Origin of the sequence: Lentzea aerocolonigenes, assembly GCF_000955955.1 — a bacterium.
Lineage (GTDB): Bacteria > Actinomycetota > Actinomycetes > Mycobacteriales > Pseudonocardiaceae > Lentzea > Lentzea aerocolonigenes_A.
Genome location: NZ_JYJG01000042.1, coordinates 57,040 through 104,861, shown reverse-complemented (window position 1 = coordinate 104,861; position 47,822 = coordinate 57,040). Strand labels below are relative to the sequence as shown.

Sequence of the window (47,822 nt, the reverse complement as noted above, 5' to 3'; positions counted from 1 at the left end):
GCCTACTGCCAACGAATTAATGACTCAGGACACTAGTTCTTCGGGTGCAGGAGGTCGCGAGCCTGCTCGGCGGCCCGCACGATGCCCTCGGAGACGAAGTCGAGGAACCGCGCGATGTTCTCGAGGCGCGTGGCGGCCGGAGTGCCTGAACCCAGGACGCCGACGCCCTGCCGCGCGGTCTCGGCGAGCTTCGTGGTGCCCGCGGCGCTGGCGATCATCGACTGGTACCAGATGTCGCCGTCGTCGACGACGTAGCGCTCGCGCCGGCGGTCGTCGCGCCTCCTGGCGATCAGGCCCTGGCTTTCGAGGTACGCCATGGCTTTGGAGATCGACGCCGGACTCACCTGCAGGCGCGCGACGAGCTCGGACGCGGTGAGGCCGCCGGAGTCGGTGGCGTAGAGGCAGGCCAGTGCCATGGCGGTCATCTTCGGCAGGCCCTGCCCCACGAAGATCCCGGCGAACGTCTCCTCGAACTCGCGCACCGCCTCCGGATCGCGGCCGTCGTCGCGGGCGGGCACCTGCCGAGCTCGCGGCGCCGCCTGCTTGCGCCGGTGCGCGCGGCGTTCGGTGGCCAGGTGGGCGATGTCGGCCTTGTAGCCCGCGGGGCCGCCGTTGCGCATCACCTCACGGGTGATCGTCGAGGTGGGGCGGTTCAGGCCTCTGGCGATCTCCGCGTAGGAGAGGTCGTCGGCGAGGCCCACGGCGATCTGGCGACGTTCCTGCTGGGTGAGTCGGCCTCCTGGCATGCGCGCAGCATAGCCTTCAGTTTCAACTCATTGCAACGAAACGAACATGATCGTTGCGTTAGATTCCAATCCGATTGCAACAATAAACACCTTCTGAGCTGCATTGATGCTGACTCTTTGCAACGAAGCTTGTTGCTGTAATCCGTGAACGCAACGTAGCTTTTCGCTCATCAGAAACGACCAGCCACAGGAGCCAGAGATGCAGAAGTTCGCCACCCCCGCCCCGATCGCCGCCGTCCTCGACATCCCCGCGGGCCTCGTCCAGCTCATCGCCTCCGACCGGGACGACACCGCCGTCGAGGTCCGTCCCGCCGACGCGTCGAAGAGCCGCGACGTGAAGGCCGCCGAGCGGACCCTCGTCGAGTTCACCGACGGCGTTCTGCGCATCAAGGGCGACAGCGGGAACCAGATCCTCGGCTCGTCCGGCACCGTCGAGGTCACGGTGCAGCTGCCCTCCGGTTCCCGCGTCGAGGCGAAGGCCGCCAGCGCCGAGTTCCGCGGCGTCGGACGGCTCGGCGACATCGCCTACGAGGCCGCGCAGAGCGACATCAAGATCGACGAAGCCGCGAGCGTCCGGCTGACCACCCAGGCCGGCGACGTCACGGTCGGCAGCCTCAGCGGTTCCGCGGAGATCAGCACGCAGAAGGGCGACATCACCGTCGGAGTCGCCGCCGGACTCTCCGCCTCCATGGACGCCGGCACCTCCTACGGCCGGATCAGCAACTCCCTCAAGAACGACGGCACCGCCGACCTGACCATCCGCGCCACCACCGCGTACGGCGACATCACCGCCCGCAGCCTCTGACCGGCACACTTCGCAGCACTGGGGAGAGACAAGTGAGCACCACCGAGAACTACCAGGCCGCAGAACAACTTCTCCGCCGTCCCGCCAGCCCTGGCGAGCTCGTCGTCGGCGACAAGGTCCGTCCACAGTGGATCGACGGTGGCGCCCGCTTCTGGTACTCCGTCCGCGACGGAGCCGACCAGCGGTTCGTACTGGTAGATCCCACCGCCGGCACTCGCGAGACCGGCTTCGACCCCACCCCGTTCCTCCCTGCGCCGGGCAACCCGCTGGAAGTGACCTCACCTGATGGCAAGGTCGCGGTGTCCCGCAGAGGACAGGACCTGTGGGCGCGGTCCGGCGAGAACGAGTGGGCGCTGACCACCGACGGCCAGCCCGACCACGGCTACGGCTACGGCCCGGACTGCATGAGCTTCCGCACGCTGATGAACAAGTTCGGCCTGCCGCACATGCCACCCGTGCTGGCCTGGTCGCCCGACTCGACCAAGGTGCTCGCCCACCGCACGGACGAGCGCAACGTCCGGCAGACGCAGCTGACCGAGGCCGCGCCCGCCACGGGTGGCGCGCCGGCGATGCGAACCCAGCGGTACGGCTACGCCGGCGACGAGCACATCCCGCTGGTGGAACTGGTCGTGCTCGACGTCGCCTCCGGCACGGTCGTGCGCGCCAGGACCGAACCGCTGATCACGCCCCAGGTCTCGCCGATCGCGACCGGCTGGGCGTGGTGGGCCCCGGACAGCTCGGCGGTGTTCTTCCTCAGCCAGACCCGCGACCAGCACACCCTCACGCTGAACCGGATGGACCCCGCCACCGGCGAGGTGACCGTCGTGCTCAGCGAAACCGGCGACACCCGCGTCGAGCCCAACCAGTGGATCTACGAGCAGGCCATCATCCGCGTGCTGGCCGACGAGGTGCTGTGGTTCTCGCAGCGCGACGGCTGGGGCCACCTCTACCGCTACGACCTGCACACCGGCGCGCTGCTCGGCCAGGTCACCTCGGGTTCGTGGCTGGTGCGGCAGATCCTGCACGTCGACGAAGCCGCACGCGTCGTCTACTTCACCGCGTCCGGCCTGGTGCCTGAAGATCCCTACCGCCGCACGGTCTGCTCGGTCGGGCTGGACGGCACCGGCTTCACCCGCGTCACGGACGACTCTCTGGACCACGTCGTCACCGTGTCGGAGAACAAGCAGTACTTCGTCGACTCGGCATCCACTGTGGACACCGCTCCGGTGACCGTGGTGCGCGACTGGTCCGGCCGCGTGCTGGTCTCGCTGGAGCACGCCGACATCACCAGGCTCGTCGCCACGGGCTGGACGGCCCCGGAACGCTTCTGCGTCAAAGCAGCAGACGGCGTCACGGACATCTACGGCGTGCTGTACCGGCCGCGCAACTTCGACTCGTCCCAGAGCTACCCGGTGGTGGACACCATCTACCCCGGACCGCAGACCAACCGGGTCGACCCGTGCTTCGACCCCGGCGGTATGGGCATGGACGCGGAACCGTTGGCAGCACTCGGTTTCGTGGTAATCGCGGTCGACGGCCGCGGCACCCTCGGGCGCAGCAAGGCCTTCCACGACGCCAGCTACGGCCACCTGGCCGACGCCGGCAGCCTGGACGACCACGTCGCCGCACTCCGGCAACTGGCTGAGTCCCGGCCGTGGATGGATCTCTCACGAGTGGGCGCGCTGGGCCACTCGGGAGGCGGTTTCGCCACCATGCGGGCACTTCTGACGCACCCCGAGACGTACCAGGCCGGAGCGTCGCTGTCCGGCTGGCACGACGCCCGCTTCTTCAACATGGGCTTCATCGAGACCTACGACGGCGCCTCGAACCCCGAGGCCTACGCCCGCTCGTCGAACGTCGACATCGCCGATCGGTTGCAGGGCAAGCTGTTGCTCGTCCACGGCGAGATGGACGACCAGGTGCACGTGGACCACACGCTGCGGCTGGCGGCTCGGCTCATCGCCGCCAACAAGGACTTCGAGATGCTCATCGTGCCGGGAGCCGAGCACATGTTCCTCGACAGCCTGTCCTACGTGCGGACGCGCTGCTGGGACTTCCTGGTCCGCTCACTGATGGGCGTGGAGCCGCCTGCTCACCGGCCCGCGCCGATCCCGATCGGGCCGGAGTTGCTCAGCGAGATTTTTTGATCTGAGTGAGGAACGCCGACCACGCATTGTCCGAGAGGGCCAGGTGCGTGGTCGGCGCCTTGCTGTCCCGGATGCCCACTCCACGACCGACCTCGACGCAGTCACTCGCAGTGCCGCTGTAGCTGCTCTTGCGCCAGGTCGTCATGGGCAGGCCCCCTCACGTCAACAAGCTGGTGATCAGCTCCTTCGATTGTTCCTCATCGAGAGCTTGGGCATCCAGCGCCTTCAGCACTTCGTCGTACACGGCGATCGAGCCCTTGTCCTCCAAGAAGAGGTTCAGGTTGTGGGTCTCCACGAAGACCACCGGCTCGAACTTCTCGAAGCCGAGCTTGGTGAACGAACCCGCAAGGCCAGCGTGCACGCCTATCGAGAGCGGTATGACTCGCACGCTGATGTACGGACGTATCGACATGCGAAGCAGGTCCTGCAGTTGGGCGATCATCAGCTCACGGCTGCCGACTTGAAAGCGCAGCGCCTGCTCATGGACGTAGAAGGTGAACTCCCGGCTCCGGTGGAAGATCGATCGCCGCGACTCTCGAGCGGCGACGATCTCCACAACCTGTTCCGGGTCAATAGTCGGAACAGCCTGCACCACTTCAAAGGAGTACGGCGGGATCTGCAAGAGGCCGGGGACGAGGTTCATGGCCCACACGAAGATCTTGGTGGCGACCTGCTCCTGGGCGATCAGGGTGCGCAGCTGGTTCGGCACGCCGTCTTCGTCGTTGAACTGGAGGAAGCCCTTCTCGCGCGTCTCCCGGTAGAGCGTGAGCAGCCGGCGGGTCTCGTCCGGCGTAACGCCGCACAGCCCGAGCAACAGCGCCACCTCGACCTCGGTGACGCCGCCCTTGCCCCTGACCACGTCGGAGAGCTTGGCCTCTTCCCAGTCGAGCCGCTCGGCAAGTCGGCGCTGGGTCATTCCGGCGGCCTGGATGGCGTCGCGTACGCCATCACCGAACGAGCGTCCCACCACGCTCGAAAATCGTTTCGGCATGCCGGAACGCTAGAAGGCAGAAGCCCTTGTCTTCCATCGTCTGGATGCGACTCGCCACGAAGGAAGTACTTCTTGGAAGGGTTCTAAATGCGCTTCGAGATCAGCGGGTAGTCGAGGACGAGACCGTTCTGGTCGACCTTGATCTTCTGCTCGAACCCGCCGCTCTTGAACCGCACCACCGAGACGTCGTCGCCGACCGACATCGTCTTGTAGGACTGCGTCACGACCTTCACCGACAGCTCGGGTAGCGAGACCCACACGACCGGGAGGTCGAACTCACCCTCCTCGCGGTGCAGGTTGAGACGCCTGATCGGGATGGTGTTGAACAGAACCGCGAACTGGACGTCAACGTCCAACGCGCCGTTGAACGTCTCCCGCTTGGCACCCTGGCCGTGGTCGACCAGCCAGGCGCCGTCCTCGGTCCTCGAGAGGGAGCACTGGCGCTCCTCCGAGACCGTGGCAGTGCGCAGCAGCAGGCGGTTGACCTGGCCGCTCTCGCCCACGGAGACCTCGAAGGAGGCGTTGAACTGCTCGTCGGGGCCGGCGGCGACCAGGCGGCCGGACGCGCGGAGGCGTTGGTCGCTGGAGAGGAGCAGGCGGACCTGCTCGAGCCTCGGCTCGTGGATGCCCTGCCAGGTGATCATTTCCGGCCTGCGGGCAGAAGGAGAGCGGGTCTCCCCGTTCGAGGTGACCCGCCCTGCGTCAGTGGCGTTAGAGGAGTTCACTCATCCACCTGGAAGGATGTCCTTGATCTTCTCGGCAACCGAGTCGACCTGCTCGTCGTGACCGAACTTGCCGCTGACGAAGTCCGCCGCGGCATCCACGCCCTTGTCGACCTGCTCGTGGTGCTCCTCAGCGAGGTCCATGGCCTTGTTCTTGATCTCGTCGAAGTTCATGTGGTGCTCCTCCGCTCCTGACGCAGGGTACCCGAGTAGGGCCCGCGTGTTGATAGCCGCGATCACGCTAACTCCGCCTGGACAAGTCGGCTCGGCGACGCGGATGATGTCCCCGCCGCCGCCTGGTCGGCCGCCGTCGCGGCCAGAACCAGGAGGACACGCCACATGACACGGCTCCTGCGTGGAGTTATGTCCGCTGTACTGCTGTTGCCGCTCGTCGTTGTCTCGTCGGCCCACGCCACAGCCGACACGCAGAGCTCCGACCTGGGCAAAGCCAAGTTCACGGTGACGAACACGGCCACGAACGTCGCTGCCCGCAGTGACCGCAGGCCCGTCGCGGGTGGGGTCTACGACCGCAGGGTCGGCAAGACCTTCATCTCGTGGGCCGGCCAGTACGAGGACAGCTACGTCCAGACGTACGACCACCGCAAGGCCACCTGGTCCGCGCCCAACCGGGTCGCGGACGGGGACAAGGACTCGCACAACTACCCGACCATGGTTCAGGCCAAGGACGGGCATCTGCTGATCTTCCGCGGCATGCACAACGTCGAGCTGCGCATGTCCCGCTCGCCCCAGGCCAACTCGGCCGACGGCGTCTGGGAAGAGACGCTGATTTCGAAGAACGCGGCCACGTACCCGATGCCGTTCGTCACGAAGGACGGCACGATCTACGTCTTCTACCGCGAGACGACCCGCGACCTCGACCACGTGACGCCCACGGACACGCGTCCGATGCTCTACGTGGTGTCCAAGGACAACGGCAAGACGTGGAAGACCTCCACGGAACTGACCGGTGACCGGTTCGCGATCGGGTCGACGTCCCGCGCGGACAACATGAACGAGATCTACATCGGTCAGCTGCGGCAGGAGGACAACGGCCGCGTGCGGATCGCGTACACGCTCGCCGGTGGTGGCACGGAAGGACATCTGCACGACCGCTACCACCGCAACATGTACTACGCGACGTTCGACCCGCGGAACCTGCACTTCTACTCGGCGGCCGGCAGGGATCTGGGCACCCAGATCGACGACGCCGACCAGGAGACGTACCTGAAGATCGCGGACACCCCGCTGACCCTGCCGAACGCGGTCAAGTCCCCGGACTACATCCAGCAGGTGGGGACGACGCTGGGCCGGCCGTTCGTGCTGTGGTTCATGGGCGACCAGGACAAGGGACCTCTGCACAACTTCATGTCCACCTGGAACGGTCGCAGCTGGGAGACCAAGGAAGTGGCACGGGGACTGCGCACCCGTGACATGGAGCAGATCGACCCGTTCACGTGGCGCGTGTACGCCACCGAGGACGGCAAGCCGAACGTGAACACCTACCTGGTGCGGTTCGGCTGCACGTGGACGCCGGAAGCCGTGATCCCGACGGCCAAGCCGGTGCAGCGCGTCGAGATCGTGGAGAACTTCCGCGACCCGGCCCGCGCGATCTTCTCCGGTGCGTCTTCCGACCGGGACGTCGCGATCGCCGACGGAGACATCAGCGTGGCGGGCATCAGCCGCAGGTAGGAAGCTCGGAACGGCAAACGCCCCCAGGACCGGCGCGGACCCTGGGGGCGTTCGTCTTAGGGGTGCTGATTACTCAGCAGCACCAGCCTTCTTGCGGCGCACGACGAACAGGGCGCCGATACCGGCACCGACGAGCGCCAGACCGCCGACGAGCGGCCACAGGATCGACGCACCGGTCGACGCGAGGTCGTCCGTGCTGCCACCCGGAGCCGGGTTGTTCGTGGTCGTGGTGGTGGTAGTGGTCGGAGTGGTGGTCGTCGTCTCCGTGGTCGTGGTGGTCGTCGGCGTGGTCGGCTTCTCGCCGACGATCCAGTCCGCCTTGGCGTCCTTGGCGACCTTGACCTTCGAGTCCTGCGCGATGACCAGCGACTGCGTCTTGTGGTTCTTGTCCTCAGCGATGAACAGGCGACCGGCCTGCAGCGTGGCCTCAGCCGAGACGTTCATCTTCGCTTCGCCCTTGGCGGCATCCGCCGGCACGTTGACGAAGAACTCCGAGACCTTGTTGCCCTCGGCCTTGGCGGTCAGCTCGGACTTGCCGGCCTTCTTCTCGACGTTGAGCGGCTTGCCCTCGGCGTCGGTGATGGTCACGCCATCAGGAAGCTCCGCCGTCAGCTTCAGCTCGTTGGCGGTCGTGGTGACCTTGAACGGGCCGATCTTCTCGCCGGCCTTGCCCGACTTCGAGGCCGGGTCGATCTCCAGCGTCGGCTTCGGCTGTTCCTTGATGTCCTGCGCCTGCTCGATCAGCTTCTTGTAGAGCTTGGTGACGTCATCCGCGTGCTGCGTCACGCCCTTGAGCTCAACACCGTCGCTGAAGTGCCAGATCGCGGCCTGCGTGGCCGTGATCGCCTCCAGCTCGTTGTAGTCACCGTCGTACAGCTTGTCGAGCTCGTTCGTGCTCTTCGTCGGGAACGAGTTGAGCAGGATCCAGAGGACCTTGCCGGCGTTGTCCCGGAACTTGGAGTCAGGGTTGGGGTGGTCGCCCCACTTGGCTTCCTTGAGTCCCTTGTTCTTGTCCAGGTTGGTCGGCAGCTCGACGCAGTAGGCGTAAGCCTTGCTGGTCTTGCCGTTCTCCTGAACCTCGAGAGGGATGAGCACGGTGCCGTACTCGCCCTTCGGCGGCGTGTGCTCCGGCAGGTTGCCGACGCCGTCCACGAAGGTGACCTCGTAGCCGTACTTCTTCTGGTTCTCGTCCTGGATGGGCTTGACGATCACGTCGGCGGACGCGGCCAGCGTCGACATGGACAAGAGGGCGGTGGCACCGAACAGCGCCGCGCCGATCCTCAACCGGGAAGCCATGGGTCTCCTTGCTCGCTGAAGTTAGCCCGATCGCGTGGGAAGTCATTCGCCCGCCGGGACGGTCGGCACGTCGAGATCGACACTGAACCGACAGGAAGCGACGGCGACACTAGCCGATCGAGTTACACCCGATGGAGTGAGGTATGAGGGACACTACAAACCGCCCGTGACCAGCGAAAAGCTACTCAGGGTGTCCACAGTGGATAGGCCTGCGATGCATTAATTTTGTCAGGTGACGTTAGATTCGTTGCCTAACAGTTATCAATTGAGACGGTTGCTACGGCTGACCTGCACCGACGGTTCAAGCGTCAGGCAACCAATTCGGTAACTTCGACCGGCCGAATGTCTCCGGGACGTAGTGAAGTGCCGCGCAGACACATCTCGCGTGGCTCCGGGCGACGCCCGGTCAGAATCCAGCGGGTGAGGCCCGCCAACTGGTAGGCGATGAGCGGCGGAACGGCGTCGCCGACGTGCCGGTAGGCGTTCCCGAGAATCGACACGTCGAACCGGAACTGCCGGGGAAAGCCCTGCAAGAGGGCCATCTCGCGGACCGTGCAGAGCCGGTGCTGCTCGGGGTGGGCATAACGGCCGTTGCCGACATGGCCGCATTCCCGCTTGATCGTTCGGGCCGGTTCGTCCCACCACATCCGGCCGTAGACGTCCGGGTGCGAACCCCAGTTCTGCTCTTCGACGATCCGGCGTTGTGCAGGATTCAACAACTTCGCGGTCTCCGGAGACCTGAGCAGATCCGCCCACGAGCCACCATTCGCGGGAATTGCACGCATTCTTTCCAGACTGCGGTCCTGAGAAAACGTCGGCGACACGTGAATGGGGTCTTCCACATCGGCCACGCCGGCCTCGATCCGGGGCAGCTTGCCGATCGCCCGGCGGACCGTGATGGCGGACGGGCGGATCACCCGGCCCGCCCACAGGTCGTCCAGCGTCAGCAGCGGCAGGCCGGCGTCCACGGCCACCATCAACGTCCGCTCTCGCAGCTGCGGCAGGCCGAACTTGGACAGCATGTGCGTGCCGCCCGCGACCGAGTAGCCGATCTTGGTCAGCTCCTCCGCGAGGCTGTCGAAGTGGTGGCGCTGCTTGCCTTTGACGAGCTCGCGGGCGTTCTCGACGAGCACGACCTTCGGGCGCAGTTCCTCGGCGTAGACCGCGATGCGGCCCACCAGCGAGTTCCGCGGGTCGTCGCGCAGGTGGTTCTGGGCGGTGATCCGGGAGAAGCCAGAGCACGGCGGGCACGCCAGCAGCACGTCGAGCTGGCCGCGGCGCAGGCCCCAGACCTCGCGCAACGCCGACGGCGACACCTTCGAGAGGTCGACCTCCAACGGGTCGACGCCGATGTTCGCGCGGTACGTGTCGTTGCAGCGCAACGAACCCAAGCGGGAAGACGGCTTGCCGATCTGGGCGTCGGCGGCACCGACGACCCGGAAGTCGCGGTGGGCGTGGAAGCCGAAGCTCATGCCGCCCGCACCCGAGAAGATGTCGGCCACCGAGAAGGACACCACGAGATCGTACGGGCGAGGCTCCGAGGCGCCTTCCCTGACATCCCGTACCTTTCCCGCCTATGGAGCTGCCGCGTGCCTGGCAACGGCCGGACCCGTTGCGTGGACTCGACAGGATTTCCTGGCCCGAGGTGTACGACGGCCGGGGTGGCGCCGGTCGGGTGCCGCGCCTGCTCCGCTCACTCATGGACCCCAGCGCCGACGTGCGCCTCGACGCGCTCAGCTCGTTGGCAGAGCGCCTGTTGACCGACGACACGGTTTCCGAGGCGTCGTTCTGCGCCGTGCCGTACCTCGTCGAGGTGGGGGCCTCGTACAAGGTCGCCGGCGACGTGCGCGACCGGGCGATCTTCCTGCTGGCCGCCATGGCGTTGGCGGGCAAGGGCTTCACCGAGGACGGCCGCCGCACGCACCGCCGCTGGAACGCGCTCGGCCGCGAGCTCCCCCGCACGGCACCCGATTGGCTGACGCAGACCCGGCACGCGGTCGCCCAGGGCGCCCCGAAGATCTTCGAGGCGCTGGCGTCCGAACGGGTGGCGTGCCTCGTCGCGCTCGCCTGCGCGGTGCCGGAGAAGCTGCCCGCGTTCGTCGTGGGGCTGATGCAGGACATGGCCGAGCTGCCGAACGAGGAGATGCTCTCCGACGCGGCCGAGATCGCCGTGGCGCTGCTGAAGCGGTCGCCCGAGTTACTCGGGGTGGACCTGCCGCGGCCGAAGGTGCTCGGCGAAGGGCTGGTGCGGCCGGCGCACCAGCCTCGTGAGGTCGCCGCGGCGTTGATGGGCTACCGGTTCGCCCTCATCTCCGCGTACGGCGATGAGGGCGCCTGGTGAGTCCTAAGCGATGACCGCTTCCTCGATGAACTCCTGCTCAGCCTGAGCCTCGTCCTCGACGGCGATCGCGGGCTCCAGGGCACCGAGGCCCGTCCCCCACTCCTGGTCGGCCAGCGCGAACGCCGCCACGGTCAACGCCGCCACGGGCGCGCCGATGGGCATGTTCTCGCGGTGCAGGTCGAGATCGAGGCGGCCACCGATCGGCGACGGGCTGAGCCGCAGCGTCGCGTGCGCGGGCTCCTCCGGGTGCGCCAGCCGGCACGCCCAGCCGGTGAAGATCACCCGCCGCTCGTCGACCTCGGTCGGCTGCACGGCACGGACGTTGGCGCCCACCGCACCCGAGCGGATGTTGTCCGCGGCCTGCAGCACGAGCTCCTCGAACTGCATGGAGGAGATGCCGAGGTCCCAGCCCGCGACCAGGGCGACCTGAACGAGGGCGAGCGGCAGCGACGGAACGGCGTCCTCGAAGCAGACCATCGCGCCGCCGTAGCGGGTGTTGATCTCGGTCGGCAGGAAGCCGTCCTCGGTCGCGATGCCGTCCAGCGTGAACGTGCCGCGGTAGCCGACGGTCTCGCGCAGGTGCTCGCCGACGCGGCGGGCCAGGTTGCGCATCTCGTCGCGGATCCACACGGGCGGGTCGTAGTACGACGCGCAGCCCGCGTAGAGGAACTTGGCCTGGCCCTGGCGGCGCGGCACGACCATCTCGATCGGACGCAGCACCGCGGTGCCGTCGGGGAACACGATGCCGTGCACGCTCACCGGAATGCCTTCCAGGAACGGCATCACGCGCACCTGGTCGCACTTGGGGGCGAGCACCTCGAAGGCTTCCTTGGCCTCCTCGTACGTCCGCACGCGGCGCACGAAGTTGGCACCGCCGTTGATCGCGGGGCCGTCACCCGACCAGACGACGCCGGCGCCGCGGTCGAGGATCTCCGAGGCGCCCCAGAGGCGTTCGAAGTCGAGGTCGAACACCATCGCGGGCGCGCGACGGGCCGACAGCTCGTCCCACAGCGCGTCGATGGTGGTCTTGTTCTCCAGCTCGACCCACTTGTGCTGGCGCGCGTTGAGCACGGGACGGCCCTGGAAGGTGCCGATCTCGTTGTAGGGCGTGCTGATCACGACGGCTTCGGCGTCGGGGTCGAAGTCCCTGAGGATCGACCGGACCTCTGCCGAGGGCTTGGTCAGCAGCTTGCCGAGGCGGCGCTGTTCGACGGCGACGAAGCCGCCCTTGATGCCCAGCGAGACCCACCTGGCGATCACCGAATCATGCAGCGGGGCATGATCGTCGGTATCCAGCACGAGCGTATGGCGAGCACCGAGCGCATGAAGCTCATGCGCGCGTTTCGCCAAACGAGTGCCGCCGGCCAGCACGACCAGCCGGTCACCGAACAATCCGCCCAAGCGCTCGTTGAGCGCCGCGAAGACATGATCCATCGCCGAGAACCCGCTTTGAGAGAAGCAGAAGGATGCGACCGGCGATCGCCGGGTGACGCGTAGCGTAGAGCCACCCGGTATGTGTGTCGAAGCACGGTCCGGCAACGGCCGGATGAATCTTGCGGCGGGCCCGCGGGGGCGGGCCTCACGGCAAGTGGATCAGTCTCTGAACTGAGTGCGCCCTAGACGCGAGCCGCGTCCCGAAGGACCTGGTCAACGCGGTTGAGGAAGCTGCGCTTGGGGTTGATCGCCGGCAGCGGCTGGGTGAGTTCTGCGGTCACGGGCTGGACAGTGGGTGCGGCTCCCACGATCTCGGCCACGTTGCGCAGGAACTCCTGCCGCTTGAACTCGTGCACGGCTACGTCGTGCAGAAGTCCAGCGATGCTCGTGTGCACAGCGCGATGGGGGTAACTCACTCGTGTGTTATCGGCGCAGTGCGCGTCGACCTTTAGGGTCAACTTGTGCGAGTTCTGGTGACCGGCGCCACTGGGTACGTAGGCCGTGCCGTGGTGCGTGAGCTGCGGGTTCACGGGCATGAACCTGTCCTGTCCCGTCAACGCCTCTCGGAGCCGTTCGGGTCAATCGACGCCGACGCGGTCATCCACCTGGCCGGTGTCGCGCGCGTGCGGGAGTCGTTCGAAGATCCACTTTCGTACTACGCGACGAACGTGGGCGGAACGCTGAACCTGCTGAAAGCGTTGGAGGGGCAGCGATTCCTGCTCGCGTCGACTGCCGGGGTGTACCGGCCGTCGGACTCCCCGCTGACCGAGTCGTCGGTCCGGGAACCCTCTTCGCCGTACGCGGCTTCCAAGGCCGCCGCCGAGGACCTGGTGGCGTGGGCGGCGCGGTCCGGGCGGATCGGGGCGACCACGCTGCGTTTGTTCAACGTCGCTGGGGGTGGTGACACGGACACCAGTCGGGTGATCACCCGTGCGGTGGCTGCAGCCGCTGGAGCCGTTGACGGGATGGACGTCTACGGCGACGGGTCGGCCGTGCGCGATTTCGTGCATGTGCGGGACGTTGCCGCTGCGTTCGTCGTGGCGCTGGAGGCGTGCACTCCCGGTGAGTCCGCGGTCTACAACGTCGGGGCCACGCCTGCGTCCATCCGGGACGTTCTGGAGGCTGTCGCCGGTGTTTCGGGACGGCCGGTGAACGTGACCTGGAAGCCCGCGCATCCCGGCGAGGTGCGCTCGCAGCGGGCGGACGTGTCGCGGTTGCGGGCGTTGGGCTGGCAGCCCTCCCACTCCGCGCTGGCCGACATCGTCAAGGACCAGTGGAGCGCTTCGGCACCGGAACCCGGTCCAGGTCCTTCGCGATGACGATCTCGCCGTCGAACTCCGCCGCCGCTTCGGCGTGGAACTCGGCCGGGTCCTCGTAGCGCTGGGAGAAGTGGGTCAGGACGAGCTTGCGCACCCGGCAGTCGCGGGCGACACGGGCGGCCTGCTGGGCGGTGAGGTGGCCGTGGTCGCCCGCGAGCTTGGTGTCGCGGGCGAGGTAGGTCGACTCGATCACCAGCATGTCGGCCTGGTCGGCGAGCTCGTAGACGTTGTCGCACAGGCGCGTGTCCATGACGAACGCGAACTTCTGGCCCTTGCGGGGTTCGCTGACGTCTTCGAGCCTGATGCCGTTGAGCTCGCCCTTTTCCTGCAGCGTGCGGACCTGCGGGCCCTGGATGCCGTGCTCCTCGAGCTTGTCCGGGAGCATGCGGTGGCCGTCTGGTTCGGTCAGCCGGTAGCCGAAGCTGTCGATGCCGTGGTCGAGCTCGTAGGCCTCGAGCGTGCCGAACTTGCCCTGCGCCAGCCGGCCGTCTCCGGTGATGGGCTCTTCCTTGATGTCCGCGGCGTCGTAGAAGGCGCTGGCGTAGCGGAGGCGCTCGAAGAAGTGGGAGCCGCTGCTCGGGAAGTGGGCGTGCACGGTGTGCGGGACCCGGTCCAGTGAGATTCTCTGGACGATTCCGGGGACGCCCAGGCAGTGGTCGCCGTGGAAGTGCGTGATGCAGATCCTGGTGATGTCGCTCGCAGCGGCGCCTGATCGCAGCAGCTGCCGCTGGGAACCGTCGCCAGGGTCGAACAGGAAGCCCTCGCCGTCCCACCTCAGCAGATAGCCGTTGTGGTTGCGCTGGCGCGTGGGAACCTGGCTGGCTGTTCCCAGGACGATCAGTTCCCGGACTGTCACACCCTGACGTTAACGTCTGTCCCATGCAGAGCGTGGAAGTGGCGTCGACGTGGCCTGTCCCGAACGTCGCGGTGGCCGTGGTGTCCTCTGGTGCCGTGGTGGGCTCGCTGGGCGACCAGCAACGCGTGTTCCCGCTGGCGTCGGTCACGAAGCTGCTGACCGCCTACGCGGTGCTGGTGGCCGTGGAGGAGGGGGCGGTCGAGTGGGACCAGCCTGCGGGTCCTGAGGGCTCGACCGTTCGGCATCTGATCTCGCACACCGCCGGGTACGCGTTCGACAAGGCCGAGGTGCAGGCGGCGCCCGGTACTCGTCGGATCTACTCCAACGCCGGGTTCGACGTGCTGGCTTCCTTCGTTTCGGACGCCTGCGACATGCCGTTCGCCACTTATCTGCACGAGGCTGTTTTCGCGCCTTTGGGGATGAGTTCCACGGCTCTGGTGGGCTCTGCCGGGGCGGGCGCCGAGTCCTGCGCCGCGGATTTGGCTGCTTTTGCCGCTGAACTGTTGTCGCCGAAGCTCGTTTCCGTCGAGCTGGTCACCGAGGCGACTTCGGTCGTGTTTCCCGGGCTGAACGGCGTTCTGCCTGGTTACGGGATGCAGAAGCCGAACGACTGGGGGCTCGGGTTCGAAATCCGCGACGGCAAGTCGCCGCACTGGACCGGCCTCGGTTTCTCGCCGCGGACTTTCGGCCACTTCGGGCAGTCCGGCACTTTCCTGTGGGTGGATCCATCCATTTCCGCAGCCTGTGTCGCGTTGACGGATCTGCGTTTCGGGCCGTGGGCGGTCGAGGCGTGGACGCCGTTCTCCGACGGCGTCCGCGCGGAGCTAGTCGGCCAGCCGCAGGGCTAGCTGCCGGAGGATCTCCTTCACGTCGGCGTCCTCGCAGTCGTTCTCGTACGCCTGCGCAACGCCGCGGAAGGCGTACAGCAGCCCCGCGGTGAACCAGCCGAACTGCCCGAGCACCTGGTCCATGGCCTGCTTGAGGGCCTGCGCGCCGGCCTCGTTCAGGTCGCCGTCGACCTTGACCTCGTAGCTGAACACGCCTTCCTGCAACGACTTGAGGGCAGTGCGCAGGTAGTCGCCGGACTCGTCGGCGTCGTAGGTGAGCGTCAGGACGCCGAGCGCCCGCTGCATGATCTCCCGCTGGTCCACGCCGCCACTCTGCCCGCTGCTCAGGCGTGCGTCACCTTCCGACACCCCAACGCACCCACGCCGGGTCCTCGAGCTCGATCCGTTCCTCGAAGGCCTCGGCGATCGCGTCGACGTCCCACTCGTCGTTCTCGATGACCGGCTCCTTGGGGCTCGTCTGCCCCATCACGTGCAACCGCCCGTTGGCGAACCGGATCAGCTGCCCGGTGATCTTGGCGGCTCGGTCGCTGAGCAGGTACGTGACCAGCGGCGCGATCGTCTCGGGCGGCCCGCTCGGGACGGCTTTGGAGTCGGCCGCGGCCATGCGGGTCCAGGCGATCGGGCAGACGGCGTTGACCCGGATGCCCTTGTCGTGGAGCTCGGCCGCCGCTCCGGCCGTGATGCTGGCGACGGCCCCTTTGGAGGCGCTGTACGTGAGGGCGGTCGGCTGACCCACCATCGCCACCGAACCGAGGTTGACGATCGACCCGCGGCGCATGCTCTGGACGGCCGCGTTGGTGCAGTACAGCGTGCCGAGGACGTTGATCTCGATCAGCTCGCGCATTCGCTTCGGGTCGTCCTGGCCGATGGCGGCCTGGTATCTGATGCCGGCGTTGTTGACGAGTCCGTCGATCCTGCCGAACGCCGCCGTGCACGTGTCGATCATGGCCTGCGCCTGGTCGGGATCCGTGACGCTGCCGGCGCTGACGACCGCCTTGCCACCCATGAGGGTGATGAGCTCGGCGACCTGCCCGGCGAGCGGCTCGTCGACGTCGTTGATCACCACGGCGGCTCCGGAGGCGGCGGCGTGGGTGGCGAACGCCCGACCCAAACCCTGCCCGGCACCGGTGATGACCACGGCCTTGCCCGCCAGAATTGCCATACCCCGAGTGTGGCCAAGTGCCATCACCGAGTGGTCATTCACGTCGACGAATGGCCTTTGCCCGCGCCGAACGGTGTACGTCGAACGACGACCGGTTCAAACCTCTTTTCGCAGATCAACCACTGTGGAATCGATTGCGTCCGGTCTTTGTCGGCAGTAGAAAAATGAGAGGCGTTCGACAGTTCCCGGATGGCATCGTGCTGATCGTGCTGCAAGTGACCAAGGGCGACGCGACGAGCCCCCAGGCCAAGGGGCCGAAGATCATCGCGCACGTCTGCAACGACCTCGGCGGGTGGGGCAAGGGGTTCGTGCTGGCCGTGTCGAAGCGGTGGCCGGAGCCGGAGCGCGCCTACCGCGCCTGGCACCGGGAGCGGGCGCGCAACGACTTCGGGCTCGGGGCCGTGCAGCTGGTGCAGGTCCGGCCGGACATCTGGGTCGCGAACATGGTGGGGCAACGCGGTACGCGCACGGGCAGCAAAGGGCCGCCCGTGCGGTACGAGGCGATCTCTCAGTGCCTGGACACTTTGACCGCGCACGCGGTACGGCTTGGCGCGAGCGTGCACATGCCGCGCATCGGCTGCGGTCTGGCCGGTGGGCGGTGGGAGCTGATCGAGCCGCTCATAGCGGAAACCCTGCTGGCGCAAGGCGTTCCGACCACGGTGTACGACTTCGACTAGGGCCGCGGCCTGGTCGTGAACTGGTCGCACGTGTTCTTGGTGTGGCAGATGGCGATCTCGACCTTGGTCACGCCGCCGGGCCTGTTCGTGTCGCCCATGCCGAGCTCGAAGCGCCTCGGCGACCTGAGCACGGGGTTGGTGCTGGCGTCATCGGTGTAACGCGACTCCTGGGCGCCGATCTGCGTGCTGCCGGCGAACACCCGGAACCGGACCTCGGTCCAGCCGGCGCCCTCGTCGATCACATAGCCGCTGATCGTGACGGTGCGGTTGTGCCAGGTGATGGTCCCCTTGGTGTAGTCGTACCCGTCACCGGTCTCGAACTCGGTCGAGGGGTCGGCCTGAGCCGAAGCGGGGGCCAGGACGGCGAGGGCTGCGGCGGCAAGGGTTCCGGCAGCGATCTTCTTGAAGGTCACGAGAGATGCACGCTACTGCCCGCTTCCAGGTTGCCAGAAGGCTCCGGCGCCAAGATCACAGGAAGCTCCCGGAACCCGGACACCATGTAGGAGCGGCGGCGCCTGGGGTCCTCGGCGGGAACCACGCCGGCGTACCGGGGAAAGCGGCTCAGCAGCTCACGCAGCGCGATCTCCCCCTCCATGCGGGCAAGCGGCGCGCCGATGCAGTAGTGGATCCCGTGACCGAACGCCAGGTGGCCGGCACCGCGCCCCAGGTCCACGTCGTCGGGCTGCTCGAACCGCTCCGGATCCCGGTTCGCGCCGGCCAGCGACACGAGGAGGATCTCTCCTGCCGGAACCTCGACATCGCCGAACGTGATCGGCGCCGCCGTGTACCGCGTGGTGCCGATCGACAGCGGGCTGGTCAGCCGCAGCAGCTCCTCCACCGCCTTCGGCACCAGGTCCGGATCAGCCACCAGGCGTTCGCGCGTTTCGTGGTCGCGCGACAACAACTCGGCGCTGGACCCGATCAGGTTCACCGTGGTCTCGTGGCCTGCCACCACCAGCAGGATCGCCGTGCTGAGCACCTCGGCCTCGGTGAGCTGATCTCCGTCGTCACTGGCCCTGGTCAACGCCGAAAGCAGATCGTCACCCGGCTCGGCGCGCTTGCGCTGGATCAGCTCGCTGAAGCACGCCGTCATCCGGCGCGAAGCCACGATGCCCTCTTCCGGCGCCACCTCGCCCATCATCGCCTGCGACCAGTCCCGCATCGGCTCGCGGAACTCCTCCGGCACACCCAGCAGGTCGCAGATGACGATCATCGGCAGCCGGAAGGCGAACGTGGCGATCTGCTCGATCCGCGGCCGCAAAGCCTCCATCCGCTTCGCCGTGAAGTCGCGCGCGAGCAGCTTCCGCAACCGGGTGTGGTCCGGTGGGTCCATCACCAGCATGTTCCCGGAGAAGAACGCCGAGAGCTCAGCCTGACCACCGGCCTGCTCGAGCTTGCTCAGCATGATCGCCGACAGTTCCGCAGACGACTTGCGCACCCGGTCGTCGGTCAACGCGACCTTCACGTCGTCATGCGAAGTCACGACCCACACCGGCAGTTTGTTCGGCAGCACGGCCTGATGGACTCGTCCGAGCTCGCGAACCGCGTGCAGCGTCGCCGCCGGATCCCTGAAGTACTGCTTGCTGAACAGCATGCCTGCGGACACCGCGACCCCCAGCTCTCCCGGCAGCGTCAATCCCTCACGCAAAAGGGCCCCGTCTGCGTTTCCGCGGACGGGGCCCTTTTGGTCTGGTGCGCTCGGCAGGATTCGAACCTGCAACCTTCTGATCCGTAGTCAGATGCTCTATCCGTTGAGCTACGAGCGCAGATCTTTAATTGTAACCGATCCTCTAGAGGCTCGGCCTTGCGGAGGCTCCGGGATTTGAACCCGGGATGGGGGGTTACCCCAAACCGCATTAGCAGTGCGGCGCCATAGACCAGACTAGGCGAAGCCTCCCGGGACCATCCTTGGCCACGACGCATAGGTTACACAGGTCCTCAACCGAGTTGCAAAACGCCCCCCTCCAAGCCCTGAACGCGCTGGTCAGAGCACACGCAGAAGCCTTGAGAGGGGCGTTAAACGCCTGTTCACCGCAGCGAGAGTGACCTAGATCATCCCGAGGCTAGGTCCAGGAACGGTTGGAGGGACTCGGGATTGCGGAGTGCGCCTCGGCTCACGGCCTTGTCCGGGTCGGCGCCGGCGAGGATCTTCTTGACCGGGACCTCGCACTTCTTGCCGTTCAGGGTCCTCGGGATCTCGGCGACGGCCACGAAGCGGTTCGGGACGTGGCGTGGCGAGAGGGATGAGCGCAATTCCTGGCGCAGCAACGGTTCCACGTCCGCCAAAGTCACGCCGTCGAGCACCACGAAGCAGAGCAGCTCGCCCTCGGAGACGCCGGAGGTGTCGATCACCAGCGAGTCGACGACGCCCGGGATGGACTCGACCACCCGGTAGAACTCCGAGGTGCCCATGCGGACGCCGCCCCGGTTCAGGGTCGAGTCGGAGCGGCCGTAGATCACGGCCGAACCCCGTGGGGTGATGCGGATCCAGTCGCCGTGGCGCCAGATTCCGGGATACGTGTCGAAGTAGGCGTCGCGGAGGCGCTCACCCGAGTCATCGCCCCAGAAGAAGACCGGCATGGACGGCATCGGCTTGGTGATCACGAGCTCGCCCACGGCGTCGTCCAGCGCGACACCGGCCTCGTCGAACGCGTAGACCGCGGCGCCCAGAGCTCGGCAGGAGAGTTCGCCCAGCCAGACCGGGCGGTCCGGGGAGGCGGCGACGAAGGCGGTGCAGAGGTCGGTGCCGCCGGAGACCGAGGCGATCTGGACGTCCTTGCCCACGGCCGCGGCGATCCAGCGGAAGCCTTCTGGCGTAAGGGGTGCGCCGGTCGAGCCGACCACGCGCAGGCCCGTCAGGTCGTAGCGGGAGGACGGGTCGAGGCCCTCCTTCAGGCACGACTGGACGTACGGGGCCGAGGTGCCGAAGTAGGTCACGCGGTGCTGTTCGGCCAAGTGCCACAACGTGTTCAGCGACGGGTAGGCAGGGCTGCCGTCGTACAGCACGATCGTCGTGCCGACCAACAGCCCGCCCACCAGGTAGTTCCACATCATCCAGCCGGTGGTGGTGAACCAGAAGAAGCGGTCACCGGGTCCGAGGTCGCTGTGCAGCGCGAGCATCTTCAGGTGCTCGACCACGATGCCGCCGTGGCCCTGGACGATGCCCTTGGGCAGGCCCGTGGTGCCGGACGAGTACAGCACCCACAGCGGGTGGTCGAACGGCACCGGCGTGAACTCCAGCGGAGCACCCTGATGAGCCGAGACCAAGTCGGCGAACGAATGCGTGTCCGGCAGAGTGGCGCCGTTGTCCAGGTAGTCGATCAGGACCGTGGCCCGCAGGGACGGGATCTGCGAGCGGATCTCCTCGACGACCGGGCGGCAGTCGAAGGACCGTCCGTTGTAGACGTAGCCGGAGACGGCGACGAAGACCGTCGGCGAGATCTGGGTGAAGCGATCGGCCACGGCTCGGGCGCCGAAGTCCGGGGAGCAGGACGACCACGTGGCACCCAGCGAGGCGGCCGCCAGGAAGGCGATCAGGGCCTCGGGGGCGTTCGGGACGAGTGCCACCACCCGGTCGCCCTCGGAAACGCCCAGAGACGCCAGTGCGGCCCGGAAAGCGGCCACCCGGGAACGCAGCGCGCCGAACGTCAGCGAGGAAGCGAAGCCGTCCTCGCGGTGGAAGATCACGGCGAGGTCGTCGTCGGCTCCACGGCGCAGGGCGTGCTCGGCGTAGTTCAGCGTCGAACCCGGGAACCACTGGGCGCCCGGCATGTCCGCGGAGCCCAGCACGCGCTCGGGAGCGGTGTGGAACTGGACGTCGAAGTACGAGGCGATGGCGCCCCAGAACCCCTCGAGGTCGGCGACGGACCACTCCCACAACGACTCGTAGTCGTCAAAGGAATGCCCACGGTCAGCGAGCCACGCGCGGAAAGCGGTCATCCCGTTGTCCCTCGTGGGGTCCGGGCGCCACAGCAGTTCGACGTCGGTGTCGGTCATGCCCCATGTCTAGTTGAGGCAGAACCGCACGTCCATGTGTGATTGGCGGACTGGACGTACACCAGAAGTGTGCAACTACCCCGCCAGCAGCTCGTCGACCGCCCTGGTCAACCCCGACGCGTCGGCGGGGGCCAGCACCAGCCAGCCGTCCTGCTTGCGGAGCAGGTAGCGGCCCTCGCGGGTGTCCAGCCAGGACACCGAGCGACCGGTCGGGCGCGGTACACCGTCGCGGTTGCGGGCGGTGAGGCCCAGCTCGCCGCCCCCGATGCGGGTCGTCACGATGCGCATCAGCGTGTGGGCTTCCGGCTCGCGGATGCCCGCGTCGCGCAGCACGTCCAGGAACGCCTGCTTGCCGTCCTGCTCCCCCGCCTTGCCCGCGCGCACGTAGTCGTCCCAGCGCACGTTCACCGAACGGCCGGTGCCGGGTGCGAGGCCTGGCAACGATGACACCGTGGCCGAAGCCAGCGCGTTGGGGCGGAACGGGTACAGGTGCACGTCGTTGTTCACGCGCGCGGCGAACGCACCGCTCCAACCCGCGCAGGCGATGCCGCGAGCCAGTTCGGTTCCCTTGAAGTACGCGATCTCCAGAGCTCGGTCGAACTCGCCGAGACCGGCCACCAGCGCACGCAGGTCCGGATCCGGACGCTGCACGGTGCCGAGGCCGCGGGCGTAGAGCGACTGCGAGCTCTCCTCGGCGAGACGCTGCCGCGCCGCTCGGGTGGCGCCCACGTGGGGCGTCCCGAGCGGCACGACGCGGTCCTCGCCGTGCACGGCTTGCCAGAGCAGGAAGAACTCCTGCGAGCTCACCGTGAACTGGCGTTCGCTCACTGACCGATCACCGGCGGGGCCGCCTTGCGGTCCAAGCCGAAGACGTTGTCGTCCTCTTCCAGGTAGCTCGCGCTCTTGTGCTCGCGCTCGTCGTCACGGCCCTGGCCCGCCGCGGGGGCACCGCCCATCGGCGCGCCGCCCATCGCGAGCGGGTTCTGGAACGCCTTGGTCTGGCCACCGGTCGCGGACGACGCGGCCGCCGAGGCAGCACCTGCCACACCGCGCTCGGCCACACCCGCCGCGCCACCGGCGCCCGCAGGACCGCCGGCACCGCCGCCGCCACCTGCCTGGTTGCCGGAGTTCTGGCCGAACCGGCCGGGCATCATGCCGCCCGTGAACCCACCGCCGGTGCCGCCGCCACCACTGCGAACGCCGGCACCACCGCCGTAAGCACGCGAGTTGGACGTGTTGGTGGTGCCCCGGTTGCCGGCGACGCCTGCCGCGGTCACCTGGCCCCCGACGCCGGTACCGTCCGGCGTCGGGGTGCGGCCGCTCAGGTCGCCACCGCCGCCGAGCGTCGGGGTGTTCGGGTTGACCGGGTTCACCGGAGGCGTGAACTGCTGCGGCACGGTCTGGTCGACCGCCGCCGAGTTGCGCTGGAACGCCGCCATCACGTCCGCGGCGCGGCGGTGCGAGGCGTCGTTGGCAGCGAGGGTCTCGACCGGGCTGGTGCCGACGGCCTCGAAGCCGTGGAAGCCGGTGACGGGCTGGCGCAGCGCGGCGGCGTGGTCGGTCTCGATGCCCACGAAGCTCGCGGCCGAGTCCATCATCGTCAGCCGGTCCCGCATGAGTGCGGGACGCGGAGGAACGACCACGGGCTCCGCCGCGGGCGACTCGGGCTTGGCAGGAGGCGGCGGCATCGCGGTACGGGCGGCCTCGACGTTGTTGGTCTCGGTCGTGATCGCCGCGGACACCTTGTGCGCGTAGCTCGACGTGTCGTCGACCCAGTTGGTGACCTCGGTCAGACCGTCGCGGGCCAGCCGCGCCGAGTCGCTGTTCCAGCCGACCGACGAGTCCTCGACGGCCTTGAGCAGGCTCGCCCGGACGGTCGCGATGTCCTCGCCGATCTTCTGCCAGTTCGTCGCGGCGGCCTGCGCACCGGCGAGGTTCACGCCCTTGGTCACCATGTCGTAGAGCTGCTCGTGCGTGTAGACCATCCAGTCGACCGGCTCGTGCAGGTCGTTGCGGTCGTACTTGTCGTCGTCGTGGTACTGGTTCGAGGACTTGTCGGCGTCCTTGCCACCGTTGCCCTTGTTGTCGTGCGACCCCTGGCTCACCACGACCCCCCGCTCTTCTTGAAGCCCTGCTCGGCCTCGTCCTCAGCCCCGCGGATGGTGTCGCGGTTCTTGCTGAGCGCGTTGCTGATGTCGTCGAGGACCTTGAAGAGGTCCAGCAACGCCTTCGCGGCGCCGCGGTCCTCACCGACGGCGAGCTCGGAGAACCTCGCGCTGATCGCCTTGGCGACCGGGTTCTCGCCTAGCTGCAACGGCGTGGCCAGCTGGTCGCTCGTGCGCTTCCACAGGTCCATGACCTGGTCACGCGCGGTGTCGACCGCCTTGATCAACGCGTCGGCCGCGTCGACGTCGAGCGTCAGCTTGCCGCTGTCCGCCGCCTGGTCGAGCTTGGCCGCGGCGTGGCTCGCTTCCGCCTTGTCCACCAGCATCTGTTGCTGGAGAACAGGTTTCACCGCCGCCAGCTGCTCCGCGGTGATCGGCGTCGTGGTCGCCGTCGAGACCGCGGGCGTCTCGGTTCCAGTACCTGTCCCAGTGCCTTCAGCCATCCTCAACCCCCTGCACTGCCTTACTCGTCACCGCAGCACTGAGTGTTACTCACAGCTACACCCAGTCAGCCGTCCGAAGCATCCCTTAGATGTACCTGGAGTACGGTTCGGTTCCAATCCGCCGTAAAGACCCTTACCTCATGTGCGCGTCGAACCAGTTCAACGCACGAGTCCACGCTTCGTCACTCGAAACGTCGAAACGGACCACATCCGACGCGGTTTCCGAGCTGATCACCGCATCCCGGAGCTTGCTCACTTCTTCCGAGTCGCCGTCGGGGTAGATGCCCAGCCAGGGGCACGTGAGGTCGCCCGCGACGTCCACCAGCGCTGGCAGCCCGTCCGACAGCGGTTCGAGAATCCCGGGCCCCGCCACCGTGACCGCTGCCCCGATCGTGCGACTGGCGGCGACCACCATCGCGACCGTGCCACCGATGTCGAACCCGACGACGCCCATCCGGTCCGCACCGACGCCCTGCTGCCCGAGCCAGACGAACGCGACGTCGGTGTCCTCCAGCAGGCGGTCCCCGGACAGCTTGCTGACCTGGTCCCTGATGTCGTCGCCGTGCACGCGGTCCGCGTCGTAGAGGTGCGGCGCGATGGCGAGCCAGCCCTCCGCGGCCAGGCTGCTGACGAGCGAACGGACCCCGGCGGTGATGCCGCGGGCCTCGTGCAGCACCACGAGCCCTCCTCGCACGGCGGAGTCGGGTTCGGCGATCGTCACCCGCAGCTCACGGCCGTCGGTGAGGGAAAGCGTCTCGATGCGGGTTGAGGTCATGTTTCCCACCCTTCCACGTAGGGGTGAACACCAGTCAACGTGTCCAATCGGACGGAGCAATGCGAGGATCGGCGGTATGACCGTGCGAACCCGTGCTGACCTGGCGTCCCTGCCGTCCTACGTGCCCGGACGGACCATCCCCGGCGCCATCAAGCTCGCGAGCAACGAGGTGTCCGCCGGACCGCTCCCGAGCGTCGTCAAAGCGATCGCCGAGGCGGCCACCAGCATCAACAGGTACCCCGATTCGGGCTGCACTGAACTCACCGCCCGCCTCGGCGACAAACTCGGGGTGCCCGCCGACCACCTGGCACTCGGCTGCGGCTCCGTGACGCTGTGCCAGCAGCTCGTCCAGGCGACCTGCACCGAGAACGACGAGGTGCTGTTCGCGTGGAGGTCGTTCGAGGCCTACCCGATCGTCGTCCACGTGGCGGGCGCCCGGCAGGTCCGCGTTCCGCTGAGTGCCGAGCACGTGCACGACCTCGACGCGATGGCCGCCGCGATCACGCCCGCCACGCGCATGGTGTTCGTCTGCAACCCGAACAACCCGACCGGCACCGCGCTGCGCACCGAGGAGATCGAGGCGTTCATCGACCGCGTGCCGTCGGACGTGCTCGTGGTGATCGACGAGGCCTACAAGGAGTTCGTCGACGACGCGCACATCCCGGACGGCGTCGAGCTCGCCAAGCAGCAGTGGGCCGCCGGTCGCGACAACGTGGCCGTGCTGCGCACGTTCTCCAAGGCGTACGGCCTCGCGGGCCTGCGCATCGGCTACGCCGTCGCACCCCCCGCGGTCGCCGAGGCGCTGCGGAAGGTCTACGTCCCGTTCTCGGTGAACGCCCTGGCCCAGGTCGCCGCCATGGCCTCGCTGGACGCCGAGGACGAGCTGATGGTCCGCTGCCGCGCGATCGTCGCCGAACGCATCCGCGTCCGCGGCGAACTGCTGGCGATGGGCTACGAGGTGCCGGAGACCCAGGCGAACTTCGTGTGGCTGCCGCTGGGCGAGCGCACCGCCGCGTTCAACGAGCACTGCCTGGCGCACAAGGTCGTGGTGCGCGCGTTCATGGGCGAGGGCACCCGCGTGACGATCGGTGAGCCGGAGGAGAACGACGCCTTCCTGGCCGCCGCCCGCGCGTTCACTTCGTGAGCAGCTGAACGATCGCCGCGACTCCCACCACCACGATGACGCCGCGCAGCACGGCGGGTGGGAGTTTGCGGCCGATCTTCGCCCCGATCTGACCGCCGACCACGGACCCGACGGCCAGCAGCACCACGGCCTGCCACGCCACGTCGGCGATGAAGATGAACATGACCCCGGCGACCAGGTTCACGAACGCGGTCAGCAGGTTCTTCAGCGCGTTCATCCGCTGCAGGTGCTCATTCACGAGCACCCCCATGATCCCCATCACCAGCACGCCCTGCGCGGCCCCGAAGTAGCCGCCGTAGATGCCGGCGAGGAACACCCCGATCCACAGCAGCACGCCACCGTCGTTGTTCGACCGCCGATGAGCGAGCCGCCGGTTGAGCCACGGCTGGATCACCACGAGGACCAGCGCGATCACGATCAGCACCGGCACGATCGCCTTGAACGCCTTGTCCGGCAACGTCACCAGCAGGATCGCGCCGACGACACCGCCGAGGACCGAGGCGGGCAGCAGCCTCGCGATGCGCGACTTCTGCCCTTTGAGCTCCTCGCGGTAACCCCACGCGCCGGACAACGAGCCAGGCACGAGGCCCAGGCTGTTGGAGACGTTCGCGACCACGGGCGGATAACCGACGGCGAGCAACACGGGGAACGTCACGAGCGTGCCGCTGCCGACGACGGTGTTGATGCCGCCTGCGAACACACCCGCGATGACCACCGCGATTGCTTCCCAGACCGTCATGTCACCCCCAGATACCCAATGGTCAGCGACGCTAACACTCCATTCCGGACGAAGAAGTGTGGCGCTGATGACAACAGGGCCCGCACTCAGGATGAGTGCGGGCCCTGTAGGTGGAAATTCAGTTATGCGACGCGGCGACGCCCGACAGCGGCGGCACCGAACCCGAAGGCCACCAGCAGCGCGCCGACCAGGCCGAGACCCAGCACGCTGGCACCCGTCTTGGCGAGCGCGTCACCACCAGCCGACGCGGGCGGCGTGCTGCCGCCACCACCTGCCGGGGGTTGAGGCTGGTCGGCAGGCACGACGACGAAGTCGTTCCGGTTCTGGCGATCCGCGGCGACCTGGGCGTAGCCGCCGTACTCGCCCTCGAACTTCCAGGGCCCGTCGACCCGCGCCATGTACTCACCGGCGGGAAGGCGGTCGAAACGCACGTGCCCCTGCGCGTCCGAGACCGTCTCGGCGGCGTCGGCACCCAGCACGCGGTCGTGGAGCACGATCCGGGTGTTGCCGATGGTCTCACCGGCGTCGGGCGTCCCGTTGCCGTTGCGGTCGTGGTACAGCTCGCCCTCCAGCGAACCGAACCCGCCTGGAACGCGCGCGACGTCCTGCGCGAACGGTCCGTCGGTGTTGTAACCGGCCTGCGGCTCGAAGTCGCACGCCGCGGTGACCGTGCCGGTTGTGTACGAGGCCTGCGGCACCTTCTCCGTGACGATGATGGTCTTCGTCTCGCCGGCGCCGACGGTCACGCCCTTGCCGAACAGGTCGCCCCAGCCCTCGGGAACACCGTTGCGCGGCGTGCCTCCCAGTTGGTCCTCGTCACCGATCCGGTTGCAGCCGGCCTGGATGCCGCTGATGGCCCGATCACTCGAGTTCTTCAGCGTGATCGTGACCGTGGCGACCTCGCCGACCTGGTAGGTGTCCTTGTCCAGCGTCAGCGTCGCGCTGAGCGACTCGCTGAACGGACGCTCCGCACGTGCGGTCAACTGGACGGGCGCGCCCGGCTGTACACGAACCTCGTCGCCGGCACCGTTCTCGTTGTGAACGATCCAGCCGTCGGCGAGCGTGTAGTTGACCCAGTAGTCGCCGGACGGGGTGCCCTTGAACGAGTAGCGGCCTTCCGCATCCGTCGTGGCCTTGTAGCCGTTGGACGGCACACCACCGTAGATCTCGACCAGAGCACCCGCGGCGGCTTCGCCCGAGTCCTGCTGCCCGTTGCGGTTCTTGTCGGTGTAGACGACGCCGGAGAGGTCGCCCTTGGTCTGCACGACCGGCACCTCACCGGAGATCCCGCTCTGGTGCGGGTTCGGCCGGCCCTGGTACTCGATGCCGCTGTGGATCGACAACTTCCCGTCGTGGATGTCGCGGATGTTGCCGAAGCCCTCGAACGTGCGGGACTCGCCCGGCGCGAGCTGGATGCCCGCACCGCCGTAGGAGAAGTCGCCCCACACGTCCTGCGGCAGGTCGACCGCGTGGATCCCCCAGTCGAGCCGCACCTTCTCGGCGGGCTTGCCACCGATGTTCGTGACGGTCAGCCAGAAACGCACCTTCTCGTGCGACTCGTAGCTCGCCTTCTCGAACCGGATCAGGCCACGCATCTCGGCGGCCGCCACACCCGGCACGAGGTAGAACGTGGACTCCCTGCCCGGTCCACCGATGATCACGTCCCACGCGCCGAAGCCGCCCTTGAACATCCAGGAACCGTCGACCCTGGCCCAGTACCTGCCCGCCGGCACGCCGACGAACTCGACCTTGCCGTCCGCACCGGTCGTGCGCTCGGCGACCAGGCCACCGGTCGTCTTGTCCCGCAGGGAGATCTTGAGACCGCTGATCTCCTCGCCCAGCTCGATCCGCCCGTCATCGTTCTTGTCGTGGCCGGTCGTGATCTTGTAGCTGGTGGAACCGGGGTCGGCAACGTCGGGGCCGGGCTCGACGAAGATCCACGACTCGTAGTCGGCGCCGCGGACGTTGCCGAACGGCTGGCCTTCTTCCCAGGTGTTGATCGTGCGCCACGGACCGAGCACGAGCGGCGTGTAGTCACCGACCGGCAGATCCGGGAAGACCCACTTGCCCTCGGCGTCGGTGGTGGTGCTCGCGACGGTCCGGCCGGTCTCCGGGTCGAGCAGCACGAGCTTGACGTTCGGGACCTTCGTCGGGTTCATGAAGTCCTTGACGACGGCGCCCTTGAACGTCTCCGTCGCGCCCGGCACCTTGGTCCTGGCCGAGACGAACGGGTTGCCCGCGCCGTTCTCCGGCCCGAACGTGCAGTAGGTCTCGACGTAGCCGAAGCTCGGCGACTGCTCGGGCATGGTGGCGTCGACGACGTGCTGGGTGAACGTCGCACCCGCGGCGATCTCCACACCGGCCGCGTCTCGCGCCAGCGGGCCCCATCCGGCTCCTTCGTTGCCGAGGTAGGGACCGAAGCCGCTGCTGGTGCCGCAGTCGGCCTTGACCTGGATCGGGCTGCCGGTCTCGTTCGTGATCGACGCGGTCAGGCCGACCTTCGCACCCGCCGGGTAGGACGGCTGGTCGTACTTGAGCGAGGTCTTCAGCTTGTCCGACAGCGGACGGACCATCCGAACGAGAGCGGAGCCCTCGTCACCGGGGTTGACAACACCGGTCTGCGGGCCGTCGGTGTTGCTGCCCCCGGCGACCCAGCCACCCTCGCGGTCCCAGTTGACCCAGGCGCGGTAGCCACCTGCCGGCACGCCGGTGAACCGGACCCGGCCACCCCCGTCCGACTTCGCGTTCATGTTGACCCACGGCTTGCCGCCGCCGACCTGCACGGTGAGGCCGCCGAGTGCCTCGCCGGCGTCCATCTTCCCGTTCAGGTTGCCGTCGCCGTACACGACGGCCGTGAAGTTGCCGGCACTCCAGACGACGTCGGCCCGCGCCTCGGCCTTGTTGTTGGTCTTGTCCGGGTCTTCGAACGGCCCGCCGACCTCGGTGACGTAGCGCATCTTGCGCAGTTTCTCCGGGTCCGAGCCGCCGTCCCGCGCCTTGCCGACCAACGTGATCTGCTTGCTCTCGCCCGGCCACAGCTCGATCCCGGACTGGGTGAACTTGTTCAGCTGCAACGAGTCGAAGTACGGCTGGTCCTCGGTGTACGTGCTGAGCCAGCTACCACGCGCCGGGCTCTTGCCCGTGCCGATGTTCTCGACCTTGAGCGTCATCAGCACCGGGTCGGAGATGTCGTAGGCCTGCTTGTCGAAGGTGACCGAAACCTTGAGGTCAGGCGAGTAGACCGTCGGGTCCTTCACCTCGTCACCGGGCACGACTTCCAGGTCGACCTTGGCGTCCTGGTCCCCGACGACGTCCACGAGCCGCGTGGTGCTGCCGTCGGCGAACTTCCACCGCCCGACGACCTTCAGCGCGATCTTGCCCTGCGCCACGTTCGGGATCGACCACTCGCCGTTCCAGTCGTTGGAGTCGTCGTCGCCCACGATCCGGTTGTTCGACGCGTTGTACGCGACGACCTTGACCGGCTCGGTGACCGGCTGGCCGTCGCGCAGCACGCGGCCGGACACCTGGCCGATCGTGCGGGCGACGTCGGCGCCGATGGTCAGGCCGGGGTCGTAGGAGTTGGGGTTGCCGATCCGGCCGTCGACGTTGCGGCCGTCGACGCTGAACACGCAGGCGAAGTAGACCTTGCCGGTCGGGTAGTCGACGTCGGGCACGGTGTCGGTGACGGTGAAGGTCTTCGTCTCACCCGCGCCGATCGTGACGCCACCGCGGGACGGGCGCAGCTCGCCCCAGCCCTCACCGGTGCCGTCGAGGGTGGCCGGGTCGTTCTCCGGGTCGCACACCGTCACCAGGCCGGTGATCGGTGCCGTGCCGGAGTTCTTCAGCGTGAAGCTCACCGAGATCGGGTCGCCCTTGGCGTACTTCGGCTTGTCGAACGAGGCCCCGACCTTCTCCAGCGAGCGGTAGAGCGCGGGCACCGCCTGCAGCGCCACCTCGGTGCTCTCGCCCTTGTTCACGACGAAGAACTGGCCCGGCTTGATCGCGCGCTGCCCATCGGGGAAGTACCCGCCGCTGAGGCGTGCCTGGTACTTGCCGGCGGGGATCGCCCAGGTCGAGAACTGTCCGTTGCTGAGCTGGAGCGTCGAGCCGGGGAAGTCGGACCCGCCGGTCAGCTTCAGCTGCTGGTAGCCGGGAAGGTTCTCACCGGGGTCCGCGACGCCGTTGCCGTTCTTGTCCTCGTAGACCACGCCGGACAGCCGGCCGCTGTTCTGCGTGAGCTTCGCCTCGGCCTGTGCAGCGTTGTCGTTGGGCGCTTTGTCGGTCGCGCCCTCGACGTAGGCGCGCAGGCTGAGCGCGAGCCGATCGCCGGACTGCGACTCCGCGGTGGCGCCGACCTTGAACGTCCTCGACTCGCCGGGAGCCAAGGTGGGACGGGAGATCAGCTCGTCGACACCGGTGGTCAGGTACATGCCGCCGGGCTCGGCGGCGAACCGGATCTGGTTCGCGGGCGCGTCACCAGCGTTGGTGATCTTCACGGTGAGGCTGATCGCCTCGCCCATCGCGAACTCCGGCTTGTCGAACGCCAGCGAGAGCTTGAGGTCGGGAGCGGCCTGCTCGGCCTGCTTCTCCTGCTTGGCCTCTGGCTTCTGCTCTTCCGGCTTCGGGGGCTCGACCGTCGTGGCAGGTGGGGCGACGGGCGGGACCGGGGTGGACGGGTCCGGCGACTGCGGCGGGTTCTCGTGCGTCGGCTCGGCAGGCGTGGCGGGGTCGGACGGCGACGGTGGCGTCGGCTGCTCGCTCGACGGCGGCGTGACCGTTTCCGTCGGCGGTGGCGTCACCGTTTCCGTCGGGGTCGGCGTCGGCGAGGTGCTCGTCGGGTCTTCCTGCGCGAGTGCGGTCGACGTGCCACCGAACGCCAGCACGGCGGCGGTGACGAGGGCCGTGCATCTGAGCAGCCCTCTTCTGGCAGGTCTCTCGGACATCTGGTTTCCCCAGTGGTAGAGCGGATGAAAAATCAGGAGGTCTTGCGGCGACCGGCGACGCGGGCACCGATGCCGAACGCGACCAGCAGCGCGGCGATCGCGGCGAGCCCGAGCACGCTGGCTCCCGTCTTGGCGAGCGCACCCCGGACACCACCGCCGGGCTGGTCGTCGCCGGACGGCGTGAGTGCGGGCACCACGAAGAACTGGGTGCTCGTCGAGGTGTCGACCCGGACCTCGACCCTGCCGGGGTTGTCGCCCTCGAACTTCCACGGTCCGTCGACCTGAGCCCAGAACTCGCCGGGCGGGAGTTGGCCGAAGCGCACGTTGCCCTGTGCGTCGGACACCGTGTCGGCGACTTGGAGGTCGCTGTCGCGGTCGAGGAGCAACAGGATCCGGGCGTTGGGGATGGCTTCGCCGGGGTCGACGGCGTGGTTGCCGTTGCGGTCGTGGGCGAGCGGACCGGTGAGCGCGCCGAACCCGCCGGGAACGCCGGCCGAGGTGATGACGAACGGCCCGTCGACGTTGTAGCCGGGGTTGGGCTCGAAGTCGCACGCCGCGACCACCTGCTGACGCGAGCGCGCGCCGACGGGAACCTTCTCCGTCACGACGATCGTCCTGGTCTCGCCGGCCGCGAGCGTGACACCGGGGCGGCTGTAGCGCAGGTCGCCCCAGCTCTCCGGCATGGGAGCGTCCATGCCGCCGCCGAGGTGGTGCGAGTCGCCGACCCTGTTGCAGCCGGCCTGGATGCCGACGATCCTGCGGTCGCTCGTGTTCGTCAGCGTCACCGTGAGCTTGACGTCCTCGCCGACCATGTAGACGGGCTTGTCGAGCGCCATCGACGCCTTGAGCAGTTCGCGGTACGGGCGGTCCGCGCGTCCGGTGAGCTGGACGGGAGGCCCCGGCCGCACCCGGAAGTAGGGCTCTTCACCACCCTCGAGGTGCACCATCCAGCCGTCGTTCAGGGCGTACTCGACCCAGTACCCGCCGGACGGGAGGTCCTTGAACGTGAAGCCGCCGCTGGCGTCCGTCGAGGCCTTCAGGGTGCCCTCCATGGCCCAGCCGTTGACCTTCACCTCGACGCCTTCTGCGGCCTCACCGGGATCCGGCAGGCCGTTGCTGTTCTTGTCGGTGTAGACGAAACCGGTGACGTCGCCGGTGGTCACGACGACGTCCGCGCTGCCGTGGAAGTAGCTCGGCTGGTGCTCATCCGGCCTGCCGAGGTACTCGACGCGTCCGTGGACGTCCAGCCTGCCGTTGCGGGCATCCTTGATCGGGCCGGAGATGCTGAACGTGCGCGACTCCCCGGCGGGGATCTGGACGCCGGGACCCCAGTACCGGAAGTCGCCCCACGCCTCCATCGGGACGTCCAGCGCCAACGGCGGCCAGTCGAGCCGGACGCGTTCAGCGGTCTGACCACCGACGTTCGTCACGATCAGGTCGAGGCGGACCGTCTCGTGCGACTCGTAGCTCGGTTTGTCCGTCTGGACGGTGACGCGCAGGTCCGCGGGAGCCGCACGCTTCAGGAACCCGTAGCCGGAGCCGCCCTGCCCGGTGATGCGCACCAGCTGCTGACCGGGATCGGCGAACATCCAGGAGCCGAGGACCACCGCCCGGTACTCGCCGATCTGCTGACCGCCGAACTCGACCTTGCCGTCCGCGTCACTGGTGACCTCGGCGACCTGTTCACCGGTGATCGGGTTCAGCAGGAGGACCTTGACGCCCCTCTCCACCTCGTCGGCGTCGATGCGCGAGTTGGCGTTGCGGTCCTCGCCGAGCTGCATCGTGTAGGCGCCGACACCACCGGACGCCTTCGCCTCGGCGTGCACGGACGGGCCGTCGAGGGTCCAGCCGACGTTCGGCGCGAACCGGCAGTCGAGCGTCACCAGGCCGTTCTTGCTGGCGGCCTCCGGGATCTCCTCGTCGATCGAGATCCTGATCTGCTTGCCGGCGTCGAGCGAGACACCGTTCGCCACCAGCGCGTCCCAGCCGCTGCCCTGGCCGAGCGCGTGCGGAGCGAGGTTCTCGTTGCAGAGCGCCTTGATGTTGTTGATCCTGCGGTCCGTGTTGTTGACGAGCTTGAGCGTGATCTTCGCGGCGGCCGGCAGCCGGTAGCTGTCGCGGTCGAGGGTCGCGGTCGCCGTGATCTGCTCGGAGTAGGCCCGTTCGGCGCGCACCACCGCCTTGGTCATCTCGTTCGCCTTGACGGTGAGGTCGGCGTCGGTGGGCTTGGCGAAGTGCACGACCCAGCCGTCGTCCAGGGAGTTCTTCTCGTAGAACCTCAGGCGGTAGACGCCGGGGGTGAGACCGGTGAAGGCGAAGTTCCCGTCCGCGTCGCTGGTCGTCTCGTGCCAGGAGTTGTCCACCGAACCGGCGAGCATGATCCTCTGGTCCGGGAACGCCTCACCAGGGTCCTGCGAGCCGTTGCGGTTCTTGTCGGCGTACACGACCCCGCTCACGCCGGTCTGCGGCACGGCCTGCACCTGTCCGGTGCTCGCCGGCGGCTCCGGAGCTGGAGGAGGCGGCGGCGTTTCAGCGCTCGACGTGGGTGGTGCCGACGTCTCGGTCGGTGTGACCGGTGCGCTCGTCGGGTCGTCCTGTGCGAACGCGGCAACGGACGCTGAGCCGAATGTCAGCGCCATCGCGGTGGTGAAAGCGCCGAACTTGAGCAGCGCGCGGCCGATCGACCCCTCGGACAACGGATCCCCCAATGCCCCCGTGACAAATGCTGTCTGCCGACGTCAGAGCCCCCACACGCATCCGCAAGACGCCCGAAAAGTACCGCACGCACAGTGCTCGCGGAAGCGTCAAGAGGTCACGAAAATGCGTTCAAGATTTTTTGGCGGCCAGGGCAACTGAAGGGCTTCGACAAGCGTTAGCACAGCGCGGACAGCTGTGCCTCGGGCATGCTGAGGGCGTGACACCGGAGGACCTCGCGCACCTGCGCCGGGCACGCGACCTGATGGACCGCGAGTACGCCGCGCCGCTCGACGTGCCCGCGATGGCCCGTGCCGCCCTGATGTCGCCCTCGCACTTCGCCCGCCAGTTCCGCGCGGCCTATGGCGAGACCCCGTACGGCTACCTGATGACCCGGCGGATCGAGCGGGCGAAGGCGTTGCTGCGGCTCGGGACCATGTCGGTCACCGAGGTCTGCGTGGAGGTCGGCTGCACGTCGCTCGGCTCGTTCTCCGCCCGCTTCACCGAACTGGTCGGCGAGACGCCTTCCGCGTACCGGGCGCGTTCGCACGACGAGCTGGCCGCCGTGCCGGGATGTCATCTCAAGGGCCTGACGCGACCGAGCAGGTTTCGAGAAGCGTCGCGCTCACGCCGTCCCTAGGGTCTCGTGGCATGAAGCTCTCGCACACTTTCCTCTTCGTCCACGACCAGGACGCGGCCATGAAGTTCTACCGCGACGTAGTCGGCCTCGAAGTCCGCACCGACGAGACCATCGAGGGTGACTACCGCTGGCTCACCGTGGGTCCGGCCGAGCAGCCGGACGTCGAGATCGGCCTGTCCGCCATCGGCCCGCCCGTGCCGCCGACCGACTACGAGACGCTGCACGCGTTGCTGGCCAAGGGATCCCTGCAGGGGATCATCTTCGAGATCGACGACGTGGACGCGAAGTTCGAGCAGGTCCGCGCGGCCGGTGCCGAGGTGATGCAGGAGCCGATCGACCAGTTCTACGGCGTCCGCGACTGCGCGTTCCGCGACCCGTCGGGCAACATGATCCGCTTCTCGTCGCCGCGGTCCGCTCAGCGGTGAAACCAGTTCCGGTCTCGCCGTTCGCGTGCTTGACTGGGTTTCTCCGAACGACTCTTGAGACAAGGTAGATGCCATGGGCAGCCCCGGACACACCGGGCGCCTCCGCAGTGCCCGGTGACACGCGCCCTTTTTCGCGTCTCACCAGGAAGTTCCTACCTTGACTTGGTACACCTCGTTCTTCACCGATCTCGCGAACTCCTTCTGGCGCGGTGCCGTTCAGCCCGCGCAGACCACCGCCGAGATCGACTTCGTGGCCGGCCTGGGCGCCGGTCCGCGTGTCCTCGACGCACCGTGCGGCAGTGGCAGGCACAGCATCGAACTGGCCCGCCGCGGCTACTCGGTCGTGGGGGTCGACATCTCGGAGGAGGCCATCGCCTTCGCCCGTGCCGCGGAACCGTCGCTGGACTGGCGGCTGGGAGACCTCTCCTCGCTGGCGTCCCAGGGCATCTCCGCCGATCTGGCGCTGTGCCTGGGAAACAGCTTCGGCTACCTCGACCACGCCGGTTCGGTCCGGCTGCTGGCCGACTTCGCCGCGGCCGCACCGGTCCTCGTGATCGACTACGGCTGCGCGGCGGAGTCACTGCTGCCGTCGCTGCCGGGCTCGATCGAGATGTCCGCGGGTGGCGTCGACATGGTCGCCCGCAACACCTACGACGTGCCGTCGGGACGGCTGCTGATCGACTTCACCTTCACCGACGGTGAGCGAACCCAGCGGTCGGCCTGCGTGCAGCACGTCTACACCGCCGGTGAGCTGACCCGGATGCTTCAGGCCGCCGGGTTCTCGTCCGTCGAGCTGTACGGCGATACCGACGGTGGTGCGTTCGAGGTCGGCAGCCACCGGTTGCTGGCGGTGGCGCGCCGCTGATCAAACGCCAAGGGGCGGCGCACCGGATCGGTGCGCCGCCCCTGTCGTCTCAGCAGGCCTCAGCCAAGGTTGTTCGTGTCGAACGTGTTGCAGCGCGCCGGATCGCCGGTCTGCAGCCCCGTCGTGAACCACTTCTGGCGCTGCGCCGAGCTGCCGTGGCTGAACTTGGTCGTGTCGACCCGCCCACCGCCGAGCTCGCGCTGGATGAAGTCGTCACCGATGCGCGACGCGGCGTCCAGGGCGGCGTTGACATCCTCCTGGGTGATGTTCGAGATGAGGGGTTGACCGTTTGACGACGGGACCGTCGTCGCGTGGTTGCCCCACGCACCCGCGTAGCAGTCGGCCTGCAGCTCGAGCCGCACCGAGTCCGAAGTCGGGCCGGTGCGCGAGCTGACGCGGTCGGAGGTGCCCAGCTGGTTCTGGATGTGGTGGCCGTACTCGTGGGCCAGCACGTAGGCCTCGACGAACGGGCCGCCCTGCGCGCCGAACTTGGTGCGCAGCTCGTTGAAGAAGTCCAGGTCGATGTACACCTGGGAGTCGGCAGGGCAGTAGAACGGGCCGACCGCGGAGGTGGCGTTGCCGCAGCGGGTGTTCACGCTGTTGCGGAAGAAGTTGGTCCTGGTGACCTGGTAGCTCTTGCCGGAGCGCGAGAACTGGTCGGTCCAGAAGCCCTGGATCGAGTTGATGATGGCGACGACCCGGCAGTCGCTGTCCTTGTTGGCGTCGGCGCCGGTCTTGCACTTCTCGGCCAGCTGACCCGACTCGACCTGCGAGTTCGGACTCAGGCCACCGCTTTCCAGCCCGCCGGCCGGCAGCTGGATGCCGGTGAACTGCTGGATCAGGAAGTAGACGATGAGGCCGACCACGCCGAGGCCACCGCCGACGCCGGCGACTCGGCCGCCCACGCCGCGCTGGTCCGAGACCTGAGAGAGATCGAGTTCCGCACCTTCGTTGAACTGCACCGCAATCCTCCTGCCAAGGACCCCATGGGTGCCGCAAACGATAAAGCACGAAACATGCCTTGGTGCGGAGCCCGACGTCGGGGCACCGCACCAAGGCTTTCCCATTTGGTAGTGACGACTACGGCCCACGAAGGTTGGCGTGGCGCTCAGCCGGTGACGCCATGAGACGTCAGCGAAGCCGAGCTCAACAGCGTCGAAGTGCACCGAGCGACGCCGATGGCGCCTGGGCACCCGAAACCTCGTGTCCGTTGCTACACAGTCGCGACCGGACCGTTCACGTCCGATCCACCCGCGGGGATGCAACAGACCGCGTTTCGCCACAGCGAGGAGATACCTGCACAGCACCACCTACCCCTTCTGGGCGTGGCCTCCGGGTGGTCTAGTTCATTCACCTACCGGTTGCCAGCTCGTTATCGAGCATGCGCTTGATCACCACATTTCTCAACACCTCACACGAAACCTGAATTGGTGAAGTCGGACGGGTGACCAGCGGAGATCGACTGTGCAGACAGCAATCGCCCGGCGAGAACAGGCTCGCCGGGCGATTGTGAGAATTCGTCAGAAAACGACCTGGAAATGATCAGGTCGTGATGGATCAGGCCTTGGTCGTGCGGCGCGCGCCGCGACGGGCCATCGCGCCCGCGGTCATCAGGCCCAGGCCGACCAGCAGGAACTCCAGCGGATCCGCACCGGTCCTGGACAGGTTCGGAATCGGGGTCGCCTGCTGCGACGTCGCGTTGCCGGTCGGGTTGCCGGAGCCGGAGTCGCCGTTGCCGGTGTTGCCGCCGCCAGAGTTGTTGTCGCCGTTGTTGCCGCCGCCGGGGTTGCCGCCGTTGTCGGGCGGCGTCTGGCCGGGAGGGGTCTGTCCAGGCGGGGTCTGTCCGGGCGGCGTCTGGCCGGGAGGCTGCTCGCCGGGGGGCTGCTCACCCGGAGGCTCCTCACCGGGGGGCTGCTCGGTCTTGCCGCAGTCGCCGCTCGCGGTGCCGAGCACGGCCGCGCTGGTGCCGCAGACCGTCACCGGGGCCTCGATGGTGCCGTTGGGCTCCTCGGGCTTGGTCTCGCCGCAGCTGCCGGAGCCGCCGCCCGCGACGCCGACCGAGTTGCCGCACACCGTGACCGGCGCGGAGACGAGCGCCTTGTCGGCCTGGACGCGCGCGGCGGGCTTCTCCTCGCACGTGGCGTCGCTGTTGCCCAGCACGTTGATCGCGTTGCCGCAGACCTTGACCGGGACGCTCACCAGGTTGCCGACGCGGATCTCGTCGTCGACGTTGAGGGGCACCGGCACGGCCTGGGCGAACCCGGCCGTCCCGACCATGATGCCGCCGGCCAGGAGCGCCGCGGACATGGTCCTGTTGAGGTTCTTGCGCATGACTGTTCTCCCTGGAGTGGAATGACGAATCCCTGTGCGTGGCTGAGTCGCCGCGCGATCAGTCCGGGGAGAACGTCGGTTCCTCCGCGCGCACGGTGTGCGGCACGTCTTGCTGCTCTGTGCTGACGAATGACGTCGTGGTGGTGGGCGGGCGCATCGCGTACGTGAGCATGCCCGCCGGGAACTGGCTGCTCGTGCTCGTCCCCGCGCCGCTCTGCGGGAGGGTGCCGGCGATCGGCTGCTCCACCTGCGGACGTTGCGGCTGCGGGACGGGAGCCGGGTCGGTGGGACGCGTCGACAACGGCGGCGGCGTCACCTGGTGTTGCTGCTGAGGTGCCTCGGCGTGGACGATCGGCACCTCGACCGGTTTCGGCTGCGGCGCCACGGGATCCGGCGCGGGCGGCTCGGTGCGCGGGTCCGGCTTCGGCGGGACGGGCGCTTCCGGCTGCTGCGGCACGAGACCGGTCTCGACCTTCAGGCCGATGTCGACGACGGGGAGTTTCACCTCGACCTGAAGCTGGTCGATCTCGACCTTGACGTCGGCGTTCGCCTGACCTGAGCTGCCCAGCAACCAGGCGCCGGTCACCAGACCGGCGAGCAGCAGGAGCCGACGCAACCAGGACATCGACCCTCACCTTAGATCAAATGGAGCAACCGGGCACAGGAAAAAGGCCATCTCGGCGACTTTCGTCGCCGAGATGGCCTTCAGCTGCGTTCTGCGGTTACGGCAGCAGCGTGATGCGGTCGAGCTTCGGCGCGCTCTGGTTCGGGTGCGTCCCGAGGTACGCAGCGAACCCGTCCAGGTCGATCGGACCACCGGCGAGCGCCGTGCCCTTGGTGAACTCGCTGAAGTCGTCGCCACCACCGACCAGGAAGTTGTTGGCCGTGACGCGGTAGCTCGCGTTCGGGTCGATCGCGACACCGTTCAGCTTGATGTCGGAGATCTTCGAGCCGAACGCCGCGGAGGCCGACCAGCTGTACGTGAAGCCCGTCGAGGGCTGCAGCACGAACGTCCTCTTGGCGGTGAACTGCTGTTCCAGGACGTTCTTGAGCTGCGCGCCGGTCAGCGTGATCGTCTGCAGGATGTTGCCGAACGGCTGCACGTCCGCGGCTTCCTCGTAAGTGACCACACCGTCGCCCTCGCCCTTGTTGCTCTTGTAGACGAGGTCCTTGCGCACGCCACCGGGGTTCATCAGTGCGATCACCGCGTTGCCGGTGGTCTGGGTGGCCGCGAGCTGCGAGTCGGCGATGAGGTCGCCCAGCGGCGACTCACCAGCCGCGTTCTGGAGCTTCACGATGTCCTCGGAGATCGTGCCGAGCTGCCTGCCCGCGATCGGAGCGACCTTCTGCTTGGCCAGGTCGATGATCGCCTGGACATCGGGATCCGGCGTGACCGTGCGGGTGACGATCTTGTTCTCGGCCTTGGTCTCGCCGCGGATGACGTCGCGCGTCCGGCGGTCGATCTTGAGGTCGACGACGCTCAGCTCACGCCCGAACGCCAGGCCCTCGATGAACGGCCGCGGGTTGCCGGCCGGGTCCTTGACCACGCAGTTGTAGTGCTGGTGGCTGTGGCCGGAGAAGACCGCGTCGATCTTCGGGCTGACGTTGGCGGCGATGTAGCTGCCGGGGTTCTGCGTGGCCACGTTGCACGCGTTGGGCCCGCCACCCGTCGAGGTGACCTGGTCGCCCTGGTGCACGAGCAGCACGATCGACTTCACGCCGATCGCGTCGAGGAAGTTGGCGTACTTGTTGGCAGCCTTGACCTCGTCACCGAACTGGATCTCCTTGATCCCGGTCGGGTTGACCAGCACAGGCACGTCCTTGAGCGGCATGCCGATGAAACCGATCGGCATCCCGTCGCGGATCTCCACCCAGAACGGCGGCAGCGCGGGCAGCCCGGTCTTGGCACTGGTGACGTTCGCGCCGAGGATCGGGAAGTGCGCGCCGGGGTACGTGTCGCGGAACTGGCAGCCGTCCGTCGGGTGGCATCCGCCGCGCTGGATGCGCAGGAGCTCCTTGTAACCCTCGTCGAACTCGTGGTTGCCCGCCGCGGTCGCCTGCAGCCCGACCTTGTTCAGCACCTCGATCGTCGGCTCGTCGTGGAACAACGCCGACACGAGCGGCGACGCGCCGATCAGGTCGCCCTGCCCGACGAGCACCGAGTTCTTGACCTCCTTCTGGAGGTTCTTGATGTGCGTCGCGTTGAAGGCGGCACCACCGGCGTCGACGGTCGTGCCGTCGGGCTGGATCACGCGTCCGGACGACCCGGTCGGCGGCTCGAGGTTGCCGTGCAGGTCGTTGATGCCGATCAGGCGCACGTCAACCGTGCCCCGACCGCGCAGTGACTGGACATCGGCCTGGGCAGGTCCGGTAGCGCTGATGACAGTGGCCGCGGCGGCGGTGATCGCCAGAACGGAAAGCCGTCTGAACGAACTCATGGGTAAGAGCCTCTCCGACAAGGCGTGGTTAACGCGCGTGTACGGCGGAGGAGTCTGCCTCGCGAAGGCGGCGTTTACCAGAGGAATGACCTTATCGACACGCGCAGGTTTAGCCTTGTTCCCGTGACGTCTAGTGAGCAGGAGCCGCGTTGGCTCGATGAGGGCGAGATGCGTGCGTGGCGCACCTACGTGAACGGTTCCTCCATGCTCATGGACCGGCTGCACCGAGAGCTGCAGGACACCCACGGAGTGTCACTGGCGGACTACGAGATCCTGGTCCGCCTGTCCGAGCAGCCCAACCAGCGCATGCGCATGACGCAACTGGCCGAGGACGTCGCCTCCTCGAAGTCGCGCGTCTCGCACCAGGTCGCGCGCATGGAGAAGGCCGGGCTCGTGCTGCGCCGCGAGTGCACGGAGGACGGGCGCGGGGTGCTGGCCGAGCTGACGCAGAAGGGCATGGCGCAGCTGGTGGAGGCCGCTCCTACGCACCTCGCCGGGGTTCGTGCGCACATCGTGGATCTGCTCACGCCCGAGGAGGGTGAGGTGCTGGCGAAGGTGTTCGACCGGGTCATGACACACCTGCGGGAGTCGAACGGCTAGGCTTCTCGGCTGACGCCGGTGGCGTCTGGGAAGCGTGGCAGAGCGGCCGAATGCACCCGCCTTGAAAGCGGGAGATGGGAAACCATCCGGGGGTTCAAATCCCTCCGCTTCCGCTCGTGAGCGAGGTGTGTCGACGGAAAGCGTCGACCGTTCTCGCTCCAGGTGTCTTTGGGGCTGGAGCCCCGCATCAAGGGGGTGTGAGAGCCCAGTCAGGACTCTCACACCCCCTTTGTCATTCGGTGAGCGGCTAGGCGACGGCCGCGTGCGAGTGGTCGTCGGCCAGTGCTGCCTTCATCAGCGAGGCGGACTTGCGGGCGTCGGCACGCTTGGCGCGCGGGGGCACGCCGTTCACGTCCTCAGTGGACACACCGTAAGCGGCGGTCACGAAGGCCATGGCGCCTGCGTTGCGGCCCAGGGCGACTCGGTCGATGTTGCCCAGGTTGTCGCACTTCGAGTGGTAGCAGGGGTCGTAGGCGGTGCCTGCGGTGCCGCCCCACTTGGCTGCCTGGGCTGCGGTCTTCACGCCCTCGGCGCCGGTGAACAGGCCGCCGGCCGGGATGCCCTGGGCGATGAACTCGCCGTAGTCGGAGCGGCCCGAGAAGTCGGTGCCCTCGGTGGGGACGCCCTTGGCCACGAAGTAGTCGGCGAAGGCCTTCTCGATCTGCGCCGAGCCGTACGGGCCGGCCGGGGAGCCTACGGCGTCCGAGTTGTCGCCGTCGTAGATGAAGTAGGCGGCGTTCGGCGAGGCGATCATGTCGAAGTTCAGGTACAGGGCGATGTCCAGCTGCTGGTCGAACGTCAGCGAGCGGACGTACTGGGTCGAGCCGATCAGGCCGCGCTCCTCGGCTCCCCACCAGGCGAAGCGGATCGCGTTGTCCACCTTCGGACGGGAGCCCAGTTGCAGGGCGGTCTCCAGCAGACCTGCCGAACCCGAGCCGTTGTCGTTGATGCCGGGGCCGACTTCGACGCTGTCGAGGTGCGAGCCGGCCATCACGACGTTGTTGGTGCGGCCCGTGCGGGTCTGGGCGACGACGTTGCGCTGGGTGCGGGTTTCGTTGTGGAAGCGCATGTCCACGGTCACCGCGGCGCCGGCCTTGCCGATCAGGGTGGTGCCGTCGGCCTTGGAGATGCCGCCGACCGGGATCTTGCCGGGGTTGGTCAGCGTCACGTTCGACAGCGGGCCGTCGACGTTGTTCGAGACCAGCACGGCGATGGCGCCCCTGGCGAACGCGTTGAGGTGCTTCTGCTCGAACGTGCAGCCGCCGCGCCGGATCAGGGCGACGGAGCCGGTGAAGTCCTGGCCGTCGAAGTCGGTGGCCTCGCAGCCCGTGGTGGCGTCCTCCGGGACGACGCGCAGCGGGCCGGTGATGCCGCCCGCCGGGGTCTGCGGTGAGGCGGTCATGATCAGCGCCTGGTAGTTCGCGCCGTCGACGCGGGCGAGTTCGGCGTCGGTGACCGGGATCTCGAAGCTGAACGTCGGCGTGGTGACGATGAAGCCCTCGTCGCGGAGCTTGCCCGCGACGTAGTCCACGCTCGCGTCGTAGCCCGGCGTCAGCGCGGCTCGGGTGCCGCCGTTGCGGTCGCCGATGCGCTGCAACGCGATCAGGTGCCGGTTGACGCCCTCGACGGTCACCTTCTTGGCGAGTTTCTTGGCGAGTGCGGGGCCTGCTGGTTCAGCCGCGGCGGACGCGGTGGCGGTAGGGGCGGCGACAAGTGCCGAGATGGCAAGCACAGTCGCCAGCTTGGTTCTGCCAGACATGAACGTTCCCCTTCGTTCGAGACTCGCTGAACCCTCACAAAGGGGAGACTTGCACCACAATCCGTCGGACGTCGGGTGTTCAGTTCGTGATCAGCTGAACACACTCAGCAAGGCCCTCGACCGAGACGTCCCACTCCGGGCGCACGAAATCCGAGGCGTTCAACCGCAATCGCACCTGCTCAAGGCGTGCTCCGCGCGGTGCGACGCTAATGGTGCCGTCGGGCACGTAGCCGAGTTTCGCGCTGACCCGGTTCGACGCGTGGTTGCCGAGCCAAGCCGCCGAACGAGCGACGCGCGCGTCCAGGTGGTCGAACGCGAACTGGAGCACGCCGACCCGCATTTCCGTGCCGAGACCGCTGCCCTGGAACTTCTGGCCGAGCCACGACCCGGTGTGCACCTCGCGCAGCGCGCCGAAGTCGTGCCCGCTGATCGACTGCACACCGATCGCCTTGCCCTCGAACCGCGCGATGAAGTTGATCGTCCAGTCCTCGCGGGTGATCTTCGCGCGCTGGCCCCAGAAGAACTGCATCATGCCGACGCCGTGATCGTCGGGAAGCCAGTCGGTCCACGGCACGGTGAACGGCATCTCCGCCGGGTCGTGCACACCGGCGAGAGCCACGTCCACGAGCTCGAACAGGCCCTCGTCGTCGTCCGGGCGCAGTTCGAGGCGCGGGGTGCGGAGAACCAGCTTTCGCAAAGGCCAAGCGTCCATGTTCCGATGGTGCCTGGCCTGTCGAACGGTATTACGGTCGACTGTATGCATGCCATCTCTGTTCGCGAACCCGGCGGCCCCGACGTGCTCGAGTGGACCGAGGTCCCCGACCCCGTGCCCGGTCCGGGTGAGGTGCTGATCGACGTCGCCGCGAGTGCGGTCAACCGCGCGGATCTCCTGCAGCGCCAGGGCTTCTACCCGCCCCCGCCCGGCGCGCCGGACATCATCGGCCTGGAGTGCTCCGGCACGATCGCGGCGCTCGGCGAGGGCGTGACCGGCTGGAACGTCGGCGACGAGGTGTGCGCGCTGCTGGCCGGCGGTGGCTACGCGGAGAAGGTCGCGGTCCCGGCCCCACAGGTCCTCCCCGTACCTGAAGGCATCGACCTCGTCACGGCGGCCGCGCTGCCCGAGGTCGCGTGCACGGTCTGGTCGAACGTCGTGATGGACGGAAAGCTCAAACTCGGCGAGACGTTCCTCGTCCACGGCGGCGCGGGCGGCATCGGCACGCACGCGATCCAGGTCGCCAAGGCACTCGGCTGCACGGTCGCGGTCACGGCGGGTTCCGACGAGCGCCTGGCCAAATGCGCTGAGCTCGGCGCGGACATCACGGTCAACTACAAGACCCAGGACTTCGTGGCCGAGGTGAAGCAGGCCGACGTCGTCCTCGACAACATGGGCGCCTCCTACCTGCCCCGCAACATCGACGTCCTCGCCCCGGACGGCCGGTTGATGATCATCGGCATGCAGGGCGGTGTGAAGGGCGAGCTGCCCATCGGCAAGCTCCTGGCCAAGCGGGCGTCGGTGATGGCGACGGGTCTGCGCGGCCGCAGCATCGACAGCAAGGGCGCGATCGTGGCCCAGGTCCGCGAACACCTGTGGCCGCTCATCGAAAGCGGTGCGGTCAAGCCGATCGTCGGGCGGACCGTACCGATGCCGGACGCCGCCGAGGCGCACCGGCTGCTGGAGGCCAGCGACGTCTTCGGCAAGGTGCTGCTCAAGCGAGAGCAGTAGCTCCGGCCAGCGAGGTCCGGGGAGCCGTGCGGAAGTTGAGCCCGAACTCCTCGGACCACCGCGCCAGCACCGCCTGCTCGTCCGGGCGATCGACGTCGTCCACCAGAACCGTGGCCCCTGGCGCCAGAACAGCTCGCAGCACGGGCAACGCCGGATAGCGCGAGTCCCCGAAACCCGGTCCGTCGACCAGGAGCAGATCGACGAGTCCGAACTGGTCGATGTACGAGAGCACCTCGTCGTGCACCTGCTGCGGCGCGTACCACTGGCCGTGCCGCGACAACGCCGCCGGATGACGGGACAACGGCGCGTGCACCACCCGCGCGACCGACCCCAGACCCTCGCGACGTAGTTGTGAGGCAACGAAAGCAGCCGTGCGCTCGTCGTGCTCGATGCACAACAGGTGACCGAACCCGCGCTGGTGCAGCAAACGCGCCAGCAGAACGGAAGTGGAGCCGCAGCCCAGTTCCACGAGGACGGTCCGGGCGCCCAGCACGATCTCGTCCATCACCGCGACGAGAGCCGCCGGGCGAAGGTCGCCGGCGAGCTGCGGCAGGTATTCGGTGTTGAGAGATCCGATGCGCTGCAGGGCCGAGAGATCGGCGAGCTCGCGAGCCAGCGAGTCGTCCAAACAAGATCTCCCAAACCTCAGCCCAGTTCGGACACCGCCCTCACCAGGTCGTCGACCTCGACGGCGTTCGTGTAGTGCGCGAGCCCGACGCGGATGGCGCCGCCGACCTCACCGACGCCCAGCACCGAGAACACCCCGTGCTGACCGGGGTCGGCGAACGCGCAGACGCCTCGGGAAGCGAGGTGTTCCACGCCGTCCTCCGCCTTGACCCCGGCGATCGTGAACGCCAGCGCGGGAACCCTGCGCATGGCGTCGCCGATCACCATCACGTGCCGCAGCGAACGCAGTTCGTTGATGAGATTAGCGAGCAGCCCGGCCTGGTACGCCTTCACGGATCCCAAAGACGTGACCACCCGCTCACGCCGCGTGCCGGAAGCCGCGTCGTCGAGCTCCGCGAGGTACTCCACGGACGCGACGAGCCCGGCGAGCATCGGGTAGGCGTGCGGGCCGAGTTCCAGCCGCTCAGGGCCGCGCGCCAGCGGATCGACCGAGACCGACGGCAGCCGCTCCAGCATCGAGGGGTCGCGGAACACCAGCGCCCCGACCGGCGGACCACCCCACTGACCAGCGGAGATGGCCACGACGTCGGCACCCATGTCGACGATGTCCAGCGGCACGAACGGTGCGGCCGACGAAGCGTCCACGACCATCAGCGACCCGTGCGCGCGGGCCACCGCGGAGATCTTGGCCAGGTCGGGCCGGGTGCCCACGACGCCGGACGCCGCGGTGATCGCGATGAGCTTGGTGCGGTCGGTGACCAGCTCGTCGTACTGCCAGCTCGGCAGCTCGCACGTCTCGATGTCGATCTCTGCCCATTTGACCGCGCTGCCGGTGCGCTGGGTCGCGCGGAGCCACGGCGCGATGTTCGCCGGGTGGTCCAGCCTGGACACGAGCACCTCGTCGCCCATGAACCAGTCGTCCGTCATCGCGTCGGCGAGACGTTGCAGCAGCACCGCGGACGACGGACCGAGCACGACACCCGCCGGGTCACCGCCGACGAGATCGGCGACCGAACGACGTGCCGCGTCGACGATCGCCTCGGCCCGTTGCGAGGCGGGGAAGATGCCACCAGGGCCGGAGACCGGGGCGCGCAGCGCGGTGGAGACGGCGGTGGCGACCTGTTCTGGCACCTGCATGCCGGCCGGTGCGTCGAGGTGGACCCAGCCGTCGCCGAGCGCGGGGAAGAGCCCTCGTACCCGTGCGACGTCGAACGCCATGCCACACACCGTACGTATGAAGGCAAACACGGTGTTGGCCACCCCCGACCCGGATAACCTTCCGCAACCGGAGAAGGCCAGGATGGAGACCATGAACCAGGAGCAGCCCGTCGTCATCGTCGGCGGCCAGGACGGCGACATCACCGACATGGTCGAGCAGCCGGCGAAGGTCATGCGCATCGGCACGATGATCAAGCAGCTGCTCGAGGAGGTGCGGGCGGCGCCTCTGGACGAGGCCAGCCGCAACCGCCTCAAGGAGATCCACAAGCGGTCGATCGAGGAGCTCGAGGACGGCCTGGCGCCGGAGCTGCGCGAGGAGCTGGAGCGCCTGTCGCTGCCGTTCACCGAGGAGGGCACCCCGAGCGACGCCGAGCTGCGGATCGCCCAGGCCCAGCTCGTCGGCTGGCTCGAGGGTCTGTTCCACGGCATCCAGACGGCCCTGTTCGCGCAACAGATGGCCGCACGCGCGCAGCTCGAGCAGATGCGTGGACGCGCCCTTCCCGCAGGCAGCAGCGGCGATGCCGGCGAGAGCGGCCCCTCCGGCAAAGGCACCGGCCAGTACCTCTAGCACAACCACCTGTGGGTGGCTCTAGGATTCGCTGAACTTTCGGGAAGGGAGCCGCCGTGCTCGAGCGTGTCCTCCACGGCCTTCAGGCCAGGCAGCTGCGACACAAGTTGCGGGTCAAGGCGATCGAACTGATCCAGGACGCGATCGAACCGCAGCGCAAGCAGATCGAACGCCTGCAGGTCCAGATCGACGGCCTGCGCGACGAGCTGCGCAGTGAGATCACGCACCAGGGCAACCGGATCGTCGACCACACCGTGCAGCACGAGGTGCGGGCCCGTCGCGACATCGTGTTCGCAGGCGAGCAGGAAGCCGCACTGCAGAGCGCGCGGTTCGTGCAGGAGCACATGCCCCGCGTCCCGCACTTCGGCAGCCCGCACGAGACGCTCGAGCACGCGCTCTCGCTGGCCCCTGAGGGCGGCCTGGCGCTCGAGTTCGGCGTCTACACCGGCGGCACGCTCAAGCTCATCGCGGAGGCCCGCGAGGGCAAGGACGTCTACGGCTTCGACTCCTTCGAGGGTCTGCCGGAGGACTGGCGCAACGGCTTCCCAGCCGCCACCTTCACGATGGACGGCCTGCCGGACGTGCCAGGTGCCGAGCTCGTGGTCGGGTGGTTCGACGAGGTGCTGCCGAAGTTCCTCGAGCAGCACGAGGGCCCGGTCACGTTCCTGCACGTCGACTGCGACCTGTACTCGTCCA

At 68.0% G+C, this 47,822-nt stretch carries 45 protein-coding genes, 3 tRNA genes and 1 pseudogene (1 of these 49 running past the window's edge); 17 read left to right on the top strand and 32 right to left on the bottom strand.

Annotation, left to right across the window (positions count from 1 at the left end):
- Positions 1 to 32: 32 nt before the first annotated feature.
- Entirely contained in the window at positions 33 to 746 is a 714-nt protein-coding gene (locus tag UK23_RS08250; protein WP_045310784.1) for a GbsR/MarR family transcriptional regulator, read from the bottom strand.
- Between the two features lie 199 nt (positions 747 to 945).
- On the opposite strand from UK23_RS08250, the gene UK23_RS08245 reads away from it, so the two are divergent.
- Both UK23_RS08245 and UK23_RS08240 read left to right on the top strand, forming a co-directional pair.
- Entirely contained in the window at positions 946 to 1,551 is a 606-nt protein-coding gene (locus UK23_RS08245) for a DUF4097 family beta strand repeat-containing protein (RefSeq protein ID WP_045310783.1), read from the top strand.
- Positions 1,552 to 1,583: 32 nt separating this feature from the next.
- A complete protein-coding gene (locus UK23_RS08240; RefSeq protein ID WP_045310782.1) occupies positions 1,584 to 3,698 on the top strand; it encodes a S9 family peptidase in 2,115 nt (704 codons plus the stop codon).
- Here the strand turns inward: UK23_RS08240 and UK23_RS50040 are convergent.
- The 4 genes from UK23_RS50040 to UK23_RS50035 all read right to left on the bottom strand — a co-directional run bounded on the left by UK23_RS50040 (position 3,682) and on the right by UK23_RS50035 (position 5,585).
- A complete protein-coding gene (locus UK23_RS50040) occupies positions 3,682 to 3,843 on the bottom strand; it encodes a DUF397 domain-containing protein (protein WP_082114499.1) in 162 nt (53 codons plus the stop codon). The two genes, UK23_RS08240 and UK23_RS50040, sit on opposite strands and share 17 nt — an antisense overlap.
- 12 nt (positions 3,844 to 3,855) lie before the next feature.
- Positions 3,856 to 4,689 (bottom strand): helix-turn-helix domain-containing protein, encoded by an 834-nt coding sequence (locus UK23_RS48380; protein WP_082114498.1) that lies wholly within the window; start codon positions 4,687 to 4,689, stop codon positions 3,856 to 3,858.
- Between the two features lie 83 nt (positions 4,690 to 4,772).
- Positions 4,773 to 5,414, bottom strand: coding sequence for a putative glycolipid-binding domain-containing protein (locus UK23_RS08230; protein ID WP_052684460.1), 642 nt, complete (start codon positions 5,412 to 5,414; stop codon positions 4,773 to 4,775).
- The gene (locus UK23_RS50035) at positions 5,415 to 5,585 is read right to left on the bottom strand and encodes an antitoxin (protein ID WP_082114497.1); all 171 of its coding nucleotides are present in this window, start codon (positions 5,583 to 5,585) and stop codon (positions 5,415 to 5,417) included.
- Positions 5,586 to 5,750: 165 nt separating this feature from the next.
- Here UK23_RS50035 and UK23_RS08225 point away from each other — a divergent pair, with 165 nt between their 5' ends.
- Entirely contained in the window at positions 5,751 to 7,100 is a 1,350-nt protein-coding gene (locus tag UK23_RS08225; RefSeq protein ID WP_156212944.1) for a BNR-4 repeat-containing protein, read from the top strand.
- Positions 7,101 to 7,169: 69 nt separating this feature from the next.
- Here the strand turns inward: UK23_RS08225 and UK23_RS08220 are convergent, their stop codons facing one another.
- The gene (locus UK23_RS08220; protein ID WP_045310780.1) at positions 7,170 to 8,396 is read right to left on the bottom strand and encodes a thioester domain-containing protein; all 1,227 of its coding nucleotides are present in this window, start codon (positions 8,394 to 8,396) and stop codon (positions 7,170 to 7,172) included.
- Between the two features lie 308 nt (positions 8,397 to 8,704).
- Positions 8,705 to 9,910 (bottom strand): DNA cytosine methyltransferase, encoded by a 1,206-nt coding sequence (locus tag UK23_RS08215; protein WP_231114422.1) that lies wholly within the window; start codon positions 9,908 to 9,910, stop codon positions 8,705 to 8,707.
- A gap of 62 nt (positions 9,911 to 9,972) precedes the next feature.
- Here UK23_RS08215 and UK23_RS08210 point away from each other — a divergent pair, with 62 nt between their 5' ends.
- Positions 9,973 to 10,737, top strand: a complete 765-nt coding sequence (locus UK23_RS08210) for a hypothetical protein (protein WP_045310779.1) — start codon at positions 9,973 to 9,975, stop codon at positions 10,735 to 10,737.
- Between the two features lie 3 nt (positions 10,738 to 10,740).
- On the opposite strand, the gene UK23_RS08205 is transcribed toward UK23_RS08210, so the two are convergent.
- Positions 10,741 to 11,997: an ATP-grasp domain-containing protein gene (locus UK23_RS08205; protein ID WP_231114421.1), complete on the bottom strand. Its 1,257-nt coding sequence runs from the start codon at positions 11,995 to 11,997 to the stop codon at positions 10,741 to 10,743.
- A gap of 18 nt (positions 11,998 to 12,015) precedes the next feature.
- Between UK23_RS08205 and UK23_RS53630 the strand changes: the two genes are divergently transcribed.
- Positions 12,016 to 12,234, top strand: a complete 219-nt coding sequence (locus UK23_RS53630; protein ID WP_231114420.1) for a hypothetical protein — start codon at positions 12,016 to 12,018, stop codon at positions 12,232 to 12,234.
- Positions 12,235 to 12,353: 119 nt separating this feature from the next.
- On the opposite strand, the gene UK23_RS08200 is transcribed toward UK23_RS53630, so the two are convergent.
- Positions 12,354 to 12,566 (bottom strand): hypothetical protein, encoded by a 213-nt coding sequence (locus UK23_RS08200; protein WP_045310777.1) that lies wholly within the window; start codon positions 12,564 to 12,566, stop codon positions 12,354 to 12,356.
- 66 nt (positions 12,567 to 12,632) lie between these two features.
- Here UK23_RS08200 and UK23_RS08195 point away from each other — a divergent pair, with 66 nt between their 5' ends.
- Positions 12,633 to 13,490 (top strand): NAD-dependent epimerase/dehydratase family protein, encoded by an 858-nt coding sequence (locus tag UK23_RS08195; RefSeq protein WP_052684459.1) that lies wholly within the window; start codon positions 12,633 to 12,635, stop codon positions 13,488 to 13,490.
- Here the strand turns inward: UK23_RS08195 and UK23_RS08190 are convergent.
- The gene (locus UK23_RS08190; RefSeq protein ID WP_045310776.1) at positions 13,435 to 14,346 is read right to left on the bottom strand and encodes a ribonuclease Z; all 912 of its coding nucleotides are present in this window, start codon (positions 14,344 to 14,346) and stop codon (positions 13,435 to 13,437) included. The genes UK23_RS08195 and UK23_RS08190 overlap by 56 nt on opposite strands.
- 23 nt (positions 14,347 to 14,369) lie before the next feature.
- Here UK23_RS08190 and UK23_RS08185 point away from each other — a divergent pair, with 23 nt between their 5' ends.
- Positions 14,370 to 15,194, top strand: a complete 825-nt coding sequence (locus UK23_RS08185; protein WP_045310775.1) for a serine hydrolase domain-containing protein — start codon at positions 14,370 to 14,372, stop codon at positions 15,192 to 15,194.
- On the opposite strand, the gene UK23_RS08180 is transcribed toward UK23_RS08185, so the two are convergent.
- Positions 15,171 to 15,497, bottom strand: coding sequence for a hypothetical protein (locus tag UK23_RS08180; protein ID WP_156212940.1), 327 nt, complete (start codon positions 15,495 to 15,497; stop codon positions 15,171 to 15,173). The two genes, UK23_RS08185 and UK23_RS08180, sit on opposite strands and share 24 nt — an antisense overlap.
- A 31-nt stretch (positions 15,498 to 15,528) precedes the next feature.
- Positions 15,529 to 16,356: an SDR family NAD(P)-dependent oxidoreductase gene (locus UK23_RS08175; RefSeq protein WP_045310773.1), complete on the bottom strand. Its 828-nt coding sequence runs from the start codon at positions 16,354 to 16,356 to the stop codon at positions 15,529 to 15,531.
- A 206-nt stretch (positions 16,357 to 16,562) separates the two neighbouring features.
- Between UK23_RS08175 and UK23_RS08170 the strand changes: the two genes are divergently transcribed.
- Entirely contained in the window at positions 16,563 to 17,033 is a 471-nt protein-coding gene (locus UK23_RS08170) for a macro domain-containing protein (protein WP_231114419.1), read from the top strand.
- Here UK23_RS08170 and UK23_RS08165 read toward each other — a convergent pair.
- From UK23_RS08165 to UK23_RS08125, 9 genes are all read right to left on the bottom strand, one after another.
- Positions 17,030 to 17,446, bottom strand: a complete 417-nt coding sequence (locus UK23_RS08165; RefSeq protein ID WP_045310771.1) for a hypothetical protein — start codon at positions 17,444 to 17,446, stop codon at positions 17,030 to 17,032. The two genes, UK23_RS08170 and UK23_RS08165, sit on opposite strands and share 4 nt — an antisense overlap.
- Complete coding sequence (locus UK23_RS08160; RefSeq protein WP_052684458.1) at positions 17,443 to 18,669, bottom strand: cytochrome P450 family protein; 1,227 nt, start codon at positions 18,667 to 18,669, stop codon at positions 17,443 to 17,445. The genes UK23_RS08165 and UK23_RS08160 overlap by 4 nt, the downstream gene beginning before the upstream one ends.
- Before the next feature lie 54 nt (positions 18,670 to 18,723).
- Positions 18,724 to 18,799 (bottom strand) — tRNA-Arg (locus UK23_RS08155).
- 41 nt (positions 18,800 to 18,840) lie between these two features.
- Positions 18,841 to 18,930: transfer RNA gene (locus tag UK23_RS08150), tRNA-Ser, on the bottom strand.
- A gap of 155 nt (positions 18,931 to 19,085) precedes the next feature.
- Entirely contained in the window at positions 19,086 to 21,029 is a 1,944-nt protein-coding gene (locus UK23_RS08145; protein WP_045310770.1) for an acetoacetate--CoA ligase, read from the bottom strand.
- 75 nt (positions 21,030 to 21,104) lie between these two features.
- Entirely contained in the window at positions 21,105 to 21,857 is a 753-nt protein-coding gene (locus tag UK23_RS08140; RefSeq protein WP_045310769.1) for an ESX secretion-associated protein EspG, read from the bottom strand.
- Complete coding sequence (locus UK23_RS48375) at positions 21,854 to 23,134, bottom strand: PPE domain-containing protein (protein ID WP_156212938.1); 1,281 nt, start codon at positions 23,132 to 23,134, stop codon at positions 21,854 to 21,856. The genes UK23_RS08140 and UK23_RS48375 overlap by 4 nt, the downstream gene beginning before the upstream one ends.
- Positions 23,131 to 23,637, bottom strand: coding sequence for a hypothetical protein (locus UK23_RS48370; protein WP_052684456.1), 507 nt, complete (start codon positions 23,635 to 23,637; stop codon positions 23,131 to 23,133). The genes UK23_RS48375 and UK23_RS48370 overlap by 4 nt, the downstream gene beginning before the upstream one ends.
- 133 nt (positions 23,638 to 23,770) lie before the next feature.
- Positions 23,771 to 24,412: a dienelactone hydrolase family protein gene (locus tag UK23_RS08125; RefSeq protein WP_045310768.1), complete on the bottom strand. Its 642-nt coding sequence runs from the start codon at positions 24,410 to 24,412 to the stop codon at positions 23,771 to 23,773.
- Between the two features lie 76 nt (positions 24,413 to 24,488).
- Here UK23_RS08125 and hisC point away from each other — a divergent pair, with 76 nt between their 5' ends.
- Positions 24,489 to 25,556, top strand: coding sequence for a histidinol-phosphate transaminase (gene hisC / locus UK23_RS08120; RefSeq protein WP_045310767.1), 1,068 nt, complete (start codon positions 24,489 to 24,491; stop codon positions 25,554 to 25,556).
- Here hisC and UK23_RS08115 read toward each other — a convergent pair.
- The 3 genes from UK23_RS08115 to UK23_RS48365 all read right to left on the bottom strand — a co-directional run bounded on the left by UK23_RS08115 (position 25,546) and on the right by UK23_RS48365 (position 33,934).
- The gene (locus UK23_RS08115) at positions 25,546 to 26,295 is read right to left on the bottom strand and encodes a sulfite exporter TauE/SafE family protein (protein ID WP_045310766.1); all 750 of its coding nucleotides are present in this window, start codon (positions 26,293 to 26,295) and stop codon (positions 25,546 to 25,548) included. The genes hisC and UK23_RS08115 overlap by 11 nt on opposite strands.
- Positions 26,296 to 26,417: 122 nt before the next feature.
- Positions 26,418 to 31,238 (bottom strand): SdrD B-like domain-containing protein, encoded by a 4,821-nt coding sequence (locus UK23_RS08110; RefSeq protein ID WP_045310765.1) that lies wholly within the window; start codon positions 31,236 to 31,238, stop codon positions 26,418 to 26,420.
- A 32-nt stretch (positions 31,239 to 31,270) separates the two neighbouring features.
- Positions 31,271 to 33,934: an SdrD B-like domain-containing protein gene (locus tag UK23_RS48365; protein ID WP_052684455.1), complete on the bottom strand. Its 2,664-nt coding sequence runs from the start codon at positions 33,932 to 33,934 to the stop codon at positions 31,271 to 31,273.
- Between the two features lie 218 nt (positions 33,935 to 34,152).
- Here UK23_RS48365 and UK23_RS08100 point away from each other — a divergent pair, with 218 nt between their 5' ends.
- The 3 genes from UK23_RS08100 (at position 34,153) to UK23_RS08090 (ending at position 35,862) form a co-directional block, all read left to right on the top strand.
- Positions 34,153 to 34,572: a helix-turn-helix transcriptional regulator gene (locus tag UK23_RS08100; RefSeq protein ID WP_156212937.1), complete on the top strand. Its 420-nt coding sequence runs from the start codon at positions 34,153 to 34,155 to the stop codon at positions 34,570 to 34,572.
- Between the two features lie 11 nt (positions 34,573 to 34,583).
- Positions 34,584 to 34,997 (top strand): VOC family protein, encoded by a 414-nt coding sequence (locus UK23_RS08095; protein ID WP_045310764.1) that lies wholly within the window; start codon positions 34,584 to 34,586, stop codon positions 34,995 to 34,997.
- 157 nt (positions 34,998 to 35,154) lie between these two features.
- The gene (locus UK23_RS08090; protein ID WP_045310763.1) at positions 35,155 to 35,862 is read left to right on the top strand and encodes a class I SAM-dependent methyltransferase; all 708 of its coding nucleotides are present in this window, start codon (positions 35,155 to 35,157) and stop codon (positions 35,860 to 35,862) included.
- 59 nt (positions 35,863 to 35,921) lie between these two features.
- On the opposite strand, the gene UK23_RS08085 is transcribed toward UK23_RS08090, so the two are convergent.
- The 4 genes from UK23_RS08085 to UK23_RS08070 form a co-directional block, all read right to left on the bottom strand.
- Positions 35,922 to 36,824: a neutral zinc metallopeptidase gene (locus UK23_RS08085; protein WP_045310762.1), complete on the bottom strand. Its 903-nt coding sequence runs from the start codon at positions 36,822 to 36,824 to the stop codon at positions 35,922 to 35,924.
- 595 nt (positions 36,825 to 37,419) lie between these two features.
- Entirely contained in the window at positions 37,420 to 38,193 is a 774-nt protein-coding gene (locus UK23_RS08080) for a hypothetical protein (protein WP_045310761.1), read from the bottom strand.
- A 58-nt stretch (positions 38,194 to 38,251) separates the two neighbouring features.
- On the bottom strand, positions 38,252 to 38,818 hold the full coding sequence (locus UK23_RS08075; protein ID WP_045310760.1) for a hypothetical protein: 567 nt from the start codon (positions 38,816 to 38,818) through the stop codon (positions 38,252 to 38,254).
- Positions 38,819 to 38,915: 97 nt separating this feature from the next.
- On the bottom strand, positions 38,916 to 40,631 hold the full coding sequence (locus tag UK23_RS08070) for a bifunctional metallophosphatase/5'-nucleotidase (RefSeq protein WP_045310759.1): 1,716 nt from the start codon (positions 40,629 to 40,631) through the stop codon (positions 38,916 to 38,918).
- Between the two features lie 168 nt (positions 40,632 to 40,799).
- On the opposite strand from UK23_RS08070, the gene UK23_RS08065 reads away from it, so the two are divergent.
- Positions 40,800 to 41,231, top strand: coding sequence for a MarR family winged helix-turn-helix transcriptional regulator (locus UK23_RS08065; RefSeq protein WP_045310758.1), 432 nt, complete (start codon positions 40,800 to 40,802; stop codon positions 41,229 to 41,231).
- 28 nt (positions 41,232 to 41,259) lie between these two features.
- A tRNA-Ser gene (locus UK23_RS08060) sits at positions 41,260 to 41,344 on the top strand.
- Between the two features lie 134 nt (positions 41,345 to 41,478).
- Here the strand turns inward: UK23_RS08060 and UK23_RS08055 are convergent.
- The gene (locus tag UK23_RS08055; RefSeq protein ID WP_045310757.1) at positions 41,479 to 42,990 is read right to left on the bottom strand and encodes a M28 family metallopeptidase; all 1,512 of its coding nucleotides are present in this window, start codon (positions 42,988 to 42,990) and stop codon (positions 41,479 to 41,481) included.
- A gap of 79 nt (positions 42,991 to 43,069) precedes the next feature.
- The gene (locus UK23_RS08050; RefSeq protein WP_045310756.1) at positions 43,070 to 43,702 is read right to left on the bottom strand and encodes a GNAT family N-acetyltransferase; all 633 of its coding nucleotides are present in this window, start codon (positions 43,700 to 43,702) and stop codon (positions 43,070 to 43,072) included.
- A 45-nt stretch (positions 43,703 to 43,747) separates the two neighbouring features.
- On the opposite strand from UK23_RS08050, the gene UK23_RS08045 reads away from it, so the two are divergent.
- Positions 43,748 to 44,713, top strand: coding sequence for an NAD(P)H-quinone oxidoreductase (locus tag UK23_RS08045; protein ID WP_045310755.1), 966 nt, complete (start codon positions 43,748 to 43,750; stop codon positions 44,711 to 44,713).
- Here UK23_RS08045 and UK23_RS08040 read toward each other — a convergent pair.
- Together UK23_RS08040 and UK23_RS08035 are read right to left on the bottom strand one after the other, a co-directional pair.
- Positions 44,697 to 45,341, bottom strand: a complete 645-nt coding sequence (locus tag UK23_RS08040; RefSeq protein ID WP_045310754.1) for a class I SAM-dependent methyltransferase — start codon at positions 45,339 to 45,341, stop codon at positions 44,697 to 44,699. The two genes, UK23_RS08045 and UK23_RS08040, sit on opposite strands and share 17 nt — an antisense overlap.
- A gap of 17 nt (positions 45,342 to 45,358) precedes the next feature.
- The gene (locus UK23_RS08035; protein WP_045310753.1) at positions 45,359 to 46,558 is read right to left on the bottom strand and encodes a cysteine desulfurase-like protein; all 1,200 of its coding nucleotides are present in this window, start codon (positions 46,556 to 46,558) and stop codon (positions 45,359 to 45,361) included.
- Positions 46,559 to 46,697: 139 nt separating this feature from the next.
- On the opposite strand from UK23_RS08035, the pseudogene UK23_RS08030 reads away from it, so the two are divergent.
- Positions 46,698 to 47,126: pseudogene (locus tag UK23_RS08030) on the top strand (bacterial proteasome activator family protein); the annotation flags it as partial.
- A gap of 56 nt (positions 47,127 to 47,182) precedes the next feature.
- Positions 47,183 to 47,822, top strand: partial view of a class I SAM-dependent methyltransferase gene (locus UK23_RS08025; protein ID WP_045310751.1) — the 5' portion only. The gene runs 203 nt beyond the window's last position; the window shows 640 of its 843 coding nt (coding positions 1-640); its start codon is at positions 47,183 to 47,185; the stop codon falls past the right edge of the window.

Coding starts and splice junctions, on each gene's coding strand:
- UK23_RS08210 (WP_045310779.1), top strand. CDS start 9,973: ATGGAGCTGCCGCGTGCCTGGCAACGGCCGGACCCGTTGCGTGGACTC.
- UK23_RS53630 (WP_231114420.1), top strand. CDS start 12,016: ATGATCGTCGGTATCCAGCACGAGCGTATGGCGAGCACCGAGCGCATG.
- UK23_RS08225 (WP_156212944.1), top strand. CDS start 5,751: ATGACACGGCTCCTGCGTGGAGTTATGTCCGCTGTACTGCTGTTGCCG.
- UK23_RS08075 (WP_045310760.1), bottom strand. CDS start 38,818: ATGTCCTGGTTGCGTCGGCTCCTGCTGCTCGCCGGTCTGGTGACCGGC.
- hisC (WP_045310767.1), top strand. CDS start 24,489: ATGACCGTGCGAACCCGTGCTGACCTGGCGTCCCTGCCGTCCTACGTG.
- UK23_RS08250 (WP_045310784.1), bottom strand. CDS start 746: ATGCCAGGAGGCCGACTCACCCAGCAGGAACGTCGCCAGATCGCCGTG.
- UK23_RS08175 (WP_045310773.1), bottom strand. CDS start 16,356: ATGGCAATTCTGGCGGGCAAGGCCGTGGTCATCACCGGTGCCGGGCAG.
- UK23_RS08070 (WP_045310759.1), bottom strand. CDS start 40,631: ATGAGTTCGTTCAGACGGCTTTCCGTTCTGGCGATCACCGCCGCCGCG.
- UK23_RS08035 (WP_045310753.1), bottom strand. CDS start 46,558: ATGGCGTTCGACGTCGCACGGGTACGAGGGCTCTTCCCCGCGCTCGGC.
- UK23_RS08115 (WP_045310766.1), bottom strand. CDS start 26,295: ATGACGGTCTGGGAAGCAATCGCGGTGGTCATCGCGGGTGTGTTCGCA.
- UK23_RS08065 (WP_045310758.1), top strand. CDS start 40,800: ATGCGTGCGTGGCGCACCTACGTGAACGGTTCCTCCATGCTCATGGAC.
- UK23_RS50040 (WP_082114499.1), bottom strand. CDS start 3,843: ATGACGACCTGGCGCAAGAGCAGCTACAGCGGCACTGCGAGTGACTGC.
- UK23_RS08110 (WP_045310765.1), bottom strand. CDS start 31,238: ATGTCCGAGAGACCTGCCAGAAGAGGGCTGCTCAGATGCACGGCCCTC.
- UK23_RS50035 (WP_082114497.1), bottom strand. CDS start 5,585: ATGAACTTCGACGAGATCAAGAACAAGGCCATGGACCTCGCTGAGGAG.
- UK23_RS08185 (WP_045310775.1), top strand. CDS start 14,370: ATGCAGAGCGTGGAAGTGGCGTCGACGTGGCCTGTCCCGAACGTCGCG.
- UK23_RS08080 (WP_045310761.1), bottom strand. CDS start 38,193: ATGCGCAAGAACCTCAACAGGACCATGTCCGCGGCGCTCCTGGCCGGC.
- UK23_RS08125 (WP_045310768.1), bottom strand. CDS start 24,412: ATGACCTCAACCCGCATCGAGACGCTTTCCCTCACCGACGGCCGTGAG.
- UK23_RS08145 (WP_045310770.1), bottom strand. CDS start 21,029: ATGACCGACACCGACGTCGAACTGCTGTGGCGCCCGGACCCCACGAGG.
- UK23_RS48370 (WP_052684456.1), bottom strand. CDS start 23,637: ATGGCTGAAGGCACTGGGACAGGTACTGGAACCGAGACGCCCGCGGTC.
- UK23_RS08050 (WP_045310756.1), bottom strand. CDS start 43,702: ATGGACGCTTGGCCTTTGCGAAAGCTGGTTCTCCGCACCCCGCGCCTC.
- UK23_RS48380 (WP_082114498.1), bottom strand. CDS start 4,689: ATGCCGAAACGATTTTCGAGCGTGGTGGGACGCTCGTTCGGTGATGGC.
- UK23_RS08095 (WP_045310764.1), top strand. CDS start 34,584: ATGAAGCTCTCGCACACTTTCCTCTTCGTCCACGACCAGGACGCGGCC.
- UK23_RS08245 (WP_045310783.1), top strand. CDS start 946: ATGCAGAAGTTCGCCACCCCCGCCCCGATCGCCGCCGTCCTCGACATC.
- UK23_RS08045 (WP_045310755.1), top strand. CDS start 43,748: ATGCATGCCATCTCTGTTCGCGAACCCGGCGGCCCCGACGTGCTCGAG.
- UK23_RS08220 (WP_045310780.1), bottom strand. CDS start 8,396: ATGGCTTCCCGGTTGAGGATCGGCGCGGCGCTGTTCGGTGCCACCGCC.
- UK23_RS08055 (WP_045310757.1), bottom strand. CDS start 42,990: ATGTCTGGCAGAACCAAGCTGGCGACTGTGCTTGCCATCTCGGCACTT.